This window comes from Pedobacter sp. (genome assembly GCF_046462515.1).
Taxonomy (GTDB): domain Bacteria; phylum Bacteroidota; class Bacteroidia; order Sphingobacteriales; family Sphingobacteriaceae; genus Pedobacter.
Map to the genome: position 1 here is coordinate 1 of NZ_JBKGVD010000008.1, position 57671 is coordinate 57671.

Consider the following 57671-nt stretch of genomic DNA (forward strand, 5'->3'; position numbering starts at 1 on the left):
CCGACTTTTATTAGAAGGGCCCTCCGTCATTGACGGAGGGCTTTTTCTGTTTACGTGCCCCCCAGGGGGCTGCCCGCCCATGCCCGTTTCCCCTTCGCGGCCCCGCCCCCGGCAAACCGGTCAAGTGTTAACGTCTGTTAATTAAGTTGAACATATTATCTATAGAAATTAACTTTTATCAGATTATAGATTGATATTCATCATTTTTCTGGTTTTTTGTTATAAATGATACATAGAAATGCAAATAAATCCATATAAAACAGTACTTTATGAGTATATTTGCCGTTCGAAATTAGAATGTAACCACAAATGAATTTTTTTGTTGAAAAGAGAAGGGAAGTTATGCAACATATTGAAAAATATATGTTGGAAATGATGCCTGAGTATTTGAAACCTATAGATGAGATCTGGCAACCTGCAGATTTCTTGCCTGATGCAAGCAAAGATGACTTTTTTGACAAAGTTAAAGCGTTACAGGAAAGCGCTAATGAGCTTTCTTATGATCTGGTTGCTGTCTTAATTGGCGATACTATAACTGAAGAAGCTTTGCCAACTTATGAAAGCTGGCTTTCTATGGTTGAAGGCGTAAGTAAAGATGAAACCGGTGGCTGGATGAAATGGAACAGGCATTGGACAGCAGAAGAAAACCGTCATGGAGATTTACTGAATAAGTATCTATATCTCTCTGGAAGAGTAGATATGCGTCAAATGGAGATTTCTACTCAATATCTAATTGCAGATGGTTTTGATATAGGAACTGGACATGATCCTTACAGAAACTTTATTTATACTTCTTTCCAGGAAATGGCTACCAATGTTTCACACAGAAGAGTAGCTTCTTTGGCCAAAAAGGACGGAGATACTTTATTGTCGAAAATGTGTGGTGTAATTGCCAGCGATGAGGCAAGACATGCCAAAGCATATAAAGATTTCATCAAGCAGATTTTTAAAGTTGATGCAAATGAAGCAATTCTTGCTTTTGATGATATGATGAAGAAAAAAATCGTTATGCCAGCTCATTTCCTTAGGGAAGTAGGGTTACCTATAGGACAGGCTTTTGGACATTTTACTGATGCAGCTCAACGTTTAGGTGTGTATACTGCTATTGATTATGTAGATATTCTTAAACAGTTAATTGTAGAATGGAAAATTGAGGCTCTGACGGATTTAAATGAAGCGGGAGAGAAAGCAAGAGATTATATCATGCGTTTACCTGAAAGACTTTTAAGAGTTGCAGACCGTATGAAAAATCCTTCGCTTGAATATAAATTTAAATGGATTTTAGCTTAATATAAAAAAGGTCTGAACATTGTTCAGACCTTTTTTGCTTTCCTACATATTTCTTCGGTATTGACCACCTACTTCATATAGTGCATTACTAATCTCACCTAAACTGCATACTTTACACACATCCATCAGTTTATTAAAGATATTTTCGCCTTTTATGGCAGCCAGTTGCAATTCTTTTAAGGAATTAGCCGCAATATCTTTATTACGTTCTTTAAACTCATTCAACGCCTTAATCTGATATTGTTTTTCTTCTTCAGTTGCCCTGATTACTTCGGCAGGAACAATAGTAGGCGAACCTTTTTTGTTAAGGAAAGTATTTACACCTATGATAGGGAATTCTCCTGTATGCTTTAAAGTTTCATAATATAAGCTCTCTTCCTGTATTTTACCACGTTGATACATGGTTTCCATTGCACCTAAAACACCTCCACGATCATTAATTCGTTTAAATTCGGCCAATACAGCTTCTTCTACCAAATCTGTAAGATCTTCTATAATAAATGAACCTTGTAACGGATTTTCATTTTTAGCCAAGCCCAATTCACGGTTAATGATCAATTGGATGGCCATCGCTCTGCGTACTGATTCTTCGGTAGGGGTAGTAATTGCCTCATCATAAGCATTGGTATGCAATGAATTACAGTTATCATAAATAGCATATAAAGCCTGTAAAGTTGTTCTTATATCATTGAAATCAATTTCCTGAGCATGTAAAGATCTGCCTGAAGTCTGAATGTGATATTTTAATTTCTGAGAACGATCATTACCCTTGTACTTATTCTTAATAGCTTTGGCCCAGATTCTGCGTGCCACACGACCAATTACCGAATATTCAGGGTCTATACCATTACTAAAGAAAAATGAAAGATTTGGTGCAAAGTCATCAATATGCATTCCTCTGCTCAGGTAGTATTCTACAAAAGTAAATCCATTACTTAAGGTAAAGGCTAACTGAGAGATAGGATTAGCTCCAGCCTCAGCGATATGATAACCGGAAATAGATACCGAATAAAAATTACGTACATTATGATCGATAAAATATTTCTGAATATCACCCATCATACGTAAAGCAAATTCTGTAGAGAATATACAGGTGTTTTGTGCCTGGTCTTCTTTTAAAATATCGGCCTGTACAGTTCCACGAACAGAACTGATGGCTTTGGCTTTGATTTGTTGATATACATCTGCAGGTAAAACTTCATCGCCGGTTACGCCTAATAACATTAATCCTAAACCATTGTTACCTTCAGGCAAATTGCCCTGATATTTTGGTCTTTCTAAACCTTTTTGTTTGTAGATACTCTCTATTTTTTGGTTTACTTCTTCTTCCAGCCCGTTCTCAATGATATATTTTTCACATTGCTGATCAATAGCCGCATTCATAAAAAAGCCTAAAAGCATTGGAGCCGGGCCATTTATGGTCATCGAAACAGAAGTTGAAGCCGCGCATAAGTCAAAACCAGAATACAATTTTTTGGCATCATCCAGCGTAGCAATACTTACTCCGGAGTTACCAATTTTACCATAAATATCGGGTCTGTGATGAGGATCCTCACCGTATAAGGTTACCGAATCGAAAGCGGTTGATAAACGGTGAGCAGGCTGTCCTAATGATACGTAGTGAAAACGTTTATTTGTTCTTTCAGGGCCACCTTCACCTGCAAACATACGCGTAGGGTCTTCTCCATCGCGCTTTAATGGAAAGACCCCTGCCGCATAAGGAAACTCTCCCGGAACATTTTCTGTTAGTAACCAACGTAAAATATCGCCCCAATCCTCATAACGAGGTAAAGAAACCTTAGGAACCTGTAATTTAGAAAGCGATTCGTAATATAGAGGCTGTTTAATTTCTTTATCTCTTACTTTATAAACAAAGAACTCATTCTTATAACGATTCTTGGTTTCAGGCCAGGCTCTTAGTAAACGCTTGCACTCCCCATCCAATAAATCTTCGTAATATCTATAAGTGTTTTTTAAAGAAGAGGTATCTTCATTCTTAGCTGACAATAAATCTATTACACCATTTAACTGGTACATTTTACGGGCAAGATCAACCTGTTTGGCTACCCATTCGTTATAAGCTACACTTGCTTCAGCAATTTCTGCCAGATATCTTACACGGTCTGGAGGTATAATATAAATCTTTTCAGATTGATTTGAAGTAATTTCCATTTTGGCATTAAAATTAACGCCTGTTTTTTCTTCTACCTTATGAAGTAATGAAACAAACAGATTATTCATGCCAGGATCGTTAAACTGCGAAGCCATGGTTCCGTAAACCGGAATGTCTTCATCTTTCGCATCAAAGATATTGTGATTGCGTTTATATTGCTTTCTTACATCTCTTAGAGCGTCTAAGGCACCTTTTTTGTCAAATTTGTTGATGGCAACAAGATCAGCAAAATCAAGCATGTCGATTTTCTCCAACTGGGTTGCCGCACCAAATTCAGGCGTCATTACATATAAAGAAACGTCACAGTGTTCTGTAATTTCGGTATCAGACTGTCCAATACCTGAGGTTTCTACAATAATCAGGTCATAACCAGCAGCCTTACAAATATCAATGCTTTCCTGTACATTTTTAGAAAGAGCCAAATTAGCCTGACGTGTAGCCAGTGAGCGCATATAAACACGAGGGTTATTGATTGCATTCATCCTTATCCTGTCACCTAATAGCGCTCCACCTGTTTTTCTTTTTGACGGATCTACAGAAATAATAGCTAAAGTTTTTTCAGGTACTTCTATCAGAAATCTGCGCACCAGTTCATCTACTAAAGAAGATTTACCTGCTCCACCTGTTCCGGTTATACCTAATACCGGAGGATCATTTTGATTATTCTCTCGTAATTTATGTATCAGTGTAAGCCCTTCGTCAGGATTATTTTCTGCAATGCTAATAGCATTCGCGATCTGATGAATATTTTTCTCCTTAATTTCAGAAATGTTTACTTGCGTATTTTTAGTAGTTATAAAATCGGTTTCTTCTAACATGAAGTTAATCATGCCTTGTAAGCCCATTTTACGACCATCGTCTGGTGAAAATATTTTAACGATGCCATAAGCTTGCAATTCTTCTATTTCTGCAGGAAGGATTACACCACCGCCGCCACCAAAAATCTTAATATGGCTTGCTCCTCTTTCCTGAAGCAAATCGTACATGTATTTGAAATATTCTATGTGACCGCCCTGATACGAGGTCATGGCAATACCTTGTACATCCTCTTGTATGGCACAATTTACCACTTCATCAACAGACCTGTTATGACCTAGGTGTATCACTTCTGCTCCTGATGATTGCAATATTCTGCGCATGATATTTATGGTTGCATCATGCCCATCGAAAAGTGCTGCAGCAGTTACAAATCTTATTTTATTTTTGGGTTTATAAACTTCTATTTTTTCCATAATGAAAATTAAGTTTAACACATTTACCGTGTTAAAAATCCAGTTTTATTTTGGTTAGCGTTAGGGGTGTAAAGTTACGTTTATATTGCGGTTTTGGCAATATAAAGGCTCAGGTTTAGGTAAGATTTTGGTAACAAAAAAGCCGCTTAAAGCGGCTTAAATTTGTTTTATTTGATCAGTTCGGTAATTGCTGTACCAATATTGCCACTGGGCTCCTGTATGTGCAATAGCGCCGCAAGGGTAGGAGCAATATCCGTCATATAGTATCTTTTATTGGTTTTTCCCGGTTTTACGCCCCAGCCCATAAATACTGCAGGTATATGACTATCGTAAGGATTCCAGGCTGCATGACCGGTTCCTGGGCTGGTTGAAGGGTAAACCCCTGGATTTAAGATTACATAGATATCGCCACTACGTTTTGCATTATATCCATTGATAAGACGGTTTTTAACTTCATCAGGAAGTGTTGCATTTGAAATGTTTTTGATATCAACAGCTTGCAAAACAGCATCTTGTTTATTAAGATAATCAATGCAGCTTTGTTTAACTTTTACATAATCAGCATGAGCAGCTTTGATTACATCTAAATCAAAGATTACCTGATTGTTCTGTAAAGTTGATATGCCTTTTTTAATATTGAAATCTTTTAAAAGCAGACTATCTAAATCACTTTTATATTTTCTGATGGCTAAACCACCACCCGGTAATTTATTTTCTGTAGTAAAACCCGGAGCATGGGTTACACCATGATCGGCAGAAAGGAAAAATACATAATTGCCTTTGCCAATAGTCTTATCTAAATAATTAAAGAAGTCTTCTAAGTCTTTATCTAATCTTAAATAAGTATCTTCAACTTCGATAGAGTTTGGTCCAAACTGATGCCCGATATAATCTGTTGAAGATAAACTAACTGCTAAAAAATCAGGTACTTCATTTTTTCCTAAATTTTCTTCCTTGATTGCAGTTTTAGCTAAATCTAAAGTAAAAGTATTACCATAAGGAGAACTTTTAATCAATTCATAATCTTTACCTATAAATTGCTTAAAAGCATGAGGAAAAACAGGTGCCTTCTCTCCTTTATATTTTCCTTCATAAGCTTTATCATCTGCTGTACTTTGTTTATAAGTACTGATAGGGTAAAGTGTATGCCAGTCTTTATCAAAATATTTATCTGCCAATTTCTGTGCATTGAAATCATTTACCCATTTAGGTAATTGTTGAATATAATGCGTACTGCTGATCCAGTTTCCATTGCTGCTGTCAAACCAATAAGCCGCATTAGCCACATGGCCTCCCGGTAAAATAGAACCTCTGTCTTTAAGGGAGATACTAATAACTTTACTTCTGAAATTGGTCGCTAATCTTAACTCGTCTGTAATGGTAGTGGTTAACAGGTTTTTTGGTGACATTTTCCCAGCATTGGATGTACTGCCAACAGATATAACATCATTATCTTCGGTACAATATACATCTCTTTTCAATAAAGGATCAAACCAGTTATTGCCAATAATTCCATTGATAGCAGGAACACTGCCGGTATAAATACTTGAGTGGCCGCAAGCTGTAGCTGTTGGCACATAAGGAATATAAGTGTTTTCTGCCGAAAAGCCTTCATTCAATAAGCGTTTAAACCCTCCATTGCCGTATCTTTCATTATAACGGTAAAGGTAATCCCAACGCATCTGATCAACCACCATTCCTACAATAAGTTTTGGTCTTTGTACCCCATTGGTATTGTTAATAACAGTTTTCGGTTTCTGAGCAGCGCCTGTAAAAGCCAGGCCAATGATAAATAAGAAAAAGAATAATTGTTTTATTTTCATGCTTGTGTAATAAGTGGCTGGTAAATGTAGGTATTACCTGTTAAGTAGGGACTAATTTTATGTAAATATATTATATCACTTCTGCCACCACAAAGGTACTTCCGCCCACAAAAATAAGATCATGCTCTAAAGCTTCTTGTTTTGCTGCTTTAAGTGCTGCTTTTACACTGGAGTACGCTGTTCCTTTCAGATTAAATCGGGCAGCTTGTTCTTTTAAATCATTTGCGTTTAATGCTCGTTCTAAATCAGGAGCACAGAAATAATAAGTGGCTGTTTGTGGTAAGAGCTGCAATACGCCACTAATATCCTTGTCTTTAACCATACCCATAACCATGTGCAACTTTTTAAATTTTTGGTTTTGGATATTTTGAATAATCTCCGTTATACCTGCTTTATTGTGGCCGGTATCTGCGATAATCAGTGGCTTTTTACCTAAGGTTTGCCATCTTCCCTGCAAGCCGGTAATTTTCTTCACTTTTTTTAAGGCATTGTAAAGTGCCAAGTTGCTGATATGATACCTCAATTCTCTTAAAATGGTTACCGCCTGTATTACAGTTAAAATATTCTTATCCTGATAGGTTCCGGTCAGATCTGTTTTAAGATGATCTAATATAATCTCATTATCCTGCCAGATATTACCTATCAGTTTATTGTTACCTCTTTTAAGTACTTCAAATTTTAAATGATCTTCCGCAAAGTATAAAGGTGCTTTAAGTTTTTTTGCTTTTTCGATAAATACAGAGTCTGTTTCTACATGATGTTCACCAATAATTATGGGTGTATTTTTCTTAATGATTCCTGCTTTTTCAAAAGCAATTTCGGCATGTGTATTACCTAAAATATTGGTGTGATCTAAACTAATGTTTGTAATAATTGAAAGATCTGGATAAATAATATTGGTAGAATCTAATCTGCCGCCTAAACCTACTTCAATAATGGCTACATCTACTTCTTCATCGGCAAAAGCTTTAAAGGCCATTGCTACGGTAACCTCAAAAAATGAAGGTTCAATGGTTTCTATTAATAGCTTGTTCTGTTTTACAAACTGTTTTACAAAGTTCTTGCTAACCTTCTGGCCATTTATACGAATCCGTTCTCTGAAATCTTTAAGATGGGGAGAGGTATATAGCCCGGTCCTGTAACCTGCCTTTTGTAAGGTAGCAGCCAGCATATGTGAGGTAGAACCTTTTCCATTGGTTCCACCTATATGTATGGTTTTGTACTGTTGCTGAGGGTTGCCCAGTGCAGTACAAAATTGAATGGTATTGTCAAGATTTTTTTTGATAGCTGAAGCACCAACCTTGGTAAACATTGGTAATTTACTGTACAGATAATCGACAGTTTCTTTGTAGTTCATTTTGATACGAATTTTCGTAACAAAGGTAAGAAAGCGAAATGTTTTATTTTACCTTAAACACAAAAGGAACATAAAAAACACGTATATCGGGACCATTACTGATGGCATTAAGCTGAGCATTAAGCATGGCTTCTTCACATTTTCTGAATAAATTGCTGTTTGAAAAAGTAGTGCCTTTTGCACCCGCAGTTGCTTCAATAATGCGGCCTTGTTTATTAACGCGTATTCTTACCATTATGGTCCCGGTTTCCTGTCCGTTATCTTCAGGTTTTACCAGGTTTCTGAAATGATTTAATGGTAAAGGTTTGTTCCCAAATCCAGAGCCGCCATCTCCATAGTATGGAGTTAAGGGATCGCCATCAGGATCGCCCTGATTGCCCGGAACAGTTCCCGTGCCATCGCCACCGCCGGTAGCGTTATTTTTGTTGCCTTTATACAGCGCATTAGGATTAATAGCTGGCTCTGCCGGTTTATTTTCCTTGTTGGTATTGTTAGCCGAGGTACTTTTAGCCGCTTTGGTATTTACGTTTACAGCTTCTTCAGTATTTTGCGTGGCAATATCTTTATCTGTGAATTGCGATGAAGTACTTTGTTTAACCGTTTGCTCTGGTGTAATCTTATCCGGTTTTTTGTTATTGGCATCAGGCGCTGTAGAGGGCTCTTCTATACTGGTATAATCTGTACCCATACCTTCAACAGAAGTACCGTAATTCACAACCATACCACCCATCCCCAATTCTTCGGGTGGTTGAAAAGCTCCAATTACCCAAAAGAAACTCAGACCAATAAAAACCGCCATGATACCGGTTGATATAGCCAATGCCTTAGGATAATTATTTTCTTCGTTGTGTGCTGCCATTTTATTTTTTCTGCTCTACTGCTAAAACAACCTTAAGTTTTAATTTATTTGCCACATCAAAAACCTGCATAGTATTCTCTATGGAAACCCCGCGTGCCACATATAATACAATTGTAGCATCGGTATCTTCTTTAAGATGACTCTGTATAGCAGTTTCCATATTTTCTAAGATAACCGGCTGTTTATCTACAAAATAATTTAAATTTTCATCTATACTTACTGTTATTGATTTTTGCTGGTTGGCCTGTTGTCCTGATTCAGAACGTGGCAACAGTAGTTTTACCACTTGCGGATTTACTACAGCCGAGGCTAAAAGAAAAAACAGCAAGAGAAAAAACATGATATCGTTAAGTGCTGAGGTATGCACTTCAACGTTTCCTTTTTTTCTGTTCCTTAAATTCATTATTTACCCGGTTCTTCTAATAAATCAATAAATTCTATAGCTTCTGTTTCCATTTTAAGGATGATTTTTTCAACCATCATATTTAGGATATGGTAAAGTACATAAGCAATGATACCAATAATCAGACCTGTTGCTGAAGTGATCATTTTGGTATATAAACCACCAGAAATGGTTCCGATTTCTATAGCTCCTTTTATAGACACATCATGGAAAATGGTAATTACCCCGATAATGGTACCTACGAAACCCAACATAGGTGCAATACCAGCTATAATCCCTAAAATACCGATATTCTTTTCAAGTTTAGAAACTTCTAATTTTCCGGTATTCTCAATAGATCCTTCAATTTCTTTGATAGGGCGGCCAATTCTTTTTAGTCCTTTCTCCAACATTCTGCCTAAAGGCGAATTGGTGTTCTTACATAAAGCTATTGCGCTTTCTAAACGGCCTTCACGTACATTTTGCCTGATCTGAAATAAAAGATTCGAATCATTTTTAGATGATTTTCTGATTGTGATGTAACGTTCTGTAAATATAACCAATCCTAAAAAGGCTAAAAGCGCCAAAGGTACCATTACCCATCCGCCTTTAAACAGGAGGTCTATAAAATGGAGTTCTTGCGGAGGCGTGCTTACCGGTGTTGTGGTTACATTGTTTACGCTATCGGTAATTTGCTGTAAGGTGTCTATTGCGGTTAATAAAATCATCGTTTATGCGTTTATTTATGCTCGTTTATAAAGATATATAATTCAGGATTTTTAAATTTTACTCTTAATTCTTTCAAATCTTTTTTTGCAGAATCTATATTGCTGTATGAAGCAATACTTACTTTTTTATAGATTTTTCCAGGCATTGCCGGAATAACTTTTGCGTCAATACCCTTATTTTTCATGTTACGAATAAAGTCATCTACTTCTTTTTGCGTAGCAAAGGCAGCCCCGATAACTTCGTAGGTAGTTGGTTGTAAAGGCTTGGTCTGTGTGGTAACTTTTAAAGTATCTTTTGAGGGTTCAACTTTTAAACCTGCCTGATGTGCCGCACGCATAATGCTATCTGCGAGCGATAATGAATCGGCTTGTGTCTGAGCAACTTTACCTTGATGTTCAGGTAATGTACTAACTGATTGGGTATTGTTTTTTGACAGATTAAATAAATTAGGTTTTACAAAATATGCAATAGCACCTAGCACCAGTAAAACCAATAGTATGATCAGAAAAATTTTAAGTCCTGAGCCTGAGCCTGCAGGTTCATTTTCTGGGTAGCTAATATCTGATTGCTTTTGTTCAAATGCTTTATCAAAATCGTTGGCGAGTTCATTTTCAATTTCCTCGTAACTTTTTTCTACAGTTTCTATCTGGTTGCTAAAACCTTCTTTGATTTCCGTTTTAGGTTGGGTATTTAGTGGAGCTTCACTGATTTCTTCAAATACTTCTTCCTGCGCCGGAGTAGTTTCTGTAGGTGATTTCGCATGAACAGGTTCTTCTGCCGGTTCTGAAAGGGCATCAATAGGAATATGCGCTGTGTCCTCAGATTTTACTTCTTCAGGAGTAGGGTCTGTTCTGGCAAGCATATTATTTTCATCGCTTAAATCCGTATCGCATTTTTCTTCAACAGGAGCATTAGCAGTGGGACGTTCTTCTGGATCCATATTTTCAGGAATGGCAGGCAAAGCGTAATAATCAAATCCTGTATTCAAACTTGATTCAGGAGAAAAATCGATCGTACCATTCTGGTTCGATAACTTGCCTATACCTTCCAGTTTAAATTCACTTTTTTGCTCAAGATTTTTATGAATATCGCTAACAAACTGAGCAATAAAATAACGGGCAGAATCTGCCGAAATATTTCTTTTTGCCTTTACATAATTTAAGAGGTTCTCATCTTCTTTAACTTCTGGAGTAAAAGCCAGAATGTAGCTTGGAGGAAGAAACATATGTGTATCTACATCATATCTTCCCGGTGTTTTTTGCTTATATATTGTACCCAAACCATCTATGCCCACTTCTTTATGGCTTTGCAACAGTTCTAAAAGGTATTGTAATATATCCATTCTGGTAAATTTTATTTTGTCTTAGATTTTCACCTAGTTAAAAGAATAGGTTAAACCTCCAAAGATATTAAAACCATTTACACGATAGTATAAATATTTACTGTAATTGCTGTTTAAAATATTATTTGCTTTGGCAAAGGCCGAAAATTTGCTGTTAAATTTATAGGTGGCGCCCACACCCAAATCTACAAAACCTTTAATGTTTACCATCTGTTCTTTGGTATTGTCTGGCAGAGCTGGATAGGAGCCATCAGGATTTAACGGATTGGCTATAAATATTTTAGCTTTGCTGTCATCCTGTAAATAAACGCCAGCATCAAAGCTCAGCTTTTTATCAAATGCAAATAAAAGATTTGAACTTAATCTCAATTGCGGTTTGTAATATACATTTTGTTCTTTGCCTGCTTTGTAATCTTCTATATTAAGTTTACCCGTCCATTTCAGATTATCGCTTACCTGTACAGATAATTCGCCTTCTAACCCCAATAACTTGATTTTATCAAAATCATAGATCACATCAAATTTATTAAAATCGGTAAAATTGTTTACAAACATTGGCAAATTATCAATCTCCTTGCTGTAGAAACGGGCTTTATAGCCAAATCCAGGGCCGCCTGTTCCTTTGATGCCTGCACTAAAACTTATTTTCTCTATGCTATTTTTTAACAGGATGTTGCTGTTAAGGAAAGGATTTTCATCTGTAAGGTTCTTCAAAGTGTTTCGGTTAACATCGCCTTTGAGTTCGCCAAAAACCTGTAAGAAATCAGGAATTAAGGTAAAATCGGCAGTAATGGCAGGGAAGAACCTTAAGCTTGAAGAAAAACCAAACTCTTGAACAATGTTTGCTCCAGCAACAATCTTAACCCCTCCGGCCTGTAGTTTGATATATGGATTTACACGCAGCAGGTTATTAGAAATATCTGTTTTTACATCTTTTGAGTTGCCAAATTCTGCAGCCGCCGCCAAACCTAAATTAAAACCTTTGATTCGTTTGTTTAAATAGCCTGTTAAGGTTAATTGTTTTTCTTTGGCACTGAATTTATCATTCCAGAAATAAGCGTTTACTTTGGCTGCATAGCTTAAAGCATTTTCATCAGGTGTAAATTTATTGATTGCTTCACCTTCCAGTTCAAGAAAATTAAAAGCTTGTTTTTGAGGGTCAGGATTTAATGTAGGGTTATTATCATCTATACCATAAAAATATACGCCATGTCGCTGGTAATTGGCCCGGCCGTTTAAAGTGGTCTTTTCGCCAATACTGCGGCCAAAGGCACTTAGTTGCTGACTGCTTTCGTTTTGCTTATTTAAGCTTCCTTGTTGGCTAAAATGCCTGAAAAACGCTCCGGCCTGTAATGCAGGATCTTTGCCCATAGCTATATAAGCCTCACCTAAGAAAGTAGTTAAACTGCCTATACCACCTTTTACATAATTGTTGGTAGGTTCTTCTATTTTGGCATCGGCAAGTTGTTGGGCTTGTAATTTCTTAATGTCGGTATTCAGCTCAAGCTTTTTGTCTAATAAAAGATAGTTGTATTTTGCTTTGTAGGTTCTTACATTTTCTAAATCAGGACTGCGACGCAATTTTACCGCTTCGGCTAAAATCGGTTTATAAGGTCTGATAATTTCGATTTCCTCACTAATATTTTTCTCGGTCTTTTCAGGTGGTTTCACATCCTGTGCTTTGGCATAATAGGTTGCACATAAAACAAAAGACAGCGCCAGGTATATATTCTTATTTAAAGTCATTTCTCTGTGTGTTGATTATTTGATTTTAGCCAGTTTTTCTTTTGCCGTAGGCACAATGTCATCTTTGCCTTCATAGCCGTCGATGATACTCATCAATGTACTTTTTGCCTGTAATTTATCGCCTAACGCTAAATAATTATCTGCTAATAATATAAAGGCTTTTGCTACCCAGTAATCATAAGAAGGCATATTGTTGATCAGGTCAAAACATGTTTTCTGTGATGTTTTATAGTCGCCTTTGGCATATTGTAAAGCGGCAATATTATATTTAGCCTCGGCAGCAGCCAGTGTTTTTGTATGCGCTACCACATTATTAAATGATTTAATGGCCGCAGTGGTATCTGCTTTTAATAGCAGTGCTTTACCTGCATAAAGGTCTGCCGAATTTTTTTCTTCTTCGGATGATTTGTCTGAGCTTTTGATCAAGTCTGCATAATTCAACATATCATCAGGCATACTCAAAGCTGTGTAAGCTTTGATCAGGTTGTTAATGGCATAAGTATAGTTTGCCTTGTAATCGGCAGTGGTTTCAAGACGTTTTAAGTAAACAATAGCCTCGTTGTATTTCTTCTCATCCATTAAAACTTTTGAAACACTCATTAGCGAACGCTCTGTGTAATCGCTGGTCCAGTCGTTTAAAATGAAATCGTAATCAGCAATAGCCTCCGTAGAACGGCCTAATTTTACCAATGATTCAGCACGGATAAATTTCGCCTGTTTCAAATGGATGGCTTTAGGAAATTTTTCTAAATAAGCGTTAATGGCTTCGTAGGCACCTTTTGCATCACCTTTCAGGTAAATATTATTGGCGGCCTGAAATAAGATGTTATCTTGCTCGCTTAGAGAATAATTACCCAGAGGCGTGGTAGCAGCATAAGCTATAAATCCATTGGCATCTCCACGATCTACATAAATATTCTTAATGGCTTCTAATGCCTGTTTAGCTTCAGGTAAACTTGGGTAATCTCTGATAACTTTCTTGAAAGATTCTAATGCCATGTCATCCTGATCTTGGTTGTACTGTACCAAACCAATTGTAACCAAAGCTTTTGGTACATAACTACTACGTGGATATTTACTTACCAGAGCAACAAGATCTGTTTTAGATTTTTCAAACTCACCTTTGTTGAAATAAGTATAGGCCATTTCAAACCCGGCATCATCGGCATAGTTAGAGGTAGGAAATTTAGATAACAGGCTTTGCATGGTCGCAATTTTTGCATCGTCCTGTTTTTGTAAGCCTTGTATCATGCCTCGTTGAAATAAAGCATAATCATCGCCTGTAAGTTTGCCGTTAATGATCTTGTTATAGTAATTTAGCGCATCGCCGTAGTTTTTGTTTACAAAATATGAATCGGCTAAACGGGTAATGGCATCGGTAACGGTTTTACTGTCTTTGTCTTTACCGTTTAAGAAACGTTCAAAGTAGGTTGCGGCTTTGGCATATTTTTCGTCTTCAAAAGCCGCATAGCCCAAAGCATAATTGGCAAAATTATAAACCTCTGTTTTAGGGGCTTCTTCCATGCTCAGGAAAGTTTCAAAAGCTTTTACCGCTTCGCCGTATTTGCGGAGCTCGTACATACTTTCGCCCATCCAATAAGTACTCAAAGCATGTATTTCTTTGTCTTCAGCAAAATTATTGGAACGTAAAAACATGGAAAGTGCATTTGGAAATGCTCTTTCATTATAAAACTCCAAACCTCTGAAATAGGTAACTTTCTGGTACGCTTCTTTAGCCTGTTTTGTTTTGTTTTGTATAGGTTCTAAAATATCAATGGCCGCTTGGTAATTCTTAGAAGTGAGTAAGATTTCACCCAAAAGTGTTTTGGCCTCGTTTGTTTTCTGAGAATTAGGAAATTGTTTTAAGAAGTTTTGCGTATATTCTAAAGCCTGCTGATTAAATTCCAGTTCATAACTTAATTTGGCGTAATTTAACCATGCATCTTCCTGTAAATTCTTATCAAAATCTAAGCGTGATGCTCTGTAAAATGCGCTTCTCGCTTTTTGTTTATCGTTTAATTTTAAGGCCGCATTGGCAAGTGTGTACATTCCACTCTGAAGGTAAACATCTTCTCCATTCAATTTTTCGAGCACATTTACGGCATCTTTATATTTTCCGTTCTGTACTAAAGCATAGCCATACTGGTAAATGAACAGGTTTTGTTTTTGCTCATTTTTATCTTTCTCAAAGAACTGCGCAAAGTATTTTTCTGAATTTTTAAATTCTGATTTGGCAAAGTAAGAAGCCGCAACCAAACTCAGCATCTCGGGCTCGTATTTCTGTTTGGTTTTTTGCATCACAGGAATAGCATAGTCGATCACATCATCATAACGTTCATCTAAATAATACATAGAAGTGATGTAATACGGATAACTGGCTTCGTAGGTAGGTGAGCCCTTTAACTTTTCAAAGTTGGCAAGTGCAGTTTTATATTCTTTATTCAGGTAATTGATGTAAGCAAAATAGTAAGTAGCACTTTCCTGAAAAGGAGATTCCTGTTTTTTTACTTCTTCAAATAAAGGTTCTGCTTTTTCAAAATCCTGTAATTCAAAATAAGCATAAGCTTGTTTAAACTGATATTCTAATCTCTGCTTTTGCGAAAGCGAAGTGGGGTCAGCTTTTTCAAACCATGATAAAGCACCTTTGTAATCGTTCTTATTGAAGTAAGACTTACCAATATGGAAATAAGCTAATTTGGTATTTGGGTTTAAGGGGTATTCGCGTATAAACTCCTGTATCAGTGCTTCTGCATCATCGTTTCCAAGTTCAATAGCGCAAATTGCATTGTAGAATTTTGCGTTTTCCTTAATAATGGATAGTTCTGCATTACTCTGGATCTGGGTGCTGGCCTTATCTCTTGCCTGTTCAACCAATTTAAATTGCTGCGCAGCTGCTACATATTTTTCATTTTGCAACAACTCCAAACCTGTAAGGTAGTTTTTGTTTAACCGGGTAATCTCGCTGGTTTGAGCATAGGTCAAACTCAGCCCTGAAACAATAAAAACGGGAACTAATAGGTACTTTTTTTGCATTTGGTGTTAAATATGGTTGCTACTAAAATATAACTTATGTTATTAGATATCAACAATAGAAATTAACATCTGTTAATAACAGCTATTTAACGAAATGGTAATGAGCTTGGTATGGGGTGTTTAAAAGTTTTTGGAAATGGGAGCGAGCTTAAGATTAAGAGGGTTGAATAAACTGGTTGCTTTGCTCATTTGTAGTATAGTTTCTTTTTTTGTGCTGGTTTACCGGTTTGGGGCTTGGCGTTCGGGCAGGAAAGTCCGTAGGAACTTTCATATTTGAACGTCAGCCCGCCTGATGCCAAACCTTGTTAACGGCTGGTGTTTCTATTTTGTTTTTATCGGTATCCATATTTCTTCTTCTGATGTCGGGTCGTTGTTTTTGTATTTGTCACCTAAAACTTCAAAATGCGGTCTGTTGTCCAAAACGTAGTTTGAATTTGGCAACCAGGTTCCTAAAATGTATTGAAAAATTGAATTGTCCGTGTTCAGACCTTTGTAGTCAAAAACCGCATAAAGTCCGCTCGTTAAAACAAAGGTTTCCATTTCGTTCGGCACGTTGTCAAAGTCCGAAACTTCAACAGTCGCCCAACGTTCAAATTCGTTTGTTGGTTTAAAGTCTGCAAAATGTGTGGGTTGGTAAACTGCTAATGAAATTAAGTCGTTTGTCAGATTGTTGGTTATGTCTTTTCTTCTCGGTATAAAATTTTTCCAAAGTTCGCCAATTTTGTAGTTGGCAAAACTCATTGAAAGCCGCTTTCCGACTAATTTCTTTTCGCTTGTCGTTTCAATTCTTGGTGTCATTATTCTGTGTCAATATCGTATTTGTCCTTGTGAAAATCAATTCTCATAAGGCATTTTGTTGCGATTTGTTTGGTGTAGCCGATGCAATCAAAAGAAAAATCAAAAGCCCATTAGATAATCTGTAAAATAAACATGATCATTTAAAATAGCATACCACTTGTAGTTTGCTTAATTATCATTTTGGCTTGCCAATAGATAAAGCACGGCCATACGTACGGCTACACCATTTTCTACCTGCTCTAATATAATAGATTGTTTGCTATCGGCCACATCACTGGTAATCTCTACACCTCTGTTAATAGGGCCTGGGTGCATTACGATAATTTCTTTGTCTAAGTTGTCTAAGATTTGTTTATTCAGGCCGTACATCATAGAATATTCCCTGCTTGTAGGAAAATATTTAATATCCATACGCTCTAACTGAATGCGCAGCATGTTTGCCACATCGCACCAATTTAGGGCTTTGATCAGATCGTGTTCTACTTTTACGCCCAATGAAGCAATGTGTTTAGGTATAAGGGTGGTAGGGCCGCAAACCATTACTTCGGCACCTAATTTACGTAAACAAAGAATATTTGAAAGTGCCACACGTGAGTGGAGAATATCGCCTACAATCACTACTTTTTTACCAGTCACATCTCCCAGTTTTTGCTGTATAGAGAAAGCATCTAAAAGGGCTTGGGTAGGATGCTCGTGCGCACCATCACCAGCATTTACAATCTGTGCGTTTACATGCTTACTTAAAAACTGCCCTGCTCCGGCATAGGGATGGCGCATAACTACCATATCCACTTTCATGGCCAGAATATTGTTTACGGTGTCAATCAGCGTTTCGCCCTTGCTTACCGACGAAGATGAAGCTGCGAAATTGATTACATCGGCCGAAAGGCGTTTTTCTGCCAGTTCAAAAGATAATTTTGTACGGGTAGAGTTTTCAAAAAAGATATTGGCAATAGTAATGTCTCTTAACGAAGGAACTTTCTTGATCGGTCTGTTAATAACCTCTTTAAAATTGGCGGCAGTTTCTAAAATCAATTCAATATCATTTCGGTTAATATCTTTAATACCCAAAAGATGTCTGCTTGATAATTTTTCTGCTCCCATTTTATTGTTTTTTATCTGTTTTTTATCTTGTTTTCAGCTGCCAGATAGAGCTTACCCCGTCCAAATAACGTTTGTTTTATTAGGTTTTTTTGGACGGGGACGGTTCTGATAATAAGATTACTTTATCTTCTCCGTCGTTTTCTTTCCAGCTTACTTTTACTTTTTGCGAATCAACGCTATCTACCTTTAAGCCCACATAATTAGGTTCAATAGGCAAATGCCTTGAAAATCTGCGGTCTATTAAAACCATCAGCTCAACGCGTTCAGGTCTGCCATAGGCAAGTAAGGCATCCATTGCCGCACGTATGGTTCTGCCGGTCCATAGCACATCGTCAATTAAAATTACCTGCTTGCCTTCAATAATAAAGTCAATCGTACTGCTAGAAGCAGTAACCAATCCGTCTTTTCTCCTGAAATCATCCCTGAAAAAAGTAATATCGAGATTGCCTTTTTGGATATGGTCATTTTTAAGTATAGCAGACAATTCTTGATAGACGCGATCAGCAAAGAAAGCACCACGAGGCTGAATACCTATTAAAACTGAATTACTGAAATTATTGTGATTCTCAATTAACTGATGACAAAGTCTTTTAATTGTGATTTGTAGTTTCTGGCCGCTTAAAAGTGTTCGCTTTTGCATTGGACTAAGATTGGGCAAATATAATGAAAATCAAAAAATAAAGGCAAAAACTTTAAAAGTTTAGGGTTTAATACTTTGCTTTTATTCTAAGTGCTTAATTGTTAAAATCATACAAATAAGCTATATAGGAGTATTTTATATCAAAAAGTAAAACAATTTTCAGAAAATAGTTGTTTAACTAACTAAATTGGTTTACCTTTGTAGTTGTTTATGCAACTGTTGTTATGGATACTAATATAATTTCTTTAGAGGATAAATATAATTTGCTTACCGGGCGGCTATTTATGTATGTAAACAGGTACCTGGCCCAAAAGTTTAAAAATAATGCAGTTTCGCTCACGCGTGAACAATGGACGATCTTAGTTCAACTGTGGAAACACGATGGCGTATCGCAGCAGGTTATAGCAGATGAGACAGGTCGTGATAAGCCCAGCACAACCAGATTGCTGGATAATTTGGAAAGAGATGGTTATATTGTAAGAAAAGCGGATGCCTATGATAGAAGACTAAACCTGATTTTTTTAACCGAAAAAGGTAAAAAGGAAGAAAAAAATATCATGAAAGTGGCTAATGAAGCGCTGAATGATATTTCTATAGGTTTAACTGAAGAAGAGATGCAAACAGTTAAGAATGTATTTGAAAAAATTTATAAAAATATAGACACTGCCAAATCATGAAAAAACTATTTATTACAATTCTGATGTTGTGTTTTTTGGGTCTGCCCATATTGCAAGCTCAGGAGGTCAGGATCTCAAAAACATTGATGCAGGCTATTGATGCCGCTATTAGTCAAAGCACAGATTTAACTAACCATTATCTCGAAACAGATAAGATGGAGCTCGAAAGGAAAAGTGTTTTAAGTAAGTATATTCCAACGGTTAGCGCAAATGCCATGTATGGCTATTTTAACAATACCTTAAGCTTAGATATACCTGCGCTTACTTTACCACTTACGGGGATAAATCTGTTTTCGGGTGATCAAAAGTTTGACAATAATGGGAACCTGCTGCTGGGGGGTGTTACTGCTAAAGCTATACTTTTTAGTGGTGGACAAATTTTAAATGGAGCCAAAGCTCTGGATGCCAAGAAAAAAGGAACTGCTTTAATGGCCGAACCGAAAAAAGATGCCATTATTAAAGATGTGATCAACTCTTTTGACCAGATCAGGTTATTGAATGAAGCCAAGAAACTGATCGATGAGAGTGAAGTGCGTTTAAAAAAAGAAACAGAACGGGTTGAAAAAGCTATTGCAAATGGTCTGGCTATTCCTTACGACAGAGATAAAATCAAGCTTGCTATGCTGGAACTCAGTTCTAAGCGGTTTGAGATAGAAGGTAAATATAAAGTGCTCTACCAGAAAATTGCCATGATAACGCATTATAATGAAAAGCAAATTGACAGTGTGGTTTATGATCTGGAACCTATTGTACTTACCAATGGTTTAAATACGGAGAACCGTTCTGAACTGAAAGCTTTAGCGCAATTTAAAAATGCTTATGAATACGCATTGAAAAAAGAAAAGGGTTCTTTATTGCCCAATTTAGGTGCTTTTGGTAATTACAGCTACGCGTCTGTATTTGATGCCAGAAGTAGTTTTTCTGGGCCTATAACTGGAAATAATTATAAAATGAAGCTCAATTCAGCTACTTTGAGCCCAAGTTTTGTAGTAGGCGTAGCTTTAAAATGGGATATCTTTAGCGGATTTGAGCGTAAGCATAAAATAGATGAAGCCAAGATTAACATCAGGCAGATTGAAAACCAGATTAGTGATTCGAAAGAGAAAATGCAATTGCAGCTGCAAAATAATAATGTACAGTATGAAACCTTATTGAAACAGATTGAAGTAGCTGACCAACGAGAAAAAATTGCCAAAAATAACCTGAACATGGCCCAGAAGCAGTATAGTGCCGGATTGATCAATGTAACTGAACGTCTGGCTGCCGAAATAGATATTTACCAGGTCTCATTAAGTAAAATAACCAACATTGTTGAGCAGCGTAAAATGGCTATTGAAACGCTTTCATCAACAGGAAATTTACAAAACGCTATTCAAGTAAAATAAATCATGAAAAATTATTCATTACTACTCATCAGTTTAATTGCATTTACAGCATGCAACAGAAAAGATACCGCTAACAACCTCATACAGGGCAAAGTTGAGCGTGAAGAAATAGCTGTGGTAAGTAAAGTACCTGGCCGCATTCTAAAAATCAATTTTAATGAAGGAGATCAGGTGAAGAAAGGGGATACTTTGGCTATTTTGGATATACCCGAAGTGGATGCCAAGAAAGCCCAAGCTCAAGGTGCTGTAAAATCGGCGGATGCGCAATATGCCATGAGCGTGCGTGGAGCTACAGCCAATCAGCTTAAACAACTGGATGCGAAAAGAAATGCCTTGAAAGAACAATATGATTTCGCTAAAAAATCTTTAAGCCGGATACAGGCCATGGTGAGCGATTCTTTGGTGCCACAACAACAATATGATGAAGTTTATGCGAAATATCAGGGCGCATTGGCACAGTACACCGCAGTTGAGGCTGAGATAGCTGATGTGAAAAATGGAGCAAGGATAGAGCAGCAAACTATGGCATTAGGCCAAAAAGACCGAGCCTTAGGTGCTTTACAGGAAGTACAGACCGCAGAAAAAGAACGTTATATTATTGCTCCGCAAGATATGACCTTAGAAAGTATTACCCTAAAAGTAGGAGAGCTGGCCTTGCCGGGCTATACTTTATTTACCGGGTCGCTTAAATCAAGCACCTATTTCAGGTTTACTGTTCCTGAAAGTAAAATAGATCAATATAAAAAAGGCGAACAAATCGAAGTTGCCATCCCTTATCAGAATAATAAAAAAATAGAAGGGACCATCAGAAATGTTAAGCAAATAGGTGCTTATGCCAATATTGCAACGGCATATCCTGATTATAATATGCAGGATGCGCTATATGAGATTACTGTAGAACCCAAAAATATAGCCGAGGCTGGTGAATTGTTTTCAAAATCAACGGTTACCATAAACAAAAAGTAATGAGAACATTTTTTGGATTGCTTAAGCGTGAATTCGCGATGTTCTGGAACAACAGCGTTTTACGTATCTTGTTTATAGGAGCGCCCATTATGTATGGCGTACTTTTAGGTTATGTTTATAACAAAGGAAAGGTAACACATTTGCCTATTATTGTTGTAGATCATGATCAGAGTAAGCTGAGCAAAAGAGCTATTGAAATGATGGGAGATAATGAGGTATTATCTATTGCTGCATTACAATTTGACGAGAACAATCTCTCGAGGTTGATGATTGAAAAAGATGCCGCCAGTGTGGTTATTATACCCGAAGGTTTTGAAAAACAGGTCTTAACCAAGAAATACCCTGAAATTACCACCATTGTGAATACAGCAAACGTTTTAACAGCCAATTATGCATCAACTGCCATACAGGTAGTTTTGGGTACCTTAAAAGTGGGGGTTCAGTTAGAAACCTTACGAAAACAAGGTGTACCTGAAAATCTCTTGATGAGCCAGTATGAGCCTTTTAAAACAACTTTTATCAAGAAGAATAACCGCTCGACCAATTATATGTATTTTCTGTGGCCGGGTATCCTTGCCACCGTATTACAGCAGGTTTTAATGTTAGGTTTAGCTCTGTCTTTTGCGTCAGAATTTGAGAATAATACCTTTAAAGAGCTTGTTCATAAATCATCCTCTACGTTTAAATTACTGATGGTTAAAATCATACCTTATCTTATTATGAGCTTTGGTATATGGCTGTTATACTGGTTCTTTACCTGGTGGTTTAAAATTCCGTTTTATGAAAATCTGGGTGCACTAACCTTAATAGCAGGCTTATTTGTGGTTTCGGTATGTTTTATTGGTGTGCTGGTCAGTATTTTACTGCCCAACCAGTTAAAAGCTACAGAGGTATTGATGGTAATTGCAACTCCCAGCTTTATCTTATCGGGTTTTACATGGCCATTAAGCCAGATGCCGGTATGGATACAGGATATTGCAAGTATTATACCTTTAATCCATTTCTTGCCGATATTCAGGATATTGATCATAGAGAACGGACCTGTAGATCTGACTTATCCGTACATTAATAAGTTGTTGGTCATTACTATTATAGGTTTTGTACTGTCGTTCATAGCCCTGTATATTAAAAAGAGAAAAGTACTGAAAGAGTCTAAGCGTTAGATAAACATTGGGATTTTAAAACAAGAAAGCTTACAAGAGGGGGGATAATAACACCCTTTTGTAAGCTTTTTTAATGTTTAGAAGGAAATCGAATGTTAAAAACCGTTTTTAAGCTCAACATCTTTACGGATGAGCTGCTGTAATAGCGTACTTAAGCTGCGTGTAACCTTACCTATGTTTCCATCATTAATTAGTTTGTTGTCGATTTGTAAAACGGGACAAATGTTTTTGGTTGTAACAGTAACAAAAACCTCATCAGCCGCTTGTAATTCTTCCAATGAAAAATCTTTTTCTATAATGTTTAAATCGGCTATTTCTAAAGATAAGACTTTGCTACGTGTAATTCCTCGCAGAATATCTGTTTGAGGTGTGAAAACTTCCCGGCCTTTTACCATGAAAATGTTGGCTCGCGGACATTCTCTAACGGCTCCATCTTTATGGTATAAAATATCGTCAGCATGATGGCTGATTACCTGTGGCCATGTTTTTATCGCTTGCAGATAATCTATAGTTTTAACAGAAGGTACCTGTCGTTGAAAATTGTTGGTAATCAGTTTAAGCCCTTTTTCAAAGCCCTCATTTCCAATATTTAAAGGGTTTTGTACCATCATAAAATTAGGCTTGGCAGAGATGGTAAAACCGTCTTCAGAAAATCCACCTGTTAATATTAATTTGATGCCCGAATTGGCAATATTATTTTTTTCTATCAATTGCCTGACTAAGGATTTAAGCTCTGTACGTTCATAAGGAGGCGCCAAATTCATTTCTTTTGCAGACCGGTAAAAACGATCTAAATAATCATCTATAAATATGGGATGAAAATCAATGGTTTTCAAAAAATCAAATATGCCGTAACCTCTTTGAATACTCAAATCTGATACGTGTAATCTGGCCTCGGTATGATGAATAAACTGATCGTTTACAAAAATATATTTGTTCTCCATCTTAGTTCAGTGCTGTGATTTGCGTAATTTTATATCGAACAATGGTTTGATACCTATCATTGCAAGTTACTAAATAAAAGAATGAACAAAGTGCAGTTACCTGAAAAAAAGCTGGTTGTTTTCTTTGACGGAGAATGTAATTTGTGTAACCGATCGGTGCAGTTTATTCTAAAAAGAGACCGTAAAGATCTTTTCAGATTTGCTTCTTTACAAGGTGAAACCGCTCAAGTTATGCTTACTGATCTTGCTTTGGGCAATGAAATAAAGCAGAGCATTATTTTATGGGAGGCTGGACATTTGTACCGACAATCTGATGCGGCATTGAGGATAGCAAAACATTTAAACAGCTTTTGGTCCTTGTTGTATGGTTTTATGATTATACCTGCATTTATAAGAAATGCATTATATAATTATATTGCCCGGAACAGGTATAAGTGGTTTGGAAAAACAGGCCATTGTTTAATACCTGCACCGGAGTTCCAACATAAATTTTTACCTTAAAAGATATTTTTGGTGTTTATTATATTTTTCTGCTTGGGCTCTTGTACTTTATAATAATCATATAATTCCAAATCAATAAAACTACACCAAATGTTAGGAAAGGATATTTTATTAAACTTGGCCATCATTAAAACAGATTACAGTAATAAATAGTGCGGCAATACTCAATCTTTCTTTTTTGTCTTTTATCCGTTTTCATCATGATTTGGTTTTATACTTTTTTTCATGAGTATATGAAAACCTAAAACGTTACAAACAAGATTGAAAAATTATTTCTCTATATTAACTGGATCTAAATATCGTTTGCTATAAGTAATCCCCATTAAATCGTAACGCTTAAATTGTGTTCTTAACCGTTTTAAAAAGTCGGGATAATTTTTTTGCTCTTTTGGCGACCACTGCATTTCACTTAATGCATCCATACGCGGAAAAATCATGTATTCTACTTTAGCGGGATTGGCAATATATTCTGACCATAAATTACCCTGCGCTCCCCAGATGTATTTTGCCTGTTCAGCATTAAGTTCTGCAGGTATGGGTTCGTAGCTATATACCGTTTCAAGCGGAAGATATTTATTGGCAGCTAAACTATCTTCTTGCATAAATTGCTTATGGTTAAGGTAGAGCTTCTCTTCGGGGCTCATAATTACCTTTTGTTTTACTTTAGCAGCAGCAATGCCGCCTTTTTCGCCTCTCCAGCTCATTACTATGGCGTTGGGGGCCAAGCCGCCATCTAATATTTCATCCCAGCCAATAATGATTTTACCTTTACTGTTTACAAATTTTTCTATGCGATGGATGAAATAGCTCTGCAGGGCAACTTCGTCTTTAATGCCTTTCTCTTTCATGATTTTCTGCGTTTCTGCAGATTGTTTCCACCATACTTTAGAGGCTTCATCTCCACCAATGTGAATGTATTGTGAAGGAAATAGATTTATGACTTCTGTTAATACATCTTCTAAGAAAGAAAATGTTTTTTCAGTAGGCTGCAGTACGTTATTGTACTTATTCATCATACCCCATGTTTCGGCCACCTGATATTTTTTGCCAGGCTCGGTTCCAAATTCGGGATAGGCCGCCAAAGCCGCCATACTGTGTGCAGGCATTTCAATTTCGGGGATAATAGTAATGTATCTATCGGCTGCATATTTGATTACATCCCTGATCTCATCCTGAGTATAAAAGCCGCCATGACGAATACCATCGGTTTTTATGACAGCGTTAACAGGGGTAATTTTTACATCATCAGGTAAGACCTGATATTTAATATTTTCATTGCCTTTTCCCGGCCAAAGCCCTATAATGCTACCATTTCTCCATGCGCCAATCTCAGTAAGCTTTGGATATTTCTTAATTTCTATGCGCCATCCATGATCATCTGTTAAATGCCAATGAAAATAGTTCATCTTATGTAATGCAAGGTAATCGATGTACTGTTTTATAAAATCTACATCAAAAAAATGACGGCTTACATCTAAATGCATACCTCTATATTCAAAACGGGGATAATCTGTTATTGCAACTGAAGGGACGTTAAGCTCGTTCTTTTTTTCGGTAGGTAATAACTGTATGAGGGTTTGAATACCATAAAAAACTCCCGATTTAGAAGTTCCGGTAATAGAAATATTTTTTGATGAGGTACCCAGAACATAGGCATTGTCAAACTCAATTACTTTGGTATTAACTGCTAAAGAAATATAATTAGCTTCGGGTTTAACATTAGTAATTGTAAGCTTAAACTGAAGATACTTTTGTAAATAATCGTTAAAAAAAACTGCTGCGCTTTTTAAAGAATCATTTTCAATAACAATTCTCGTCTGGTTGTTAATGGTAAAACCTTTTTGTTGCGGCTCTGCTTTTACATAAACAGGTTTAGGAATAATGTTTATTTGTGCTGTTGATAAGAGTACATTAGCCAACATCAACCCGGTTAAGACAAATTTCTTCATATTCAAAAATAGTATTTATTTATGGGCATACAATTGTTGATTGAATGTTTTTGAGTTTTTATGCTGTTTTTTGCGCTTATAAGGTGGCAAATACAGTAGGTTTTGTATTGACCTGATTGAGCGAATTAATTAGCAGGGAAATGAACCAAATAAGCTTATGAGCGAAAGCAGGGACATAGTAATCGATGACTCGGAAATGCCAGCAATATATAAACAAAAAAGCCCCGACGAATGTCGAGGCTTAATATTTATTGGATTCTTAAAGAATTAGCCTTTAGCTTTTTTCTCTTCGCCTTCCATTTGAGATTTCAATTGGGCTAGAACATCTAGATCACCTAATGTAGATTTCTCTACTGAATCTTTCACTTTTTTAACTGCTGAGTTAGCGGCTTTAGCCTCTTTTTTCTTAGCTGCTTTTTCTTCAGCTACGGCTTCAGCTTTAGCTTCTTCCCAAATACGAGCGTGAGAAACTACGATACGTTTAGCATCTTTGTTAAACTCGATGATTTTGAAATCAGCAACCTCTTCTGCTTTTAATACAGAACCATCTTCTTTAGCCATGTGTTTTGTTGGTACAAAACCTTCAACTCCGTATGGTAACGCAATCACTGCACCTTTATCAGTTACTTTAATTACTGTACCTTGGTGAATTGAATCTAAAGTGAAAATGGTTTCGAAAGTATCCCAAGGGTTTTCCTCTAATTGTTTGTGACCTAAAGATAATTTGCGGTTCTCAACATCAAGTTCTAAAACTACAACATCTAATGTATCACCAACTTTGGTAAACTCGTTAGGGTGATTGATTTTTTTGCTCCAAGAAAGATCAGAAATGTGGATTAACCCATCAATTCCTTCTTCAATTTCAACAAATACACCAAAGTTAGTCATGTTTTTAACAACAGCTTGGTGTTTGCTTCCAACTGGATATTTCTCAGCAACATTTTGCCATGGATCTTGAGTTAATTGTTTAATACCCAAGCTCATTTTGCGCTCATCGCGGTCTAAAGTTAATACTTCAGCTTCGATTTCGTCACCAACTTTTAAGAACTCTTGCGGAGAACGTAAGTTTTGTGACCAGCTCATTTCTGAAACGTGGATTAAACCTTCAACACCTGGGATGATTTCTAAGAAAGCACCGTAATCTGCAACAGTTACGATTTTTCCTTTTACTTTAGAACCAACCTGGATAGCCGAATCTAAGTTCTCCCAAGGATGAGAAGTTAATTGTTTTAAACCTAAAGCGATACGTTTTTTCTCATCATCAAAATCTAAAACAACAACGTTGATTTTCTGATCTAATGATAATACTTCTTTAGGGTGGTCTATACGGCCCCAAGAGATATCAGTGATGTGCAATAAGCCATCTACGCCACCAAGATCGATGAATACACCGAAATCAGTGATGTTTTTAACTGTACCTTCAAGTACCTGACCTTTTTCTAATTTAGAAACGATTTCTACTTTTTGGCTTTCTAAATCGTCTTCAATTAATACTTTATGAGAAACTACAACGTTTTTGAACTCGTGGTTAATTTTAACCACTTTGAATTCCATAGTTTTACCTACGTAAACATCGTAATCACGGATTGGTTTAATGTCAATCTGAGAGCCTGGTAAGAATGCCTCAACTCCCATGATATCAACGATAAGACCACCTTTAGTACGTGATTTAACGTAACCATTGATGATCGTGTCATTGTCAAGGGCTTCGTTGATGGTTTCCCAAGAACGTTGCGTTTTAGCTCTCTTACGAGATAGGATTAACTGGCCATTAGCATCTTCAGGTGCTTCTACAAACACGTCAACTTTATCGCCAATTTTCAAATCAGGAAGATCACGGAACTCAGAAGCAGATACTAAACCGTCTGATTTAAAACCAACGTTTAATACTACGTCTTTGTTGTTGATTGATACTACTGTACCAGAAATGATCTCACCTTGAGTGATTTGATTGAAAGTATCTGAATACATTGCCTCAAACTTTTTACGGTCTTCTTCATTGTAGTTACCAAATACTTTTTCGTCAGCATCCCAATCAAAATCTTCAGATGGGGTAGCTAATTGTGATTTGATCTGTTCGATCGATACTGAATCAGCTTCTGATTCAATAGTTTCTTTTTGGTTCAAACGGGCGTCTGCACCTTGTAGTTCGGCTTTTTTAGCCTCTAGTTCTTTTTCTGCTACTTGTTTTTTAGCCATTAATTAATTATCTCCTTTTTCCCTGTTTAGGGACCGCAAAGGTACGGATAATTTTAATAAAGCAAAAGATTTTTGAAATAAATATGGCTGATATTTAGTGGGTTACTTGGGCTATCCAGATTTTATTTTTTAAATAAATCAATAGCTTAATCATATTGTGATAGGCTACAGGGTAACATTTACCCGGTTTGTGGTTTTATATATATGCGTCTAAACGCATTGGATACAGCTTGATGCATAATGGTTGCATGGTTTTCTAAAGGTAAATAGTCAAAATATACGCTTACATTTTTTCTTTTCAGACTTTTGATCTTATCAGCAAGTACATTGGCATCTACTTCCATTACGCGTGGAACCACAGTAGGTGTTATGCCTTCTTTACCTACACCTATATAAATGTCTGTATGCTCAAAATCGGAAACGGGTTGATTGAGCAAGGAACCATTATCCCACCATAAGCTTGGGCTAATGATAATATATTTATTGAATAATTTAGGTTTGTTAAATAGGATATTTGTTGCCAATAATCCGCCCAAGGACTGCCCAATAATGGTCCTGATATGGTTGGTGCTGTATTTAGTCTGGATATAGGGCTGTAATTCTTTTTCAATGAATGCTATAAAATTATTGGAATGCCCAGTAGTGGGGTATGCTTTTTTATCTGCCTCTATAGTGGTAGGGAAAGTAAAATCTCTTCTTCTATCAACTGTGGCAATACCAACCACAATTGATTTTGGCATATAATTAACCCATTCAAAGCTACTGAATTGAACGAGGCCGGCAACATGGATGAAATCCTCATCGGCAGAGCCATCTAATAAATAGATAACGGGATATTTTACAGTATCTTTTGGATTGTATCCTTCTGGTAGATAGATATTTAATTTCCTTTTTTCATTGAGTTCTTTTGATTGGATTTCGTCAATTTGACCAATTACAAATGGTTTGGCCTTATTTGTTTGTGCAAAAATTGAGCTTGTAAGAAAAGCTAAAAAGAAAGTGGTCAGTATTTTATTCATTTGTAATGTTTGTCAATTTAGTTTGACACAAAGCTCAAGATAGGGGCATTTTATATGCTTACTTAGACCAAATGGGCTGATTTGTTCTGTCAAATTTAATTTCTTTTGCATTAGCCAAGAATGAGCGCTCAAAGGAGCTTGATTGTGTAAAGTCTTTTAATTCTGCAATTATTTTATCTAAGACCTGAGCATGCGATAAGTTTTTAGAAAATTCTTCAGGAAGTTTAAAATAAGTGTTTTTCGGGATGAAGTCATTACGTATTTCTGTACGGTTGCCCTTGCTGTAAGTGTTTTTACCTATTAAACAAAGCATATATTCTTTGTTTCCTTTAAGATCATCTCCTTCAAAAAGTCCGATTTCAAATTTTGAAATTTCAACTTTGGGTTGATTCTGTTTACAAACATCAATTAGCCAATCATGAATATTTTTAAAATTCGAATGTAAAATGGGTGGAGGTGTTTCCATGTCAACTGAAACTTGAGAAGCTACGATTTTTGCAGCTATTTTTTCTCCTTCATGCTTTTTCCCGGGTGAATTACATGCCATAATTAAAAGTGAGAGATAAATAATTTTGTTGATTTTCATAATAAGACCTTTATAGATAAATAAGGTATATAAATTTATAGATAAATAAGGTACATATAAAATAATTTTATGATTTTGTTGCAATAAGAATGGTATGTGTATCTGTTTCAATCCCTGACTTTTTAAATTCTACATTCAATATCTGTATATCCTGAAATTTATGAGCTGTTAATTGCTGGGTCAGTTCTGTTAAACGATGAAAATAAAAATAGATTCTGTTGCCGTTACGGCCTGTTTGGTAGCCTGATTTATTGGGATTACCTTTAACGAAGCTTAAATAGAGCAATCCCTTGTTATTCAATAATTCGTAACAATCCGCAATTAATTTAACTACATCTGTATGCGAAAGATAGGGCAAGCAAAAACCACAGACGATACCGCTATACTTCGTTTCTATTTTACTGATCTGCCTGCTGTCCATTACGGCAAAATTTGCTGTAGGATTATTCTTTTTGGCAAGCTGAACCATATTTGGTGCAATATCAATCCCAAAAATATCAAAATCGGGCCGTTTAGATAAAAGATATTTTGTGATGTTTCCAGGACCGCAACCAATTTCTAACAATTTTGCATTCTTCTGGCTAATAGAACTACATATCAGATCATAAGATTCATTATAAAGATCTAAATCCATAAACTTATCCTCATATAATGTTGCTACCTTATTCCACGTATCAAAGGTTTCTTGGTATTTATCCATTTAAATTATAGCCTATTGGTATAAAGATAGTATTTTCTTTGATGGCGGGCATAATTAAAGCTAAGTGCTCAACGTGTTTACGGTTTGAGCAAGTTGTTTTTCTAAATCTCCCGCATCTGTGTAAATGATTCTAAAATCGGCGATCCCTGAAACCGTTGTTGAATGTTCTGCATTTGCCTTGCGCATATAGATAATTGGTTTGCCTTTTGCTTTTGCGTAACCAACTTCTATGCCTATGCCAATACCTTTTTCTGATGTTTCTGCTATAAGCAGATTACAACTATCTATATCTGCCATAGCCTGTGCCATCATCTGTGCTTCTTGATCGGAATGGAAGAGATACTGATCCACAAATACGATTGATTCTATGCCAAACTTCTTTAAAGTATGCACAATTGCCGTAATCTCAGTATCCATTGATTTTCTTTTGCTAAAACTGACCGAGATATATGCCCGCATAACTTATATTTTATCTAAAACGTGTTTGGTAAGCTCGTTCTCTGTATTGCCTGTATTCAAGGTTGTAGCGGGTTCAAATAACATAATAAGCACTTCTTCTTCTGCAACCGGCCTATGCTCTACACCTTTTGGAACAATGATGAATTCATTTTCGTTTATTATAACTGTTCTATCACGGTATTCCATCTTGAAACTTCCTTTTACAACGAAAAACAGTTCATCTTCATGATCATGTTTATGCCATACAAACTCGCCTTTGAGCTTAGCAAGTTTTACATGCTGACCATTAAGTTCACCAACAATTTTAGGCGACCAGTGCTCATTAAATAATGCAAATTTCTCCTCAAGATTTACTTTTTCCATGTTTTCGTTGCTTAAATAACCATTTTTGTATTTTATCGTTTGTTAAAAATGGAATTACAATATTGTTATGTTGAAGATAGGTAAAAGTTGTAAAAATCAGGTTTTTATTGCCCTTAAGTTTGTGGTATAATTCTACACTTCCCGCATAGGGATTTTCTTGATCTTCGGTTCCATGTATAAGCCAAATGTTTTTGCCCTTAAATTTGTTTAAGGCCGATAAATCAGGAACTGCTGCCACCGAAACCATCGCGGCAAATTTATCAGGCTCAATGCACATTAAGTTTTGTGCTGTTGATGCTCCCATTGAATATCCAATTAGATAAATCTTATTTTGATCAATATCAGGATATTCTTTTTCGATTTGTCCAATAAGTTTTAATAGTTCAAAAACATCTTCTGAAGGTTTTGAAATCAAGACACCGTTGCTGTCCGTTTCATAATTTGAGGAACGTTTGCTGAACTGTGGCGCCAATACATAGCATGGATATTGTTCACTAATTTCGTCCCTTAACCAAATCCTTGCAAAAGGTTCCAGTTGATCTTCATTGTTGTCACCAATTCTTGAGGAATTGTGAAAGGTAATTACCAAAGGGTATTTTGTTTTTTCGTTTGTGTGTTTAGGGGACAGCAAGCGATAGGGTATGGTTGCATTTCCGCTTTTATAAATCCCTTTTTGAAACTTATCGGTATTTAAACTATTTAATAATTTTCTATTGTTTGTAAAAGAAAGGCTGTCAATTTTAGTAGGATCGTATTTTTGATGCTGTCCGAAAGAAAAGCTTGTGAAAAAGCATAAAAAGATGATTTTCAGGAGTGGAAAAATATAATGTTTATACATTATTGTGAACTTTTTTATTGTACGGGTGTGCGTGAACTAATTGCAATCCTGTTCCAGGCATTTATGGTAACCACCGCCATGATAATCTGTGCAATGTAGTTCGCATCAAAAAAACTTTCAGCCTGTTTATAGGTTTTATCAGATAATCCGTTTTGATGGATTAAAGTGATTTCTTCTGTCATAGCTAAAACGGTTCTTTCCTCTTCGGTAAACAATGTGGTTTCTCTCTCCATGCATTGAGCAAGAAAATACGTTGTGCTGTTTCTCCTTGTTTCAAGGCATCAGAAGTATGCATATTGATACAAAAGGCACAACCGTTAATTTGCGATGCCCTGATTTTGATCAGTTCTAAATGTGTTTTAGAAAGTTGAGCGTTTTGCAGGTAAGCTTCTAAACCCAGCATTTGTTTATAGGCTTTTGGTTCCAGCTTTGAGATATCCATTCTTTTTTCCATGATTTTTAGCTTTTAGCAAAGCTAAAAAGTTTGTATGTAAAAAGGGCTTAAGTAATGTTAAGAGTGGACTTAAAATTTTATTTCAACGTTAAGGCAGCAAAACTAATTTTTATAGGATTGATCAGATAAGCTTACTTTCTCTCTCGCTCCTATAAAAAGCAACCATAAACAAGTTCCGATCTCGCCTGCTGCTGGCAATAAGCTTAGATATTGTGCTATGCCTATGTTACCATAATTGCCAGATAAAGTATTGCCAAAGTAATTGGCCAAGTAACCTAAACAGCCCAGCATTAAGAGGATGCCTAAAAACTTAGGTAAGAATGTGGATTTATAAACCAAATACCCAAAAGGTAAAAGCCATAGACCCCAAAATACTGTGGCTACAAAAATACCTTGATCATATTGGTTAAGATAAAGCATGGTTTGCTGATGAATTTCGCTTGTTATTGCACCTGGTTGCTTTAGGGCTTCTATTAAAGAAAGAATGGCATATTTATTTTGTAGGTTGCTAAAAGAGATTGGAATGCTAACCATTACCAAAAGCACCATGATTTTTGCATAAAACTTACTTACAGACTTTAAAAGTTGGTATAGGGCAATAGGTAAAAAGATAAAAGCGATATAACAAAGTGCGCTGGCCGCAATGCTAAGCCTAAATAGGCTTTCATGATCAAGGATGTTGTTAAATGTTTGTGCGGGATTATTCCATGCAAATAATTGTTTAGGCACATAGGCCAGGCTGAACATTCCTGTTATAACTACCACCAGATAAAGAACCCCTGCTATTCTGGATATACCTCTCTTGTTTGTCATACATTGGTTTTAATATTGAGATGTAGAAAACAAGGCTTTGTTACGGACGTATTTGCTTTAATTATTTTTTTAGCTGTAGAGATGATTTGAAAGAGCTGTTTTTTGATTTTCGGGTTTTTGGTGTGTTTTTTATCGGTTTCCAGTTTCAATCTTTTTGTTGTTTCTGCTCCATTCACTCCATGAACCCACATAAAGTTTTGGTATATGCAGCCCTGCATAAGCAATCGCCAATAGTGTATGACATGCCGTTACACCCGAACCGCAATGCACAATGATGTTTTCGGGATTGATATGGTTGAATCTTTGCTCATACTTCATTTTTAATTCTTTAGGATTTAAAAACAGACCGTTATTATCTAAATTCTCTGTAAATGGAATGTTGATCGCACCTGGAATGTGGCCTGCAACTAGGTCGATAGGCTCGGTAATCCCTGCATAACGCTCGGCATCTCTTACATCAATTACAATATGATCGGGATCAGTTGAAACAGCTTCTACTTCATCTATTGGCGCAATGAGGAGTTCCCAGTTTTCAACAGGGTAGGTTTCGGCTATGGTTTTTACAGGTTCAGTCTTAGCGCTTAAAGGAAAATGATTTCTTTTGGCTTCGCTCAAACCGCCATTTAATACCTGAACTTTTTCATGCCCAACAGCTCTTAACATCCACCAAAATCTTGCAGCAGCATTTGAGCCATTTTTATCGTCATAAATTACCACATGGCTATGCTTTGAAATACCCATGCTGGATAAAGTTCTGGCAAAATCTTTAATATCGGGCAAGGGGTGTCTCCCACCGTTGGCTGGATTACTCTCAACAGTTGCCAAATGAGTATCTAAACCAATAAATATTGCACCTTCTAAATGTTCATTCTCATAATTGGATTTAGCATTCTTGCCATTGCCGGCATCCACTAAAATTAAGTCGGTGTTTTTATGTAGTTTAAAAAGTTCTGCAACTTCAATGATAGGAGAGATTTTCATGTTTATTTTCCTGCTCTCAATTTTCCTAAAACTTTTTCTAATTTTTTCTGATCATTTACATAGGGCTGCAGGTCAAATAATTTTACCATTCTGAATTGTACAGGGTGGCTTTCGCTCTGTAAAGAAATATAACCTCCAGTAAGCGCTTTTCCATCTTGTTTAATGGCAGGATCGTAATTGCTTACATTACCTCCACCAATTTTTGGATGGGTATAAGTAAGCACGGTATCGCCATTAATAATATGCTTAATGATTGAATCTCCTAAGACCAAAAATTCAGCAGTAACCCATTGTTCGCCGTGATAGGTTTTTGAACTGCTGTTGAGGCAGTGAGGGGTAAACAGTTTGTCTTTAATTTCTATGGTAGTGCCCGGTGTACATACATTACCTGTTGGTCTTTCGTCTTTGCCATTACCACCTAATAATTGCCCTTCAACAGAAATAGGGAAATCCTGATCTTTGAGCATGGTTGCCGGATCTTGACAATGCAACATTACGCCACTGTTTTTATAAGCCCAACCTTCGCCGCCTTTGGCTTGTTCGCCCACAAAACGGTATTCTACTCTAATTAGATAATTTGAAAAAGGTTTTTTATAGAAAATATGCCCATATTGCTGGTTAAAGGTATCGTAAGCATCGTATTTTACTTTTAAAATACCATCTTCAACATAAAAAGTATTGCCGAAATTTTCATTATAGGCGTGCTTGCTAATTTTGATATTCCAATCTTTAAGGTCTTTGCCGTTAAATAGGTTAATCCAGCCTCTTTGCGCAAATGTGGTTATGCTGCACATGGAAAATATACACAGCACTAAAGCGAGCCTTTTTTTCTTTATCATGTATTAAAGATATAAAAAGGCGGTTAAAGAAAAACAATTAGGCGAGGTTTTTTAACAGAGGTTCTACCCGGTCTAAAGCAAACTTTAACTGCTCTTCTTCGGTAAGATTAGTGTTATCCAGTACAATTGCATCTTCTGCACGGGTTAAGGGACTTTCTGCTCTTGTTGTATCTGCATAATCGCGGTGTGCCAGATTTTCAAAAACATCTTCAAGCGTAGTTTGGGTATCGCCATTAGATTGCAGTTCTTTGAAACGTCTTTCGGCTCTTACCTTAGGATCGGCAGTCATGAAGAATTTTACCTGAGCATCTGGAAAAACAGCAGTGCCAATATCACGTCCATCCATTACAATGTTTTTGGATCTGCCCATGCGCTGTTGTTGCTTTACCATATCATGTCTTACTGCTTTGATGGCAGATACCGGACTTACGGCTTCAGATACATACATCAGTCTGATTTCTTCCGATACTTCTTCACCGTTCAGTAAAATATGCGACTGATAATCGCGTGAGTGGAAATTGAGTTCTATTTTTTCTAAAGCCTGTTTAACAGCTTCTATATTGTTGATGTCAATCTGGTTTCTGAGAAAATAAAGTGTTACGGCCCTGTACATGGCTCCGCTATCTATGTAAATAAAACCTAATTTCTTAGCCAAAGCCTTTGCTAAGGTGCTTTTTCCGCATGATGAATAGCCATCAATGGCGACAACCAAATTTTTTCTCATTACAAAAGCAAAGGTAAAAAAAGACTTTAAAAGCTACACCTAAAACTTCATGATAAAGACAATTTTAAAAATGATCTTTAAAAAAATCAATAAATTGTGGTTAAAGCTTTTTATAAACACAATATTTTGTTTTATTGTTAAAAAACATAATTTACGCCCTCCAAATTTTAAGGGAGATATATTCATGTTACCATTAATTGACGATATTAAAAAAGTAGTGACCTTTAAAACTTCACGTAGCGGAGGTAAGGGCGGGCAAAACGTAAATAAAGTTTCTAGTAAGGTAGAATTGCTTTTTAATATTGATGACGCAAGCTTTTTTACAGAGGAAGAAAAAAATCGGTTAAAAGAAACGCTGGCTTCAAGATTAGACAATGAAGGTATATTGCATATTGTATCGCAGGAAGACAGAAGCCAGTTGCTGAACAAACAACGTGCAATATTGAAACTAAATGATTTGCTTAAATCGGGATTGAAGGTACAGAAGGAAAGGAAAGCAACCAAAATACCTAAAGCGGTTAAAGAAAAACGTTTGGTTAATAAAGCGTTACTTGCTCAAAAGAAAGAAGGCAGAAAGAAACCTAATTGGGATTAACGTTGATTTAATTAAACCTATAGTACATCGATATACTACCGTACTGATGTGGTTTGGCTGTGCTTTTAACTTCTCTTGATTTAAAAATCAGGTGGTAATCTAAAGTAAAACGTGGGGTGCTGTAATTAAAACCAATCTGTTGCGCAAATACCCAAGGTTTTACGCCAAAAGTTACAGGACTGTTATGATTAAACATACTGCCTTCAATGGTAGCATCGTAAGCTATATAGTTTAACTGCGGTTTTGCATAGAAGAAAAGCTCATTTTTTACCAGCTTAGGCGTTTTGCTATTATGGCTTAGTACCGTATTTGTATAGGCACTGTTAAACAGCTGGTTTATAGCTCCTGCTCTGAATAAAATACCAACACCCGCCCCACTGAAAATTGTACCTAAATTACCATATCCTTCAAAACTGAAATCTGTTTTTTGGTCTTCGCTGCGGTGCAGCAAACGCATGTATTGTGCTGTAAGATTTACTGCAGTGGTGCTTTTAATCTGGTATTCCCAGCCTTTAACCTCATAAAAACCCACAATTTTATGTAGCAGCTCCTGGGCTTCTTTACCCAAGGCATCGGGACCAAGAGTTCCTATTTCTAAGCCTGTTTTTAAAGCACTTTCATTTTTATAAAGAAGGTTTACATTTACAGCTCCATATAAATAAGCTGCAAAAGGGCGATCTTGTTGTTCTTTTTGTGGACTGTAACCTGAAATAGGATTGTACATTTTCTGGGCAGCGGTCATTTCATAAGTCAGCTTTTCGAGCTTATTACCTAATTTTTGCTGGTTAATTGCTCTTCTGAAATTAATGAAAAGTCCATTGGTATAATACCTATCCTGACCATACCACAAGTAAGAATCATTATCGCTTTTAAAGCCAAATTCATTCTTGTATTCCTGTGCTTTGCCTTGCAGGGTTAAACTCATTAGCAGCAAAGCACAGTATAGAACTTTATTTAGAGCGGATAGCTTAATCAACTTTGTCAGATTTTATACTCAGATCAATAGGGTCTTTAACTTTGTCTTTGGTTAAAGCTACATCTATTACTTCTTTCATTTCGCTAACATAGTGAAATTTAAGGTCTTTAATGTAATCTTCTTTAATCTCGAGAATATCTTTTCTATTTGATTTACATAAAATGACCTCTTTGATATTTGCGCGTTTGGCAGCAAGGATTTTCTCTTTGATGCCGCCAACAGGCAACACCTTGCCCCGTAGAGTAATCTCGCCGGTCATGGCTAAATTTGATTTTACTTTACGTTGTGTAAAGGCGGAAGTAAGTGCTGTTAGCATGGTTATTCCTGCAGAAGGGCCATCTTTAGGTGTGGCACCGGCCGGAACGTGTATATGTACATCAAAATGGTCAAATAATCTGTGGTCTATGTTAAACTTAGCGGCATGTGCCCTTAGGTAAGCCAGCGCAATTACAGCTGATTCTTTCATTACCTCACCCAAATTACCAGTTAAGGTCAATTTTCCTTTGCCGGGGCTCAAGCTTGCTTCGATAAATAAAATATCTCCACCAACCTGTGTCCATGCCAGACCAGTTACCACTCCTGCAACTTCATTGCCTTCGTACAGATCTTTATCAAAAATAGGTGCACCTAAAATACGCTCAACATCTTTATCATTTAAACTGATGTCATGCGGTTCGTCCATAGCTATTTTAGTAGCCGTACCTCTTACCAAACTACCAATTTTCTTTTCTAAACCACGTACTCCACTTTCTCTGGTATAATCTTCAATTACCTTTTCAATCACACTATTTTTAAGCGTAATATCTTTACTTGCTAAGCCATGTGCCTCACGTTGTTTTGGTAAAAGGTATTTTTTAGCGATCTCGATTTTTTCTTCGATAGTATAGCCATTCACTTCTATAATTTCCATACGGTCTAACAATGCAGGCTGTATGGTGCTTAATGTGTTTGCAGTAGCAATGAATAGTACGTTAGAAAGATCAAAATTGGTTTCTACGTAATGATCATTAAACTCATGATTTTGTTCTGGGTCTAATACTTCAAGTAAGGCAGAAGAAGGATCTCCTCTGAAATCAGAACCTACTTTATCAATTTCATCCAGTACAAAAACAGGGTTTGCAGCTCCGGCTTTTTTAATAGACTGCATGATACGGCCAGGCATAGCACCGATATAGGTTTTGCGATGTCCACGTATTTCGGCTTCATCTCTTACACCACCCAGTGCCATACGTACGTATCTGCGGTTAAGGGCTTTGGCTATAGATCTTCCCAAAGAGGTTTTACCTACTCCCGGAGGACCTACTAAACATAAGATAGGCGCTTTCATGTCTTTCTTAAGTTTTAATACCGCTAAATACTCTATAATACGCTGCTTAACCTTTTCGAGCCCAAAATGGTCTTTATCCAAAGTGCGTTGTGCACGTTTAAGGTCAAAATTATCTTTGGTAAAATTGTTCCAGGGTAAATCCAGCAGCAATTCCAGATAATTCATCTGAATAGAATAATCAGGTGCTTGAGGATTCATCCTGCCTAGTTTTTCGAGCTCTTTGTCAAAGTGTTCAGAGGTTTCTTTAGCCCATTTTTTCTTTTTGGCACGTGTTTTTAATGCCTCGAATTCTAAGTCTATAGAATTGCCCCCTAATTCTTCCTGAATGGTTTTTAACTGTTGATTTAAGAAATAATCACGTTGCTGCTTATCTAAATCTGTTCTTACTTTAGACTGGATCTGGTTTTTAAGCTCAAGCATTTGCAGCTCGGTGGTAAGTAGATCCATGATCATTTCGGCACGTTTGCGCAAGTTGTTCATCTCAAGCATCTTCTGCTTTTCTTCAACATCAGCATTCATGTTTGATGAAATGAAGTTGATCAGGAAAGAGGTGCTTTCAATATTTTTCAGGGCAATAGCTGCTTCGCTTGGAATATTAGGTGAAAGCTGTATGATCTGCGTCGACATTTCACGAATGGAAGCCACTAAAGTCTTAAATTCTTTATCTTCTCTATGCTTGGTTTCGTTAAACTTGGCTACAATGGCTTTAAAGAAAGGTTCAGACTGAACTTCCTGTATCAATTGAAAACGTTGCTTGCCCTGTATAATCACAGTAGTATTGCCATCGGGCATTTGCAGCATTTTAATAATTTGCGCTACTGTACCTACGGTGTTAAGCTGATCAAAAGTAGGGTCTTCTATGGAAACATCTTTTTGAGAAACTACCCCTATAACTTTATCGCCTTTATAGGCTTCTTTGATCAGTTTAATGGATTTATCTCTGCCTACCGTAATAGGGATTACAACACCTGGAAATAAAACGGTGTTTCTGAGCGGGAGAATAGAAAGTATTTCTGGAGTTTCCTCGTTGTTCATATCTTCTTCATCCTGCTGTGACATGAGCGGAAAAAACTCAGTGTCTTCACTTATAATCGGTAATGCGTTGCTAAAATCGAAAGGATCTTGTTTGCTCATTAAATTTATATATATGATTAAACGCCAATGTGGCAGTTTATGATTGACTAAATTATTTTTTGTTACGATTTTCTAAAATTCAACTCTTGTGCCAAAGCATATAGAAGCTATGGGTACTGTAAAAAAGTCAGTATTAAAAAAAAGAATATGTTTATCATATTTAACACTTTTTTACGTTAAAAGAAGCAAAGATTATCGTAAAAGATGTATTTTGCACTTTCTTTGCAAAGATTTTTTATATATTTAGATAAAAAGAACCCTTAAATGGTAAAAGTTAAAAAAAGTTTATTGCTAGGCGCTATTGTATGTTTAGCTGCGAATAGTTTTGCGCAAAGTAATTTTGAGAAGCTTGGTGCCCAAGCCTGGATGAAGGGAGACTTTAAAACTGCTGTTGTACAATTAGAAAAAGCAGACAGTAATGACCCATCTAATATTAACGTGTTAAAAATGTTAGGTTACTCTTATTTTCAATGTGCTGATTATGAGAATGCGGTAAGTACCTACACCCGACTTGTAGCCTTAAAATCTGATGATTATTCTGCCTATTACTATAGAGGCAAAGCATATTTAAATATAGCTAATGCTTCTAAAGAGGATATGAGCCAGACCCGTGATAACCTTTATGCAAATGCCATTAAAGATTTTACCAAAGCGATGGAAATAAACGGTGAGGAAGATATCCAAATCTTGCAAAACCGGGGTATAGCTTATAAAGACTATGGCATTTTTAAGTCTTATAAGATTAAAAAGGCTGTTGATAAGACCAATTGTGTGGCCTTGCTAAATAAGTCTATTAATGATTTTCAGAAAATCATGACCATGCAACCGCTTAGAAAAGATATAGTATCTCTTATAGATTATGTAAAGGCACAAATAGCCAGTCTGAAATAAAAAAAATCCCGGAAAATTTTCCGGGATTTTTTATGAAGTTCTTTATTAAAAAGTAAAATCGTCAGCTTCAGATCTTGAATTGAATTCCCCATTTTCAGAGTATTCATAGCGTTTTTCAACTACATCCTGATGAGATTTGATATATTCAACAGTTTCTGTTAAACCTTCTGTAAACTTCTCGAAATCTTCTTTGTACAAGAAAATTTTATGTTTTACAAAAACACCATCCTCTAATCTCTTTTTGCTCTCAGTTAACGTAAGGTAATAATCGCCCGAACGTGTTGCTTTTACATCAAAAAAATAAGTGCGTTTACCCGCTCTTACCTTTTTTGAAAAAACTTCTTCTCTCTCTTTGTTGTCGTAATCTCCCATTGTAATGTGTGTAGTATTTGGTTTTTGGTTGGGTAAATATAAAATATTAATTTTCAAAGTTCAAAAAGAATGTAAAGTAAAATTACATTCTTAAAAAAATTATTGTTGTTCTTCTTCTAAAAGTTGATTCCGGTAAATTTCTGCATACACCTTATTATTGGCCAGCAATTCTGTGTGTGTACCTTGTTCTACAATGTGGCCATTATCAAGTACAATGATTTTATCTGCATTTTTTATGGTAGATATGCGGTGTGCAATTACCACACAGGTTTTGTTCTGCATTATTCTGCCTAAATTGCCTAAAATCTCTTCTTCAGTTTTGGTGTCTACGGCAGATAGGCAGTCGTCAAGAATAAGTATTTTGGGCGTTTTAACCAGGGCTCTTGCTATAGAGACCCGCTGTTTTTGCCCGCCAGACAAAGTAATACCCCTTTCGCCCAATAGCGTATCGAATTTATCTTTCAGATGCATAATATTCTGATAAACAGCTGCATTTTTGGCGGCATCTTCAACTTGGTTAAAAGTAATCTTATCCATGCCAAAAGCAATATTATTCTTAATGGTATCAGAAAACAGGAATACTTCCTGGGGTACAAAACCGAGCTCGGTGCGGTAGGCCTCTAAGTCTAAAGCTCTTATATCTGCTCCGTCAATTTCAATACCACCTTGTTCAACATCGTACATGCGCATCAGCAAGTTGGCTATGGTCGATTTTCCCGAACCTGTTTTACCAATAATAGCCAAGAATTTTCCCGGTTCTATCTCAAAGTTTATGTTTGATAGTGCCTTGATGCCGGTATCTGTATAGGTAAAGCTAACATTGTTAAATCTAATGCCTCCATTAAATGGTTTTATAATATGAGCGCCCGATTTGATTTCGGGTTCGAGGTGCAAAAATTCATTGATCCGCTTTTGTGATGCTGCGGCTCTTTGTATAAGTGTGGTTACCCAGCCCAGCATGGTAACCGGAAAGGTAAGCAGATTAATATAGATGATAAATTCTGCAATATTACCCGGGGTTATCGTACCGGCTATGACCTGTTTGCCACCAATAAAAACGGTAATGATGGTACTGATACCAACTAACAATAGCATAGCCGGAAAAAATAATGCCTGCACTTTTACCAAACCCATGGCACTGTGCTTATAAGTATTGCTTTCTACTGCAAAAACCTGTTGTGCGTAAAATTCTCTTACATACGCTTTAATTACACGTATGCCTGAAAATCTTTCCTGTACAAAAGATGACAGTTTTGAAAGCTGTTGCTGTATACTTTCGCTTTTTCTGTTTATAGATGTGTTAACATTATAAATGATAAGTGTTAAAACAGGGAGTGGCAAAACCGCGTAAAATGCCAGTTTTGCATTTACCAAAAACATAAAAGTTAAAGCTGTAATAAAGAGTACAATAGTGTTGGTGGTGTACATAATGGCAGGCCCTACATACATACGTACCCGGTTTACATCTTCGGTAGCGCGGTTCATTAAATCACCTGTATTATTTCTGCGGTAAAAACCTAAACTTAATTTCTGGTAATGTGCGTAAATCTCGTTCTTCATGTCAAACTCTATATGACGCGACATTAGTATGATGGTTTGGCGCATAAAAAAAAGAAATAAGCCTCTTAACAGATATAAGAGCAGAATAAGCAATGCAAAGAACAGGAGGCCATAACCAAAAATATCGTAAGCTAAACTCTGCTGGTTAAAGCCATTAAAAAGCCTGTATATACTAATATTGGCTGTAATCAAATTGAAAGCATGAGCAACTACTTTGGCCGGAACAACCTGAAACATGTTAGAAATGATTACGAAGATTAGTCCCGGAATAATCCTCCATTTATATTTGATAAAATATTTGTTGAGATACAGCAGTTCTTTCATGTTGGTGTAAAGGTAACAAAAGGAGAATTTTTGTTCAAAATATTTAAAAATCAAACAAAAATGTTTTTTTTATAGTTGTTTATAGTACTTTTGTAGGGTCGACGCTTCAAACTATTTGGTATGTCTGTTCATAATGCTAATTTCCCTTCAGTTTTAGATCAACTGGCCGCTTCTGGCCATAAAAAAGTTGTTTTTTGTAACGATCCGGATACTGGTTTAAAAGCCATTATTGCTATTCATGATACTACTTTAGGGCCTGCTTTGGGAGGTACCCGTATGTGGAATTATGTTTCGGAAGCTGAAGCGCTTGAAGATGTGTTGCGTCTATCAAAAGGCATGACCTATAAATCGGCAATTACCGGCCTGAACCTTGGAGGAGGCAAGGCTGTGATTATTGGCGATCCGCGTAAGATGAAAACCGAAGCGCTGATGCGTAGTTTTGGTAGGTTTATCAAAAATCTTAACGGTGAATTTATTACTGCCGAAGATATGGGAACCACCACCCGTGATATGGAATTTATACGGATGGAAACAAACTTTGTAACTGGTGTTCCTGAATCTATTGGTGGAGCGGGTAATCCTGCACCATTTACGGCAAAGGGTGTTTTTTTAGGTATAAAAGCTTGTGTTAAAGAAGTTTTCGGTACCGATATGCTGGCCGGAAGATCTGTAGTGGTACAAGGTACGGGAAATGTGGGCGAAAACTTGGTAGAGCTTTTAAGACAGGAGAATGTTGAAGTTTATGTAAGCGATATTAACGAAGACAGACTTCAGATGATTGCCCGGAAATATAAAGCCAAACCCATAGAAGCAGATAAAATTTTTACCATAGGTGCCGATATTTATGCACCTTGTGCTTTAGGAGCAACAGTTAATGATAAAACCATTAAGAGCATGAAATTTGCCATTATTGCGGGATCTGCAAATAACCAGCTGGCAGATGAGCAGATACATGGGCAGATGCTTTTAGATAAAGGAATTTTATATGCTCCTGATTACTTGATCAATGCAGGAGGCCTGATCAGTTGCTATTCTGAACTTACAGGCTTTGGGAAAAAACGTACCATGCAGTTAACAGAAAATATCTACGATGCTACAAGAGAAGTTATCAAACTTTCAAAACAAGAAAACATTCCTACAAACAGTGCCGCGGCACATATCGCCGAAAAGAGAATTAGCGATATCAAAAAAATTAAATCTTCATATTAAATCACAAAACATACACACAATTTAATAATAAAAAAAATCGTTCTTACATTTATTTATGCTAAACAGAAGGCACTTAAGAATTAAAGCCATGCAAAATATTTTTGCCTGGTACACCACAGAAAAAAAAGATGTAGTTAGCAGCCAAAAACTTTTGATGCAAAGTATTGATGATGTATATGAAATGTACATTTCTATGCTCGCTTTAATTGTAGATATTACAGAATATACGGCTCATGACGCTGCCGAAAGAGCTAACAAACATTTGCCTACACATGAAGATCTAAATCCTAACCAAAAACTTTTACATAACAAATTTGCGAATGTTTTAAAGCAAAATCCTGAATATGTGGCCTTGGTTAAGAAATATGGAATTAACTGGTTCTCTGATCCAGAATTGATCAAAGCAGTTTTCAATAAGCTTAAAGAGTCTAAAGAATATGAGGCTTATTTAGCTGAAGATTTTGAAGAAACTTTAGAAAGTTCTAAAGAAATCATCAAATTCATTTTCAGAAAAATGTTGCTGAAAAATGCTAATGTTATTCAGGCATTTGAAGATAATTTTATTAACTGGTCTGTTGATAGAGAAGTTATGCAGGGCATGGTAGCCAAAACCATTAAGAACTTTGTTTCTGATGATCCTTTTGAAAATAAACTTACACCTATAAGTGCTGATTGGACAGAGGATAGCAGATTTGTAAAGGATCTTTTTGCGTATACGCTGAAAAATGAAGATAAATACCAGGAGCTGATTGCTGAGCGTACCAAAAACTGGGAATCTGAACGTATTGCCTTAATGGATACTATTTTGATGAAAATGGCCATTTGCGAGCTGATGAATTTTCCTTCTATACCGGTTAAAGTTACCATTAACGAATACCTAGATTTATCAAAAGATTACAGTACGCCGAAAAGTAATACTTTTATTAATGGTATATTAGACAAAATTTTGAATGACCTGAAAAAGAACAACAGTATTAAAAAGGTTGGAAGAGGTTTAATAGATGAATAATTTGCAAATGAAAAAAGTTATAACAGGAGTTTTTATTGCCATTAGTTTAATGGCTTGTAAAAATAACGGAAAAACTACTGCAGGTTCGGATAATAAACAGCAAGTTGCAGAAGTATCATTTGAAGATGCACCAAAAGTTACTGTAGAAAAAGCGATCTATGATTTTGGTGTAATTAAACAGGGTGAGAAAGTACATTATGACTTTAAATTCAAAAATACGGGTAAAACTCCGCTAATCATATCCGGCGCAAATGCAACCTGTGGCTGTACCGTACCCGAATATCCCAAAGATCCGGTTAAACCGGGAGAAGAGGCTATAATTAAAGTTATTTTTGATAGCCATGGAAAAATGGGTAAACAGGACAAAGTGGTAACCATTACTTCAAATGCCCAGCCAGCCTTTGAGGAGTTACATTTAGTAGGCGAAATAGTAGAAAACAAATAGAATCAATTTAAAACACAATTTATATGTTATTAACAGTAATCTTACAGGCAGGAGGAAATCAATTATTTAGTACCATACTTCCTATGGTATTAATTATGGTCGTTTTTTATTTCTTTATGATAAGACCACAAATGAAAAAAGCTAAAGAACATAAAAAGCTTGTTGAGGAACTTAAAATAGGTGATAAAATCATTACTACTGCTGGTATCCATGGTAAAATTGTAGGATCTAACGAAACTACTTTCTTAATTGAAGTAGAGGGCGGTACTAAAATCAGATTCGACAAATCTGCGATATCTTTAGACGCTACCAAAGCTGCTGCTAAAGCTGCTAACTAAAAATATTTCAAATGTATAAAGGCCGCTTATCAAGCGGCTTTTTTGTTTTACAGGGATTGATAAAGGTAAAATAAAATGCTAAATTTAATATCAGTTTAGCGCGTAATGTTATGAACAGAAGAAATTTTATACAGCAATCTACTTTATCAGCACTTGCCTTAGCACTCTTTAAATCGGATGCGTTTGCAAGCGGAGGCAGTTTTCAAAACTTTAAATTTGAAACCCTACGTAACAATATTGGTTTTTTTACCGAACAAGGTGGTACTATTGGCTGGTTTAACAGCCCTGATGGTTTTCTGGTTATAGATGCGCAATTTCCAAACTCTGCACCTCATGTTATAGCCGAACTGAAGAAATTAGGCGAGAAGCCTTTTAAATTTTTGCTGAACACACATCATCATGGTGATCATACTGCTGGTAATATTGCTTTTAAGGGCATTACAGAGCATGTGGTCGCACATAAAAATTCTTTGGAAAACCAAAAGAAAGCCGCTGAAAAAGCAAACAATCTTTCGAGTCAGTTGTTGCCTGATACCACATTCGAGAAAGACTGGAGTGTAAAATTAGGCAAGGAAAAAATTTCCGGACATTATTTTGGTGCGGGTCATACCAATGGCGATGTGATTTATCATTTTCAAAATGCCAATATTGTTCATGCCGGAGATTTGGTCTTTAACCGCAGATACCCTTATATAGATATTGAAAATGGTGCAAACATTGGCAACTGGATATTGGTATTGGAGCAAATCCAGAAAAAATTTGATAAAGACACCATTTTTATATTCGGCCATAGTTTAGAGCCTTATAAAATAACGGGAAATAAAGATGATGTAAAAGCTTTTCAACATTACCTGCAATCTTTGTTAAGCTTTGTTTCCAAAGAAATTAAAGCGGGTAAATCAAAAGAAGATATCTTAAAAGCCACACAGATACCAGGTGTATCAGAATGGAGTGGAGACGGCATACAAAGAAGTTTGACAGCCGCTTATACCGAACTTACAAGGGCTTAAATAAAAAAGCTGTGATTGATAATCAAACCACAGCTTTTTTTGTAAAACGATTTTTAGGCTTAGTCTATACCGCCTTTACGTGTAGCTTTTTGTTGTTTTGGCCATTCAGCCGCTTTTCCTGTACGTGGGTTAACCGGCAGCTCAGCTTTTTCACGAGAAGTTCTTTCAGGGTCTTCGCAAGCCATATATACCAAAATGGCTGCTAAAACTACGTTATTCCTGATTTCGTCAAAAACTAATTTATCATAAGAGTCGCGGTTGGTGTGCCAAGTATAAGTGCCATAATCCCAACTGGTAGAACTTAGAGAAAAGCCTGGAGCACCTACAGCCACAAATGAAGCAAAATCTGAACCTCCTGCACCCGGCATGCCAGGGAAACTGGTTTTGATTTGGTTCTTAATGGTATCAGGTACTTTTTCTAACCATTTAGTGATATAGTCTTTAGCTTTGGCAAAACCCTGTCCAGAGATGTTTACTACACGTCCGGTTCCATTATCCTGGTTAAATAACGCTTGCAGGTTGTCAATTATTTTAGGATTGTCTTCAACAAAAGCACGAGAACCGTTTAATCCTTGCTCTTCACTACCCCAATGTCCAACTAAAATGGTTCTTTTAGGATTAGGATAGAACTTTTTCAGGATACGCATGGTTTCCATCATTAAAATAGTTCCCGATCCGTTATCGGTAGCTCCACTTGCAGCATCCCATGAGTCTAAGTGGGCAGATAACATTACATATTCATTCGGTTTCTCTTTTCCTTTAATTTCTGCAATTGTATTGAAAGTAGGTACCACACCATTTTCTTTAGATTCAGATACAATATTAACTACTGGTTTAGAACCGAATTTAGCTAAACGGTAAACCAATCCGTAGTCTTCTACAGAGAAGTTAACTGTAGGTATTTTTTTGGTGTTTGCACCAAAAACCTTATCTACACCAAAACCCTGTGACCAGTTGTTGATTACTATTGCTGCCGCTCCTGCATTTTCCAATGCGAGTGCTAAAGCTTTTGCATTTAACCCTGTTTTAGCTAAATTCTGGCTAAAACTCTTGGCAGCCTCAGCTTTTTCTTTCTTGTACTTTTCAAAAAGATCTTTGGTTGCAAATTTTTCCCAGTTGTCATCAGGACGACCAGAAATCTGGTTATGTGAAATTAAAACCACTTTACCTTTTACATTTGGCAACCATTTTTGAAATGATACAGAATCTGTAATAACTTCAGGTAAAATAATGGCTTCGGCTTTAATGGCTTTTCCGTTTGTAGATGGACTCCATGCCAATTGGGTGGCTTCAAGCGTTCTTAAACGAGGGCTTACTAAATCTACATGAGTAACGCCGCGTTCCCAGCCACGCCATTCGCCCCATTTTTCATTTTTAGCAGGAATATTCCACTCACTGTATTTTTTTACAACCCAATCATTAGATTGTTTCATTTGGGGGCTTCCCACCAAACGAGGTCCAACTACATCCATTAATTCGTGGGCTAATTTTTCAAGCTGAGAATTCTGGTTAGCTTCTTTAACAACATTTTCTACAAACTTATCCTGCGCAAAAGCGAAGGAAGATGTAAACAGCAAAAAAGCAGGTAAAAATTTTTTAATCATGTTTAGGATAATTAGATAAAAACAAAGACCTAAAATAGCAATAAAGAAATGGATAAGCTTTTTAATAATAGAAATGTTGCATTGTAAGCTCATACAACCAGAGTGAAATTTAATTATATTTTAATCCCTGTTTTATCTATTTTATGAGTTGCGAAAATGTTTTTTTGTTAGTTTTATGGGGTAGATGAAAAAAACACTTTTATTGGCCATCCTTTTATTGTGGGGTAGCTTTAGTTTTGCGAAAACAATAGATAGCCTGAATTTAACAAGAGATAGTATTCTTCTTTCTGAGAAGCGTAAGCAATATTACCAAGTAACAGATAGCAGAATTTTCATATACCAAAGGCCTAAATTATCGGATGCGGTTAATAACATCCCTAAGAACTTTATCAATAGTGCTTTAGATTTGGTATCAAAGCAATATTATCCTTATTCTTTAGCAGCATTGGGCGGCACTGTGGCAATGATACCAGCAGACCCTTGGCTCATTAAAGAGAGCCGTAATCTTGGTGAAAGCTTAGGTTTATCGGAAGATCATTATTATAAAAGCCTGGGTTTTTTGAAAATTATTCCGGATAATGTAAATTCTGCATTTTATTTTTTGGGAAATGGCACAACGGTATTCTTGATTAGCGGCGGACTTGCTGCTTATGGTATTATTCAAAACGATTACCGTTCCTTAAGTACATCGCTGCAATTGATAGAAAGTTTAGCTGTAACCGGTTTGTTTGTACAGCCTTTCAAAAGACTTACAGGTAGAGAAAGTCCTTTTGTAACTGCTGGCGATGGAAGAATGCATAGCAGATGGCATTTTGCGCCCAGCTTTAAAGAATATCATCACCATACCTCGAAATATGATGCCATGCCTTCGGGGCATTTAACCACCGCAATGTCTGCTTTGGTAATCATTGCAGAAAATTATCCCGAAAAAGTGTGGATTAAGCCGGTTGGTTATAGTTTATTAGGTGTTTTATGTTTTGAAATGATGCAAAGCAAAGTACATTGGGCCTCAGATTACCCCATTGCTTTGCTATTAGGTTACGTAATCGGAAAAAATATAGCCGGAGAACGAATAACTAAAAAAGAGAATGTTGTAGCTGATAGAGCAAAAAGATATAAATTGCAATTTACGGCATCATCTGTTGATGCCATGCAGACCATAGGTTTGAAATTAAAAATGTAAACATAAGCGTTGTGTTATACGTTTAATAGCATAAAACCAAAGAAAATGAATACATATACCGTAAAAGCTTTTGGAACTGAAGCAGCAGATGCTGATTTGAAGGAGTTAAAAATTGAACGCAGAGAAATAACACCCACAGATGTTGAAATAGAAATTCTGTATTGTGGGGTTTGCCATTCAGATCTGCATACAGCCAGGAACGATTGGGGAGGCACAAAATATCCTTCTGTTCCAGGGCACGAAATTGTAGGTAAAGTAACCCGCGTAGGGGCAGAAGTAAGTAAATTTAAAGCAGGTGACCTAGCTGCGGTTGGATGTTTGGTAGATAGCTGCCGTACCTGCGATAGTTGTAAACAGGATTTGGAGCAATATTGTTTAAATGGCTTTACAGGGACTTACAACGGCAAAGATAAACATCTGGGTATACACACTTTTGGAGGATATTCTGAAAAAGTAGTGGTAAATGAACATTTTGTGTTAAAAGTACCTGAAAATTTAGACTTAGCAGCGGTTGCGCCTTTGCTTTGTGCAGGCATTACCACTTGGTCGCCATTGAGGCATTGGAAAGTAGGTCCAAATTCTAAAGTAGCTGTAATAGGTTTGGGTGGTTTGGGGCATATGGCTATAAAGTTAGCTAAAGGATTAGGTGCAGAGGTTACTTTATTCTCAAGAACTCCCGGTAAAACTGAAGACGCAAAAGCGCTGGGAGCAGATCACGTGGTTATTTCTATAGATGAAGCACAAATGCAGTCTGTGAAAGGGAAATTTGATTTGATTATTGATACAGTGCCTTATGTACATGATGTTAATCCTTATGTAAGCACGCTGAATATAAATGGAACCTTAGTTTTAGTAGGTTATTTAGGAGGTTTGGAACCTATTTTAAATTCTGTACCTATGATTATGGGAAGAAAATCTGTTGCCGGTTCGGTGATAGGCGGTATAGCAGAAACACAAGAATTATTAGATTTTTGTGGCGAGAAAGGTATCGTTTCTGAAATTGAGATGATTAAAATGCAGGATATCAATGCAGCTTATGTGCGTATGCTGAAAAGCGATGTGCGTTATCGCTTTGTAATTGATATGGCAAGCCTTAAAAACTAAGCATGTATTGAAACTCAAAACGAATCTGACTTGTAGCAGGTCTAAAAGCTATAGGCAATTATTTCGGGTTCGTTTTGAGTTTTCATGTGTAAGCTGCTGAAACAGCTTGTCACGAATTTACTTCTGGTAGTCCAGCGTAAGGGTGTTTATGGTTGTAATAAAACTACTTCATTCCTTTTTCTTCCAGCCACTTAACCAATTCTATTTTTATGGCCTGACCAATTTTCTTTTGATTTTCAGGATCCGCTAAAAAGGTTTTGCTGATCCCCATATCGCCGATTTCTAACAATACCCTATATTTAGCTTTATTTACATTTTCATCTAAACTGTAAAACGCTTTTTTACCTGTGTTTTTACATACATAATCGTTACGTCCGGTCCAGCTGTCAAATAATACACCTTTATTGATTAAGCCCGTTGCTTTTGATACGGCGTTTACCAGTCTTGATGCCAATTCCTTGTTTTCGGCTTCATAAGAATCGCCCTCATGTATAAAACCCCATATGGCATGCTGGTTGGTTCCTCCGTTATTGTGCAGTGCAATAAATACATCGGCATTTAGTTCATTGGCCTTATTGATCTCATAAGCGTAACCTGATAACTTGCCATATATTACCGCAGAAGTATGCTCTACCACCGTATTACTGCCCACATTGGCATGATGCAGGTTAGGTTGGTTTAAGCTCCATACTTTATGCTCATTGAGCTTAGGTTTTTGTTTCATGGCCGCTTCCGCAATGGCATTACAGGTTAAAGCTTCGTTAAAGTCTTTACCTGTGTCTGTTTGGTGGGAAGGTTGCCATATAATCACAGTCTTTCCAGGTCTTTGTTCAGGATAAATAAAGCTACTTAAAGCCAAAAAGACTAAACTTAATGTAAATAAACGTTTCATTTTTGCATTGGTTTTGGCTAAAGATAGAGATTTTTTAATACTGACCTTGACCCAATGCGGCACATAAAGAAAAAGCAGGCTTACATTCAAACAAATGTGAGCCTGCTTTTTTAAAATTTAATAGGATTGGAATTAGTTTTTCATCATTTTCAGGAAGTCTGCAATTTTATTTTTCATCTCTCTTCTGTCAACAATAAAATCAAGGAAACCATGTTCCAATACAAATTCTGAGGTTTGGAAACCTTTAGGAAGATCTTTTTTAATGGTTTCTTTAATTACACGGGGTCCGGCAAAGCCAATTAATGCTCCCGGTTCTGCAATGTTAATATCACCCAGCATGGCATAAGAAGCCGTTACTCCACCTGTTGTAGGATCGGTAAGTAAAGAAATATAAGGTATTTTGGCTTCGCTTAATAAAGCCAGTTTAGCTGATGTTTTGGCCATCTGCATTAATGAAAATGCGGCTTCCATCATGCGTGCCCCTCCTGACTTTGATATCATCAGGAATGGAACTTTGTGTTTTAAACTGTAATCTATAGAACGGGCAATTTTTTCGCCAACCACAGAACCCATAGAACCACCAATAAAGTTAAAGTCCATACAGGCAATCATGATATCTTCGCCATTTATTTTGCCGTGTGCAGCACGGATAGCATCTTTAAGCCCTGTTTTTTGGGTAGTTTCTGCTAAACGTGTTGTATAAGGTTTGCTATCTATAAAATGTAGGGGATCGCCTGAAGTTAAATTGGGAAATATTTCAGTAAATTGATTATTATCAAATAACACATTGAAATATTCTTTAGATCCTATTCTTAAATGGTAATTGCAATACATGCAAACCCATTTGTTTTCTTCTAAATCGGTTGTATGCAACGCTTTTTTACAGCTCGGGCATTTGTTCCACAAGCCATCAGGCGCTTCTTTTTTTTCTTGAGTACTCGTGCTGATACCCTTTTTCTCTCTTCTAAACCAGGACATGTTATTTTAAAAAAATGAGACTACAAAGAAACAAAAAAAAAAATTAACACAATAATAGTTTTAATACTGTCTTAGTGTATATTGTACAATATCTAATTGTTTATATTGGTCTAATATTATTGAATGTGAGATTAATTTTTTAACTTCGAAACATATAAATCTAAAATAAAAATGAGTTTAAAAGGTTATAAAGGCGTAATTTATGGCGCTGCTGTACAAGAATTATTTGAGATAGCTAAACAACATCAATTTGCATTACCTGCTGTAAATGTTACCGGAACCAATACTATTAATGCTGTTATGGAAGCGGCAAAGAAGGTGAATTCGCCAGTTATGATACAATTATCAAATGGCGGGGCTCAGTTTTATGCAGGTAAATCATTAAACAATGATAATTTACAGGCTTGTATATTGGGCGCTGTATCGGCTGCAAAGCATGTGCATTTACTAGCCGAACATTATGGTGTTGCAGTTATTTTGCATACAGATCACGCAGCTAAAAAATTATTACCATGGATAGATGGACTTTTAGATCATGGTGAAAAGTTTTTTGCCGAAACTGGAAAACCTTTATTCTCATCACATATGTTAGATCTCTCTGAGGAACCGATTGAGGAGAACCTTGAAATAAGTAAAAAATATCTTGAACGCATGAGCAAAATGGGTATGACCATTGAAATTGAGCTTGGTGTAACAGGAGGTGAAGAAGATGGAGTGGATAACAGTGATGTAGACAGTTCTAAATTATATACCCAGCCTGATGAAGTTGCTTATGCGTATGAAGAGCTAAGCAAAGTAAGCGATAGGTTTACGATTGCGGCAGCTTTTGGTAATGTTCATGGTGTTTATAAACCAGGTAATGTGAAGTTACAGCCTGTTATTTTAAAGAACTCACAAGATCATATTAAACAGAAATTTAATTTATCAGCTGCAAAACCAATTAATTTTGTATTTCATGGTGGTTCAGGTTCATCTCAGGAAGAAATCAGAGAAGCTATTTCTTACGGAGCTATTAAAATGAACATTGATACCGATTTGCAATGGGCATTTTGGGATGGTGTTTTAGGTTATTACGGTAAAAACGAAGCTTATTTACAGGGACAGATCGGTAATCCTGAAGGTGAGGATAAACCGAATAAAAAATATTATGATCCACGTGTTTGGTTACGCAAAGCTGAAGAATCTTTTGTTAACCGTTTAATGGTAGCTTTTGAGGATTTGAACTGTGTTAATGTAAATGATAAGCTTTAAGTTTAGAAGCTTTTAATATATAGGCACAATTGAATTCAATTGTGCCTTTTTTGTACATTTAAATGCAGATTTTAAACATATGGAAACCTTGGAGATTATAAAAGCCACTACCAGAGAGGATTTAGCGAAAGTATTTGCTATACGCAGAACAGTTTTTGTAGACGAACAAAATTGTCCACCTGAAATTGAGTATGCAAATGAAGAAGAATCTGTTCATTTTCTGGCTTTATCAGGTCAGCAACCATGTGCTGCATGCAGATGGAGGAAAACAGATCTGGGGTATAAATTAGAACGATTTGCAGTGCTGAAAGATTTCAGAGGCAAGGGCATTGGCGGGGCTTTGGTTTCGACTGTTTTAGCCGATTTGCCTGCTGATGCTCATTATGTTTATCTGAATTCTCAGGTAGATGCAGTGGGTTTATATGCAAAATTTGGTTTCGAAACCGAAGGAGAAGAATTTGAAGAAGCTGGTATTAAGCATTATAAAATGGTTAAACGCTTCTAAACTTAAATAAGATGGCATATAATGCAAAAACCCAACCCGATTATCGGGTTGGGTTTTTAATCAGTTCAAATAATTAGGTAGATGAAAAATTAGTTGAACTTTGAGCGCTTTTTTAGTATTAATTCTCTGGTTATAAAACTTATTCTCCTTTACTAACACCTCAAAGTTAAGTACAATAAAGAAGACGGTTTTACGGGAAACCGTAATTGTGCTTTTTTTATAAAATTATTTTTGGATTGGGTTAAACTGAGGGGTTGCTATAGCCAGAAGAAGACTTAGTAATTAGATGATGCCCATGTCTTTGCAAAAGGCCACAAGTTGTTCATTTTTAGAAAGGTCTAAAACTTCTTTCATCTGGTTGAGGCGTTTTTCTATACTGCTTAAACTTGATGGTTTGATTTTGTTGCTCTGTAAATAAACGGGGATATCTTTTTGCAACATGCCATTTGATAAGAGCGAAATTATTTTGATATCGAAATCGGTAAATTCGTAACTGTTTTTCTCTTTTATGTTCTGGTGTATCTCTGTGCTAATGTATTTTTTTTCACAATAAATGGTCTTTATGGCCAATTTTAATTCTTGCGCATCGTAACGGGCTTTTCTAACATAACCGTCAATATTGAGTTCATTAAAAAGCGTGTCCATGATTGCTGCTTTATTTTCTGCCGAAAATACCAGAACTTTAAGTTGAGGTTGTACGTTTTTTGCAGCCCTGATCAATGTAATACCATCATTAATTTCTTGTTTAACATGATCTTCCTCAAAGTGGATATCTGTGATCAACAGATCAAAAGGCTGATCTTCGTACAATGCTTTCTTAATTCTGGTTAAAGCATCGTCGCAGTAATAGACATAATCTTTATGTGTTATTTCAAGATCTGTAAGTGTTTTCTGTACCGAGATATTCGCACTTTCATGATCTTCTGCTATGAGTATTCGTTTGAACATTATTTTAAATCTTATAATCGTGGGAACGATAGCTGAATTTTTAAACCCTTTTCAACTCCCAAATTAAAATTAATGACTCCGCCAATACTTTTAATACGGTTTCCCGTATTATTGAGTCCGTTTTTAAATTTTGTTTGTTTTGAAATGCCGATGCCATTATCTGTATAGTTAATATGTACAGTATTGTTAAGGTTTTCAAAACGTATAACCACATTGGTAGCTTTACTGTGTTTTTTCATGTTAACCATGAGTTCCTGTAAGATATGCTCTATTTCATATTTAATGGTAGCATCAACTTTCTTCCACAGTTCTGCAGTATTCCCTACTATTAATACCTTAGTATTTTCTGTGGCGAAAGACTTGAGCAGATTTGATATCTTTTCGTTGAAATTCTTATCTGTATATTCTAACTGCTCGTAAGAAATATCTCTTGATTTTTCATACAGGGCTTCCATTTCATCAATGAGTGTATGGTCTTCGGATTGCTGATTTTCTAATTTAGACATGATTCTGTAAAGTCCATTGGCCACCACATCATGTACTTTTTTAGAGGTTCTTAATTGACTTTCCCTGATCATATTCTGTGTTTCCATTTCCAGTCTTTGCTTTCTCTTTTTATACCAGATGAAACCGCTAACAGATAAAAGGAGTATACCAAAAATCAGAACAGTGATCTGGTATTTCTTGTCTGTATTTTCTTTTTGTAGTTTTAAGATATCTGCTTTATGCCTTTCAGTTTCATAACGTATAAGAGCAAACTGGTTTTTAGCCGCGTTGCGTGCAGTTTGAAGGCTATCGTTTAAACTGTGATAAATTGAAAAATATTTTTTGGTAAGCTGGGCTGGACTAAATTTGATGAGTTTCTGGAGAGCTTGAAGCTGATCGTCAGGACTATTAATTTGTTTAGAAACTTCATACATCTTATTGGCATAAAACAAAGCTGTATCTAGATTTTGATTTTCATAATAATCAGCAAGATGGGCGTAACTTGCGTTCTGTCCCCACAAATCATTTTCTTTTTCACGTATTTTTAGAGAATAAATTAAGCCGGGTTTAGCATTATAAATCGGATTTTGCAACCACTTCGCCCAAGTGAGGTTATCCAGTACCTGAGCAAATTTAGGTTTGTTATTCCTGATTGTGTTATTTGCTAGAAGTTTTTGCAAAATTTTAATTGCTGATTGATAATCTTTCTGGTCAATAAGTGCTACTGTAATATTGTTCTGATAAAGCAAAATGTTTAAACTATCTGTACTAACGCTAACCGCTTTAGAATACCAATATAAAGCATCTTTATAGTTTTTTAGGTTATTCTTTGCTATCGCAATACTGTTATATACACCAGGAAGATATTTATTGTCATCGCGAAAATAGTTAATGGCTTTTATTGCACTCTCTTCACTGCCAAAATAATCCCCCTGATCACACTGAATGATAGCCATATTTGCATAAGCTTTAGCGATTAATGAGCTATCAGTATTATAAGTTGTTACCTTAGAAAAATATAAAAATGCACTGTCCTGATTTTGGTTGTCACGGTACTCCAAGGCCTTGTCATAAAACAAGTTGTTGCTTGTGGAATCCTGTTTCTTACCTTTTTGATCGCAACCTATAATAACAACTGCAAAAATGAGAATAATGAGCTTTTTCAATGGTGATTTGTTAACCACCTAATTTATAAAATAAATAAATAATATTGAATTTATTAAAATTAAGGCAGGTAACTCCTGCCTTAATTTTAATATTTTACGGCTTTGGAGGAGGAGTTTGGCTAGTTTGGCCACCTGTTCCGTCAGTTCCGGTATTACCTGTATTACCCGGATCTCCTTCACCGCTACCGCCATTAGTTACGGTGGTATCATTAGTGCTGTTTGCCGTCTGACCGTTATATGAAGGGGATGCCAATCCCAATAAAATGGCAATGATTAATTGTAACATTTTCTTAAAA

Annotated in this window: 52 protein-coding genes and 1 pseudogene; 17 read left to right on the forward strand and 36 right to left on the reverse strand. The window is 36.3% G+C overall.

Features of this window, described 5'->3' with window-relative positions:
* Positions 1 to 309: 309 nt before the first annotated feature.
* On the forward strand, positions 310 to 1290 hold the full coding sequence (locus ACLHG9_RS08020) for an acyl-ACP desaturase (RefSeq protein ID WP_410220979.1): 981 nt from the start codon (positions 310 to 312) through the stop codon (positions 1288 to 1290).
* Between the two features lie 42 nt (positions 1291 to 1332).
* Here ACLHG9_RS08020 and ACLHG9_RS08025 read toward each other — a convergent pair whose 3' ends face one another.
* The 12 genes from ACLHG9_RS08025 to pyrR form a co-directional block, all read right to left on the reverse strand.
* Entirely contained in the window at positions 1333 to 4695 is a 3363-nt protein-coding gene (locus tag ACLHG9_RS08025; RefSeq protein ID WP_410220980.1) for a methylmalonyl-CoA mutase family protein, read from the reverse strand.
* 167 nt (positions 4696 to 4862) lie between these two features.
* A complete protein-coding gene (pafA, locus tag ACLHG9_RS08030) occupies positions 4863 to 6518 on the reverse strand; it encodes an alkaline phosphatase PafA (RefSeq protein ID WP_410220981.1) in 1656 nt (551 codons plus the stop codon).
* 70 nt (positions 6519 to 6588) lie between these two features.
* Positions 6589 to 7875, reverse strand: a complete 1287-nt coding sequence (locus ACLHG9_RS08035) for a bifunctional folylpolyglutamate synthase/dihydrofolate synthase (RefSeq protein ID WP_410220982.1) — start codon at positions 7873 to 7875, stop codon at positions 6589 to 6591.
* A gap of 43 nt (positions 7876 to 7918) precedes the next feature.
* Entirely contained in the window at positions 7919 to 8734 is an 816-nt protein-coding gene (locus ACLHG9_RS08040; RefSeq protein ID WP_410220983.1) for an energy transducer TonB, read from the reverse strand.
* A gap of 1 nt (position 8735) precedes the next feature.
* Positions 8736 to 9137, reverse strand: coding sequence for an ExbD/TolR family protein (locus ACLHG9_RS08045; protein WP_410220984.1), 402 nt, complete (start codon positions 9135 to 9137; stop codon positions 8736 to 8738).
* On the reverse strand, positions 9137 to 9844 hold the full coding sequence (locus tag ACLHG9_RS08050; RefSeq protein WP_410220985.1) for a MotA/TolQ/ExbB proton channel family protein: 708 nt from the start codon (positions 9842 to 9844) through the stop codon (positions 9137 to 9139). The genes ACLHG9_RS08045 and ACLHG9_RS08050 overlap by 1 nt, the downstream gene beginning before the upstream one ends.
* Positions 9845 to 9855: 11 nt before the next feature.
* Positions 9856 to 11187, reverse strand: coding sequence for an SPOR domain-containing protein (locus ACLHG9_RS08055; RefSeq protein WP_410220986.1), 1332 nt, complete (start codon positions 11185 to 11187; stop codon positions 9856 to 9858).
* Between the two features lie 33 nt (positions 11188 to 11220).
* Positions 11221 to 12933, reverse strand: coding sequence for a hypothetical protein (locus ACLHG9_RS08060; RefSeq protein ID WP_410220987.1), 1713 nt, complete (start codon positions 12931 to 12933; stop codon positions 11221 to 11223).
* A gap of 15 nt (positions 12934 to 12948) precedes the next feature.
* On the reverse strand, positions 12949 to 15966 hold the full coding sequence (locus ACLHG9_RS08065; protein ID WP_410220988.1) for a tetratricopeptide repeat protein: 3018 nt from the start codon (positions 15964 to 15966) through the stop codon (positions 12949 to 12951).
* A 321-nt stretch (positions 15967 to 16287) separates the two neighbouring features.
* Positions 16288 to 16764 (reverse strand): GyrI-like domain-containing protein, encoded by a 477-nt coding sequence (locus ACLHG9_RS08070; protein ID WP_410220989.1) that lies wholly within the window; start codon positions 16762 to 16764, stop codon positions 16288 to 16290.
* A 168-nt stretch (positions 16765 to 16932) separates the two neighbouring features.
* Complete coding sequence (locus ACLHG9_RS08075) at positions 16933 to 17868, reverse strand: aspartate carbamoyltransferase catalytic subunit (RefSeq protein WP_410220990.1); 936 nt, start codon at positions 17866 to 17868, stop codon at positions 16933 to 16935.
* Positions 17869 to 17947: 79 nt separating this feature from the next.
* Positions 17948 to 18508, reverse strand: coding sequence for a bifunctional pyr operon transcriptional regulator/uracil phosphoribosyltransferase PyrR (pyrR, locus tag ACLHG9_RS08080; protein WP_410220991.1), 561 nt, complete (start codon positions 18506 to 18508; stop codon positions 17948 to 17950).
* 224 nt (positions 18509 to 18732) lie between these two features.
* Between pyrR and ACLHG9_RS08085 the strand changes: the two genes are divergently transcribed.
* From ACLHG9_RS08085 to ACLHG9_RS08100, 4 genes are read left to right on the forward strand one after another with little or no spacing between them, the layout of a single operon-like run.
* On the forward strand, positions 18733 to 19185 hold the full coding sequence (locus tag ACLHG9_RS08085; RefSeq protein WP_410220992.1) for a MarR family winged helix-turn-helix transcriptional regulator: 453 nt from the start codon (positions 18733 to 18735) through the stop codon (positions 19183 to 19185).
* Positions 19182 to 20570, forward strand: coding sequence for a TolC family protein (locus ACLHG9_RS08090; protein ID WP_410220993.1), 1389 nt, complete (start codon positions 19182 to 19184; stop codon positions 20568 to 20570). The genes ACLHG9_RS08085 and ACLHG9_RS08090 overlap by 4 nt, the downstream gene beginning before the upstream one ends.
* Positions 20571 to 20573: 3 nt before the next feature.
* Positions 20574 to 21536: an HlyD family secretion protein gene (locus ACLHG9_RS08095; RefSeq protein ID WP_410220994.1), complete on the forward strand. Its 963-nt coding sequence runs from the start codon at positions 20574 to 20576 to the stop codon at positions 21534 to 21536.
* A complete protein-coding gene (locus tag ACLHG9_RS08100) occupies positions 21536 to 22699 on the forward strand; it encodes an ABC transporter permease (protein WP_410220995.1) in 1164 nt (387 codons plus the stop codon). Before ACLHG9_RS08095 ends, ACLHG9_RS08100 begins: the two co-directional genes overlap by 1 nt.
* Positions 22700 to 22794: 95 nt before the next feature.
* On the opposite strand, the gene ACLHG9_RS08105 is transcribed toward ACLHG9_RS08100, so the two are convergent.
* A complete protein-coding gene (locus ACLHG9_RS08105) occupies positions 22795 to 23643 on the reverse strand; it encodes an aminotransferase class IV (protein ID WP_410220996.1) in 849 nt (282 codons plus the stop codon).
* An 81-nt stretch (positions 23644 to 23724) separates the two neighbouring features.
* Between ACLHG9_RS08105 and ACLHG9_RS08110 the strand changes: the two genes are divergently transcribed.
* Positions 23725 to 24144, forward strand: coding sequence for a thiol-disulfide oxidoreductase DCC family protein (locus tag ACLHG9_RS08110; RefSeq protein WP_410220997.1), 420 nt, complete (start codon positions 23725 to 23727; stop codon positions 24142 to 24144).
* Positions 24145 to 24413: 269 nt separating this feature from the next.
* On the opposite strand, the gene ACLHG9_RS08115 is transcribed toward ACLHG9_RS08110, so the two are convergent.
* The 13 genes and pseudogenes from ACLHG9_RS08115 to cmk form a co-directional block, all read right to left on the reverse strand.
* The gene (locus tag ACLHG9_RS08115) at positions 24414 to 26093 is read right to left on the reverse strand and encodes a beta-N-acetylhexosaminidase (RefSeq protein ID WP_410220998.1); all 1680 of its coding nucleotides are present in this window, start codon (positions 26091 to 26093) and stop codon (positions 24414 to 24416) included.
* Positions 26094 to 26360: 267 nt separating this feature from the next.
* Positions 26361 to 28292, reverse strand: a complete 1932-nt coding sequence (rpsA, locus tag ACLHG9_RS08120) for a 30S ribosomal protein S1 (protein ID WP_410220999.1) — start codon at positions 28290 to 28292, stop codon at positions 26361 to 26363.
* 179 nt (positions 28293 to 28471) lie between these two features.
* Positions 28472 to 29311 carry an alpha/beta hydrolase gene (locus ACLHG9_RS08125; protein ID WP_410221000.1) on the reverse strand — a complete coding sequence of 280 codons (840 nt, stop codon included), beginning with the start codon at positions 29309 to 29311 and terminating at the stop codon, positions 28472 to 28474.
* Between the two features lie 58 nt (positions 29312 to 29369).
* Positions 29370 to 29897: a hypothetical protein gene (locus ACLHG9_RS08130; protein WP_410221001.1), complete on the reverse strand. Its 528-nt coding sequence runs from the start codon at positions 29895 to 29897 to the stop codon at positions 29370 to 29372.
* A 67-nt stretch (positions 29898 to 29964) separates the two neighbouring features.
* A complete protein-coding gene (locus ACLHG9_RS08135; RefSeq protein ID WP_410221002.1) occupies positions 29965 to 30597 on the reverse strand; it encodes a class I SAM-dependent DNA methyltransferase in 633 nt (210 codons plus the stop codon).
* Positions 30598 to 30657: 60 nt separating this feature from the next.
* Complete coding sequence (locus tag ACLHG9_RS08140) at positions 30658 to 31056, reverse strand: nucleoside 2-deoxyribosyltransferase (protein ID WP_410221003.1); 399 nt, start codon at positions 31054 to 31056, stop codon at positions 30658 to 30660.
* A 3-nt stretch (positions 31057 to 31059) separates the two neighbouring features.
* Positions 31060 to 31419, reverse strand: coding sequence for a cupin domain-containing protein (locus ACLHG9_RS08145; RefSeq protein WP_410221004.1), 360 nt, complete (start codon positions 31417 to 31419; stop codon positions 31060 to 31062).
* Positions 31400 to 32257 carry an alpha/beta fold hydrolase gene (locus tag ACLHG9_RS08150; protein WP_410221005.1) on the reverse strand — a complete coding sequence of 286 codons (858 nt, stop codon included), beginning with the start codon at positions 32255 to 32257 and terminating at the stop codon, positions 31400 to 31402. Before ACLHG9_RS08150 ends, ACLHG9_RS08145 begins: the two co-directional genes overlap by 20 nt.
* 14 nt (positions 32258 to 32271) lie before the next feature.
* Positions 32272 to 32711 (reverse strand): annotated as a pseudogene (locus ACLHG9_RS08155) (carboxymuconolactone decarboxylase family protein).
* A gap of 102 nt (positions 32712 to 32813) precedes the next feature.
* The gene (locus tag ACLHG9_RS08160; protein ID WP_410221006.1) at positions 32814 to 33524 is read right to left on the reverse strand and encodes a DUF4386 domain-containing protein; all 711 of its coding nucleotides are present in this window, start codon (positions 33522 to 33524) and stop codon (positions 32814 to 32816) included.
* A 129-nt stretch (positions 33525 to 33653) separates the two neighbouring features.
* Positions 33654 to 34505 carry a sulfurtransferase gene (locus tag ACLHG9_RS08165; protein WP_410221007.1) on the reverse strand — a complete coding sequence of 284 codons (852 nt, stop codon included), beginning with the start codon at positions 34503 to 34505 and terminating at the stop codon, positions 33654 to 33656.
* A gap of 2 nt (positions 34506 to 34507) precedes the next feature.
* Positions 34508 to 35344 carry a DUF1080 domain-containing protein gene (locus ACLHG9_RS08170; RefSeq protein WP_410221008.1) on the reverse strand — a complete coding sequence of 279 codons (837 nt, stop codon included), beginning with the start codon at positions 35342 to 35344 and terminating at the stop codon, positions 34508 to 34510.
* A 37-nt stretch (positions 35345 to 35381) separates the two neighbouring features.
* Complete coding sequence (gene cmk / locus ACLHG9_RS08175; RefSeq protein ID WP_410221009.1) at positions 35382 to 36068, reverse strand: (d)CMP kinase; 687 nt, start codon at positions 36066 to 36068, stop codon at positions 35382 to 35384.
* A gap of 184 nt (positions 36069 to 36252) precedes the next feature.
* Between cmk and arfB the strand changes: the two genes are divergently transcribed.
* Positions 36253 to 36663: an alternative ribosome rescue aminoacyl-tRNA hydrolase ArfB gene (gene arfB, locus ACLHG9_RS08180; protein WP_410221010.1), complete on the forward strand. Its 411-nt coding sequence runs from the start codon at positions 36253 to 36255 to the stop codon at positions 36661 to 36663.
* A gap of 7 nt (positions 36664 to 36670) precedes the next feature.
* Here arfB and ACLHG9_RS08185 read toward each other — a convergent pair whose 3' ends face one another.
* Positions 36671 to 37639 carry a lipid A deacylase LpxR family protein gene (locus tag ACLHG9_RS08185; RefSeq protein ID WP_410221011.1) on the reverse strand — a complete coding sequence of 323 codons (969 nt, stop codon included), beginning with the start codon at positions 37637 to 37639 and terminating at the stop codon, positions 36671 to 36673.
* Complete coding sequence (lon, locus tag ACLHG9_RS08190; protein ID WP_410221012.1) at positions 37632 to 40100, reverse strand: endopeptidase La; 2469 nt, start codon at positions 40098 to 40100, stop codon at positions 37632 to 37634. Before lon ends, ACLHG9_RS08185 begins: the two co-directional genes overlap by 8 nt.
* A 264-nt stretch (positions 40101 to 40364) precedes the next feature.
* On the opposite strand from lon, the gene ACLHG9_RS08195 reads away from it, so the two are divergent.
* Positions 40365 to 40991, forward strand: coding sequence for a tetratricopeptide repeat protein (locus ACLHG9_RS08195; RefSeq protein ID WP_410221013.1), 627 nt, complete (start codon positions 40365 to 40367; stop codon positions 40989 to 40991).
* Positions 40992 to 41036: 45 nt separating this feature from the next.
* On the opposite strand, the gene ACLHG9_RS08200 is transcribed toward ACLHG9_RS08195, so the two are convergent.
* Together ACLHG9_RS08200 and ACLHG9_RS08205 are read right to left on the reverse strand one after the other, a co-directional pair.
* Positions 41037 to 41363, reverse strand: coding sequence for a DUF3276 family protein (locus ACLHG9_RS08200; protein ID WP_243363243.1), 327 nt, complete (start codon positions 41361 to 41363; stop codon positions 41037 to 41039).
* Between the two features lie 99 nt (positions 41364 to 41462).
* Positions 41463 to 43247: an ABC transporter ATP-binding protein gene (locus tag ACLHG9_RS08205; protein ID WP_410221014.1), complete on the reverse strand. Its 1785-nt coding sequence runs from the start codon at positions 43245 to 43247 to the stop codon at positions 41463 to 41465.
* 120 nt (positions 43248 to 43367) lie between these two features.
* Here ACLHG9_RS08205 and ACLHG9_RS08210 point away from each other — a divergent pair, with 120 nt between their 5' ends.
* The 5 genes from ACLHG9_RS08210 to ACLHG9_RS08230 all read left to right on the forward strand — a co-directional run bounded on the left by ACLHG9_RS08210 (position 43368) and on the right by ACLHG9_RS08230 (position 47258).
* Positions 43368 to 44456 (forward strand): Glu/Leu/Phe/Val family dehydrogenase, encoded by a 1089-nt coding sequence (locus ACLHG9_RS08210; RefSeq protein ID WP_410221015.1) that lies wholly within the window; start codon positions 43368 to 43370, stop codon positions 44454 to 44456.
* Between the two features lie 88 nt (positions 44457 to 44544).
* Positions 44545 to 45465: a transcription antitermination factor NusB gene (nusB, locus tag ACLHG9_RS08215; protein ID WP_410221016.1), complete on the forward strand. Its 921-nt coding sequence runs from the start codon at positions 44545 to 44547 to the stop codon at positions 45463 to 45465.
* 7 nt (positions 45466 to 45472) lie between these two features.
* Positions 45473 to 45910: a DUF1573 domain-containing protein gene (locus ACLHG9_RS08220; protein ID WP_410221017.1), complete on the forward strand. Its 438-nt coding sequence runs from the start codon at positions 45473 to 45475 to the stop codon at positions 45908 to 45910.
* A 23-nt stretch (positions 45911 to 45933) separates the two neighbouring features.
* Complete coding sequence (yajC, locus tag ACLHG9_RS08225) at positions 45934 to 46248, forward strand: preprotein translocase subunit YajC (protein ID WP_410221018.1); 315 nt, start codon at positions 45934 to 45936, stop codon at positions 46246 to 46248.
* A gap of 110 nt (positions 46249 to 46358) precedes the next feature.
* Positions 46359 to 47258, forward strand: coding sequence for an MBL fold metallo-hydrolase (locus ACLHG9_RS08230; RefSeq protein WP_410221019.1), 900 nt, complete (start codon positions 46359 to 46361; stop codon positions 47256 to 47258).
* 59 nt (positions 47259 to 47317) lie between these two features.
* Here ACLHG9_RS08230 and ACLHG9_RS08235 read toward each other — a convergent pair whose 3' ends face one another.
* Entirely contained in the window at positions 47318 to 48862 is a 1545-nt protein-coding gene (locus ACLHG9_RS08235) for a M20/M25/M40 family metallo-hydrolase (RefSeq protein WP_410221020.1), read from the reverse strand.
* Positions 48863 to 49046: 184 nt separating this feature from the next.
* Between ACLHG9_RS08235 and ACLHG9_RS08240 the strand changes: the two genes are divergently transcribed.
* Together ACLHG9_RS08240 and ACLHG9_RS08245 are read left to right on the forward strand one after the other, a co-directional pair.
* Positions 49047 to 50045 (forward strand): phosphatase PAP2 family protein, encoded by a 999-nt coding sequence (locus tag ACLHG9_RS08240; protein ID WP_410221021.1) that lies wholly within the window; start codon positions 49047 to 49049, stop codon positions 50043 to 50045.
* Positions 50046 to 50090: 45 nt separating this feature from the next.
* A complete protein-coding gene (locus tag ACLHG9_RS08245) occupies positions 50091 to 51149 on the forward strand; it encodes an NAD(P)-dependent alcohol dehydrogenase (RefSeq protein ID WP_410221022.1) in 1059 nt (352 codons plus the stop codon).
* Positions 51150 to 51312: 163 nt separating this feature from the next.
* Here ACLHG9_RS08245 and ACLHG9_RS08250 read toward each other — a convergent pair whose 3' ends face one another.
* A complete protein-coding gene (locus ACLHG9_RS08250) occupies positions 51313 to 52041 on the reverse strand; it encodes an N-acetylmuramoyl-L-alanine amidase (RefSeq protein ID WP_410221023.1) in 729 nt (242 codons plus the stop codon).
* A 132-nt stretch (positions 52042 to 52173) separates the two neighbouring features.
* On the reverse strand, positions 52174 to 53019 hold the full coding sequence (gene accD, locus ACLHG9_RS08255; RefSeq protein WP_410221024.1) for an acetyl-CoA carboxylase, carboxyltransferase subunit beta: 846 nt from the start codon (positions 53017 to 53019) through the stop codon (positions 52174 to 52176).
* 171 nt (positions 53020 to 53190) lie between these two features.
* Here accD and fbaA point away from each other — a divergent pair, with 171 nt between their 5' ends.
* Together fbaA and ACLHG9_RS08265 are read left to right on the forward strand one after the other, a co-directional pair.
* Positions 53191 to 54270, forward strand: a complete 1080-nt coding sequence (gene fbaA, locus ACLHG9_RS08260; protein ID WP_410221025.1) for a class II fructose-bisphosphate aldolase — start codon at positions 53191 to 53193, stop codon at positions 54268 to 54270.
* A 79-nt stretch (positions 54271 to 54349) separates the two neighbouring features.
* Positions 54350 to 54775, forward strand: a complete 426-nt coding sequence (locus ACLHG9_RS08265; protein ID WP_410221026.1) for a GNAT family N-acetyltransferase — start codon at positions 54350 to 54352, stop codon at positions 54773 to 54775.
* A 282-nt stretch (positions 54776 to 55057) separates the two neighbouring features.
* Here ACLHG9_RS08265 and ACLHG9_RS08270 read toward each other — a convergent pair whose 3' ends face one another.
* From ACLHG9_RS08270 to ACLHG9_RS08280, 3 genes are all read right to left on the reverse strand, one after another.
* On the reverse strand, positions 55058 to 55723 hold the full coding sequence (locus tag ACLHG9_RS08270) for a response regulator (RefSeq protein ID WP_410221027.1): 666 nt from the start codon (positions 55721 to 55723) through the stop codon (positions 55058 to 55060).
* A gap of 11 nt (positions 55724 to 55734) precedes the next feature.
* Positions 55735 to 57375, reverse strand: coding sequence for an ATP-binding protein (locus ACLHG9_RS08275; RefSeq protein WP_410221028.1), 1641 nt, complete (start codon positions 57373 to 57375; stop codon positions 55735 to 55737).
* A gap of 94 nt (positions 57376 to 57469) precedes the next feature.
* On the reverse strand, positions 57470 to 57661 hold the full coding sequence (locus ACLHG9_RS08280; RefSeq protein WP_410221029.1) for a hypothetical protein: 192 nt from the start codon (positions 57659 to 57661) through the stop codon (positions 57470 to 57472).
* Positions 57662 to 57671: the final 10 nt, after the last annotated feature.

What these genes read in the sequence shown, in the direction of transcription:
- ACLHG9_RS08090 (WP_410220993.1), top strand. Translation starts at nt 19,182, where the DNA reads ATGAAAAAACTATTTATTACAATTCTGATGTTGTGTTTTTTGGGTCTG.
- ACLHG9_RS08195 (WP_410221013.1), top strand. Translation starts at nt 40,365, where the DNA reads ATGGTAAAAGTTAAAAAAAGTTTATTGCTAGGCGCTATTGTATGTTTA.
- ACLHG9_RS08095 (WP_410220994.1), top strand. Translation starts at nt 20,574, where the DNA reads ATGAAAAATTATTCATTACTACTCATCAGTTTAATTGCATTTACAGCA.
- ACLHG9_RS08270 (WP_410221027.1), bottom strand. Translation starts at nt 55,723, where the DNA reads ATGTTCAAACGAATACTCATAGCAGAAGATCATGAAAGTGCGAATATC.
- rpsA (WP_410220999.1), bottom strand. Translation starts at nt 28,292, where the DNA reads ATGGCTAAAAAACAAGTAGCAGAAAAAGAACTAGAGGCTAAAAAAGCC.
- ACLHG9_RS08235 (WP_410221020.1), bottom strand. Translation starts at nt 48,862, where the DNA reads ATGATTAAAAAATTTTTACCTGCTTTTTTGCTGTTTACATCTTCCTTC.
- ACLHG9_RS08050 (WP_410220985.1), bottom strand. Translation starts at nt 9,844, where the DNA reads ATGATTTTATTAACCGCAATAGACACCTTACAGCAAATTACCGATAGC.
- ACLHG9_RS08075 (WP_410220990.1), bottom strand. Translation starts at nt 17,868, where the DNA reads ATGGGAGCAGAAAAATTATCAAGCAGACATCTTTTGGGTATTAAAGAT.
- ACLHG9_RS08040 (WP_410220983.1), bottom strand. Translation starts at nt 8,734, where the DNA reads ATGGCAGCACACAACGAAGAAAATAATTATCCTAAGGCATTGGCTATA.
- ACLHG9_RS08170 (WP_410221008.1), bottom strand. Translation starts at nt 35,344, where the DNA reads ATGATAAAGAAAAAAAGGCTCGCTTTAGTGCTGTGTATATTTTCCATG.
- ACLHG9_RS08150 (WP_410221005.1), bottom strand. Translation starts at nt 32,257, where the DNA reads ATGTATAAACATTATATTTTTCCACTCCTGAAAATCATCTTTTTATGC.
- ACLHG9_RS08245 (WP_410221022.1), top strand. Translation starts at nt 50,091, where the DNA reads ATGAATACATATACCGTAAAAGCTTTTGGAACTGAAGCAGCAGATGCT.
- ACLHG9_RS08100 (WP_410220995.1), top strand. Translation starts at nt 21,536, where the DNA reads ATGAGAACATTTTTTGGATTGCTTAAGCGTGAATTCGCGATGTTCTGG.
- ACLHG9_RS08240 (WP_410221021.1), top strand. Translation starts at nt 49,047, where the DNA reads ATGAAAAAAACACTTTTATTGGCCATCCTTTTATTGTGGGGTAGCTTT.
- ACLHG9_RS08140 (WP_410221003.1), bottom strand. Translation starts at nt 31,056, where the DNA reads ATGCGGGCATATATCTCGGTCAGTTTTAGCAAAAGAAAATCAATGGAT.
- ACLHG9_RS08145 (WP_410221004.1), bottom strand. Translation starts at nt 31,419, where the DNA reads ATGGAAAAAGTAAATCTTGAGGAGAAATTTGCATTATTTAATGAGCAC.
- ACLHG9_RS08210 (WP_410221015.1), top strand. Translation starts at nt 43,368, where the DNA reads ATGTCTGTTCATAATGCTAATTTCCCTTCAGTTTTAGATCAACTGGCC.
- ACLHG9_RS08165 (WP_410221007.1), bottom strand. Translation starts at nt 34,505, where the DNA reads ATGAAAATCTCTCCTATCATTGAAGTTGCAGAACTTTTTAAACTACAT.
- ACLHG9_RS08055 (WP_410220986.1), bottom strand. Translation starts at nt 11,187, where the DNA reads ATGGATATATTACAATACCTTTTAGAACTGTTGCAAAGCCATAAAGAA.
- ACLHG9_RS08125 (WP_410221000.1), bottom strand. Translation starts at nt 29,311, where the DNA reads ATGAATAAAATACTGACCACTTTCTTTTTAGCTTTTCTTACAAGCTCA.
- ACLHG9_RS08280 (WP_410221029.1), bottom strand. Translation starts at nt 57,661, where the DNA reads ATGTTACAATTAATCATTGCCATTTTATTGGGATTGGCATCCCCTTCA.
- ACLHG9_RS08205 (WP_410221014.1), bottom strand. Translation starts at nt 43,247, where the DNA reads ATGAAAGAACTGCTGTATCTCAACAAATATTTTATCAAATATAAATGG.
- arfB (WP_410221010.1), top strand. Translation starts at nt 36,253, where the DNA reads ATGTTACCATTAATTGACGATATTAAAAAAGTAGTGACCTTTAAAACT.
- ACLHG9_RS08060 (WP_410220987.1), bottom strand. Translation starts at nt 12,933, where the DNA reads ATGACTTTAAATAAGAATATATACCTGGCGCTGTCTTTTGTTTTATGT.
- ACLHG9_RS08070 (WP_410220989.1), bottom strand. Translation starts at nt 16,764, where the DNA reads ATGACACCAAGAATTGAAACGACAAGCGAAAAGAAATTAGTCGGAAAG.
- ACLHG9_RS08025 (WP_410220980.1), bottom strand. Translation starts at nt 4,695, where the DNA reads ATGGAAAAAATAGAAGTTTATAAACCCAAAAATAAAATAAGATTTGTA.
- ACLHG9_RS08130 (WP_410221001.1), bottom strand. Translation starts at nt 29,897, where the DNA reads ATGAAAATCAACAAAATTATTTATCTCTCACTTTTAATTATGGCATGT.
- ACLHG9_RS08135 (WP_410221002.1), bottom strand. Translation starts at nt 30,597, where the DNA reads ATGGATAAATACCAAGAAACCTTTGATACGTGGAATAAGGTAGCAACA.
- pafA (WP_410220981.1), bottom strand. Translation starts at nt 6,518, where the DNA reads ATGAAAATAAAACAATTATTCTTTTTCTTATTTATCATTGGCCTGGCT.
- ACLHG9_RS08265 (WP_410221026.1), top strand. Translation starts at nt 54,350, where the DNA reads ATGGAAACCTTGGAGATTATAAAAGCCACTACCAGAGAGGATTTAGCG.
- ACLHG9_RS08250 (WP_410221023.1), bottom strand. Translation starts at nt 52,041, where the DNA reads ATGAAACGTTTATTTACATTAAGTTTAGTCTTTTTGGCTTTAAGTAGC.
- ACLHG9_RS08110 (WP_410220997.1), top strand. Translation starts at nt 23,725, where the DNA reads ATGAACAAAGTGCAGTTACCTGAAAAAAAGCTGGTTGTTTTCTTTGAC.
- ACLHG9_RS08045 (WP_410220984.1), bottom strand. Translation starts at nt 9,137, where the DNA reads ATGAATTTAAGGAACAGAAAAAAAGGAAACGTTGAAGTGCATACCTCA.
- ACLHG9_RS08035 (WP_410220982.1), bottom strand. Translation starts at nt 7,875, where the DNA reads ATGAACTACAAAGAAACTGTCGATTATCTGTACAGTAAATTACCAATG.
- ACLHG9_RS08220 (WP_410221017.1), top strand. Translation starts at nt 45,473, where the DNA reads ATGAAAAAAGTTATAACAGGAGTTTTTATTGCCATTAGTTTAATGGCT.
- accD (WP_410221024.1), bottom strand. Translation starts at nt 53,019, where the DNA reads ATGTCCTGGTTTAGAAGAGAGAAAAAGGGTATCAGCACGAGTACTCAA.
- ACLHG9_RS08085 (WP_410220992.1), top strand. Translation starts at nt 18,733, where the DNA reads ATGGATACTAATATAATTTCTTTAGAGGATAAATATAATTTGCTTACC.
- ACLHG9_RS08200 (WP_243363243.1), bottom strand. Translation starts at nt 41,363, where the DNA reads ATGGGAGATTACGACAACAAAGAGAGAGAAGAAGTTTTTTCAAAAAAG.
- ACLHG9_RS08115 (WP_410220998.1), bottom strand. Translation starts at nt 26,093, where the DNA reads ATGAAGAAATTTGTCTTAACCGGGTTGATGTTGGCTAATGTACTCTTA.
- lon (WP_410221012.1), bottom strand. Translation starts at nt 40,100, where the DNA reads ATGAGCAAACAAGATCCTTTCGATTTTAGCAACGCATTACCGATTATA.
- ACLHG9_RS08105 (WP_410220996.1), bottom strand. Translation starts at nt 23,643, where the DNA reads ATGGAGAACAAATATATTTTTGTAAACGATCAGTTTATTCATCATACC.
- nusB (WP_410221016.1), top strand. Translation starts at nt 44,545, where the DNA reads ATGCAAAATATTTTTGCCTGGTACACCACAGAAAAAAAAGATGTAGTT.
- fbaA (WP_410221025.1), top strand. Translation starts at nt 53,191, where the DNA reads ATGAGTTTAAAAGGTTATAAAGGCGTAATTTATGGCGCTGCTGTACAA.
- ACLHG9_RS08160 (WP_410221006.1), bottom strand. Translation starts at nt 33,524, where the DNA reads ATGACAAACAAGAGAGGTATATCCAGAATAGCAGGGGTTCTTTATCTG.
- pyrR (WP_410220991.1), bottom strand. Translation starts at nt 18,508, where the DNA reads ATGCAAAAGCGAACACTTTTAAGCGGCCAGAAACTACAAATCACAATT.
- yajC (WP_410221018.1), top strand. Translation starts at nt 45,934, where the DNA reads ATGTTATTAACAGTAATCTTACAGGCAGGAGGAAATCAATTATTTAGT.
- cmk (WP_410221009.1), bottom strand. Translation starts at nt 36,068, where the DNA reads ATGAGAAAAAATTTGGTTGTCGCCATTGATGGCTATTCATCATGCGGA.
- ACLHG9_RS08230 (WP_410221019.1), top strand. Translation starts at nt 46,359, where the DNA reads ATGAACAGAAGAAATTTTATACAGCAATCTACTTTATCAGCACTTGCC.
- ACLHG9_RS08065 (WP_410220988.1), bottom strand. Translation starts at nt 15,966, where the DNA reads ATGCAAAAAAAGTACCTATTAGTTCCCGTTTTTATTGTTTCAGGGCTG.
- ACLHG9_RS08020 (WP_410220979.1), top strand. Translation starts at nt 310, where the DNA reads ATGAATTTTTTTGTTGAAAAGAGAAGGGAAGTTATGCAACATATTGAA.